At 57.1% G+C, this 57,671-nt stretch carries 49 protein-coding genes; 15 read left to right on the forward strand and 34 right to left on the reverse strand.

Annotated elements, in window-relative coordinates:
- The 4 genes from JWR17_RS10675 to JWR17_RS10690 all read left to right on the forward strand — a co-directional run.
- Nucleotides 1-3,053 (forward strand): efflux RND transporter permease subunit (locus tag JWR17_RS10675; protein WP_299830959.1); only part of this gene is annotated, 3,053 nt, incomplete at its 5' end.
- Complete coding sequence (locus JWR17_RS10680; RefSeq protein ID WP_299830960.1) at nucleotides 3,043-4,209, forward strand: efflux RND transporter periplasmic adaptor subunit; 1,167 nt, start codon at nucleotides 3,043-3,045, stop codon at nucleotides 4,207-4,209. The genes JWR17_RS10675 and JWR17_RS10680, both read left to right, overlap by 11 nt.
- Nucleotides 4,193-5,626 carry an efflux transporter outer membrane subunit gene (locus tag JWR17_RS10685; protein ID WP_299830961.1) on the forward strand — a complete coding sequence of 478 codons (1,434 nt, stop codon included), beginning with the start codon at nucleotides 4,193-4,195 and terminating at the stop codon, nucleotides 5,624-5,626. Before JWR17_RS10680 ends, JWR17_RS10685 begins: the two co-directional genes overlap by 17 nt.
- 71 nt (nucleotides 5,627-5,697) lie before the next feature.
- Nucleotides 5,698-5,916: a hypothetical protein gene (locus JWR17_RS10690; protein ID WP_299830962.1), complete on the forward strand. Its 219-nt coding sequence runs from the start codon at nucleotides 5,698-5,700 to the stop codon at nucleotides 5,914-5,916.
- 106 nt (nucleotides 5,917-6,022) lie between these two features.
- Here JWR17_RS10690 and JWR17_RS10695 read toward each other — a convergent pair whose 3' ends face one another.
- From JWR17_RS10695 to JWR17_RS10725, 7 genes are all read right to left on the reverse strand, one after another.
- Complete coding sequence (locus tag JWR17_RS10695) at nucleotides 6,023-7,318, reverse strand: MSMEG_0569 family flavin-dependent oxidoreductase (protein WP_299830964.1); 1,296 nt, start codon at nucleotides 7,316-7,318, stop codon at nucleotides 6,023-6,025.
- Between the two features lie 164 nt (nucleotides 7,319-7,482).
- The gene (locus JWR17_RS10700; protein WP_299830966.1) at nucleotides 7,483-7,818 is read right to left on the reverse strand and encodes an MSMEG_0570 family nitrogen starvation response protein; all 336 of its coding nucleotides are present in this window, start codon (nucleotides 7,816-7,818) and stop codon (nucleotides 7,483-7,485) included.
- A gap of 1 nt (nucleotide 7,819) precedes the next feature.
- The gene (locus JWR17_RS10705; protein ID WP_299830968.1) at nucleotides 7,820-8,851 is read right to left on the reverse strand and encodes a sll0787 family AIR synthase-like protein; all 1,032 of its coding nucleotides are present in this window, start codon (nucleotides 8,849-8,851) and stop codon (nucleotides 7,820-7,822) included.
- Nucleotides 8,844-9,404, reverse strand: a complete 561-nt coding sequence (locus JWR17_RS10710; RefSeq protein ID WP_299830970.1) for an MSMEG_0567/Sll0786 family nitrogen starvation N-acetyltransferase — start codon at nucleotides 9,402-9,404, stop codon at nucleotides 8,844-8,846. Before JWR17_RS10710 ends, JWR17_RS10705 begins: the two co-directional genes overlap by 8 nt.
- A 29-nt stretch (nucleotides 9,405-9,433) precedes the next feature.
- The gene (locus tag JWR17_RS10715; RefSeq protein WP_299830973.1) at nucleotides 9,434-10,516 is read right to left on the reverse strand and encodes an MSMEG_0568 family radical SAM protein; all 1,083 of its coding nucleotides are present in this window, start codon (nucleotides 10,514-10,516) and stop codon (nucleotides 9,434-9,436) included.
- A complete protein-coding gene (locus JWR17_RS10720; RefSeq protein WP_299830975.1) occupies nucleotides 10,503-11,483 on the reverse strand; it encodes a Nit6803 family nitrilase in 981 nt (326 codons plus the stop codon). Before JWR17_RS10720 ends, JWR17_RS10715 begins: the two co-directional genes overlap by 14 nt.
- A 128-nt stretch (nucleotides 11,484-11,611) precedes the next feature.
- Nucleotides 11,612-12,094 carry an MSMEG_0572/Sll0783 family nitrogen starvation response protein gene (locus tag JWR17_RS10725; RefSeq protein ID WP_299830977.1) on the reverse strand — a complete coding sequence of 161 codons (483 nt, stop codon included), beginning with the start codon at nucleotides 12,092-12,094 and terminating at the stop codon, nucleotides 11,612-11,614.
- A gap of 241 nt (nucleotides 12,095-12,335) precedes the next feature.
- Between JWR17_RS10725 and JWR17_RS10730 the strand changes: the two genes are divergently transcribed.
- A complete protein-coding gene (locus JWR17_RS10730) occupies nucleotides 12,336-14,249 on the forward strand; it encodes a sigma 54-interacting transcriptional regulator (RefSeq protein WP_299830979.1) in 1,914 nt (637 codons plus the stop codon).
- 151 nt (nucleotides 14,250-14,400) lie between these two features.
- Entirely contained in the window at nucleotides 14,401-15,612 is a 1,212-nt protein-coding gene (locus JWR17_RS10735) for an MFS transporter (RefSeq protein ID WP_299830980.1), read from the forward strand.
- 76 nt (nucleotides 15,613-15,688) lie between these two features.
- Here JWR17_RS10735 and JWR17_RS10740 read toward each other — a convergent pair whose 3' ends face one another.
- From JWR17_RS10740 to JWR17_RS10795, 12 genes are all read right to left on the reverse strand, one after another.
- A complete protein-coding gene (locus JWR17_RS10740) occupies nucleotides 15,689-16,573 on the reverse strand; it encodes an NAD(P)-dependent oxidoreductase (RefSeq protein WP_299830981.1) in 885 nt (294 codons plus the stop codon).
- A complete protein-coding gene (locus JWR17_RS10745) occupies nucleotides 16,570-17,961 on the reverse strand; it encodes an MmgE/PrpD family protein (RefSeq protein ID WP_299830983.1) in 1,392 nt (463 codons plus the stop codon). Before JWR17_RS10745 ends, JWR17_RS10740 begins: the two co-directional genes overlap by 4 nt.
- Nucleotides 17,962-17,982: 21 nt before the next feature.
- The gene (locus JWR17_RS10750) at nucleotides 17,983-18,762 is read right to left on the reverse strand and encodes an SDR family NAD(P)-dependent oxidoreductase (protein ID WP_299830985.1); all 780 of its coding nucleotides are present in this window, start codon (nucleotides 18,760-18,762) and stop codon (nucleotides 17,983-17,985) included.
- On the reverse strand, nucleotides 18,759-19,604 hold the full coding sequence (locus JWR17_RS10755; RefSeq protein WP_299830987.1) for an N-acyl homoserine lactonase family protein: 846 nt from the start codon (nucleotides 19,602-19,604) through the stop codon (nucleotides 18,759-18,761). The genes JWR17_RS10750 and JWR17_RS10755 overlap by 4 nt, the downstream gene beginning before the upstream one ends.
- A 116-nt stretch (nucleotides 19,605-19,720) precedes the next feature.
- Nucleotides 19,721-21,106 carry an MFS transporter gene (locus JWR17_RS10760; protein ID WP_299830989.1) on the reverse strand — a complete coding sequence of 462 codons (1,386 nt, stop codon included), beginning with the start codon at nucleotides 21,104-21,106 and terminating at the stop codon, nucleotides 19,721-19,723.
- A gap of 40 nt (nucleotides 21,107-21,146) precedes the next feature.
- Nucleotides 21,147-21,908: a carboxymuconolactone decarboxylase family protein gene (locus JWR17_RS10765; RefSeq protein WP_299830991.1), complete on the reverse strand. Its 762-nt coding sequence runs from the start codon at nucleotides 21,906-21,908 to the stop codon at nucleotides 21,147-21,149.
- Between the two features lie 48 nt (nucleotides 21,909-21,956).
- The gene (locus JWR17_RS10770; protein ID WP_299830993.1) at nucleotides 21,957-22,346 is read right to left on the reverse strand and encodes a cupin domain-containing protein; all 390 of its coding nucleotides are present in this window, start codon (nucleotides 22,344-22,346) and stop codon (nucleotides 21,957-21,959) included.
- Complete coding sequence (locus tag JWR17_RS10775) at nucleotides 22,343-23,287, reverse strand: NAD(P)-dependent oxidoreductase (protein ID WP_299831264.1); 945 nt, start codon at nucleotides 23,285-23,287, stop codon at nucleotides 22,343-22,345. Before JWR17_RS10775 ends, JWR17_RS10770 begins: the two co-directional genes overlap by 4 nt.
- Nucleotides 23,288-23,410: 123 nt before the next feature.
- Nucleotides 23,411-24,748: an MFS transporter gene (locus JWR17_RS10780; RefSeq protein ID WP_299830995.1), complete on the reverse strand. Its 1,338-nt coding sequence runs from the start codon at nucleotides 24,746-24,748 to the stop codon at nucleotides 23,411-23,413.
- Between the two features lie 72 nt (nucleotides 24,749-24,820).
- Nucleotides 24,821-25,216 (reverse strand): carboxymuconolactone decarboxylase family protein, encoded by a 396-nt coding sequence (locus tag JWR17_RS10785; RefSeq protein ID WP_299830997.1) that lies wholly within the window; start codon nucleotides 25,214-25,216, stop codon nucleotides 24,821-24,823.
- Between the two features lie 107 nt (nucleotides 25,217-25,323).
- Nucleotides 25,324-26,754 carry an aldehyde dehydrogenase family protein gene (locus JWR17_RS10790; RefSeq protein WP_299830999.1) on the reverse strand — a complete coding sequence of 477 codons (1,431 nt, stop codon included), beginning with the start codon at nucleotides 26,752-26,754 and terminating at the stop codon, nucleotides 25,324-25,326.
- Between the two features lie 54 nt (nucleotides 26,755-26,808).
- Entirely contained in the window at nucleotides 26,809-27,702 is an 894-nt protein-coding gene (locus JWR17_RS10795) for an NAD(P)-dependent oxidoreductase (protein WP_299831001.1), read from the reverse strand.
- 168 nt (nucleotides 27,703-27,870) lie between these two features.
- On the opposite strand from JWR17_RS10795, the gene JWR17_RS10800 reads away from it, so the two are divergent.
- Nucleotides 27,871-28,197, forward strand: a complete 327-nt coding sequence (locus tag JWR17_RS10800; RefSeq protein WP_299831003.1) for an NIPSNAP family protein — start codon at nucleotides 27,871-27,873, stop codon at nucleotides 28,195-28,197.
- A gap of 220 nt (nucleotides 28,198-28,417) precedes the next feature.
- Here the strand turns inward: JWR17_RS10800 and JWR17_RS10805 are convergent, their stop codons facing one another.
- Complete coding sequence (locus JWR17_RS10805) at nucleotides 28,418-29,098, reverse strand: GntR family transcriptional regulator (RefSeq protein WP_299831005.1); 681 nt, start codon at nucleotides 29,096-29,098, stop codon at nucleotides 28,418-28,420.
- 247 nt (nucleotides 29,099-29,345) lie between these two features.
- On the opposite strand from JWR17_RS10805, the gene JWR17_RS10810 reads away from it, so the two are divergent.
- The 4 genes from JWR17_RS10810 to JWR17_RS10825 all read left to right on the forward strand — a co-directional run bounded on the left by JWR17_RS10810 (nucleotide 29,346) and on the right by JWR17_RS10825 (nucleotide 32,151).
- Nucleotides 29,346-29,750 (forward strand): hypothetical protein, encoded by a 405-nt coding sequence (locus JWR17_RS10810; RefSeq protein ID WP_299831007.1) that lies wholly within the window; start codon nucleotides 29,346-29,348, stop codon nucleotides 29,748-29,750.
- A gap of 171 nt (nucleotides 29,751-29,921) precedes the next feature.
- Nucleotides 29,922-30,215, forward strand: coding sequence for a DUF6388 family protein (locus JWR17_RS10815; RefSeq protein WP_299831009.1), 294 nt, complete (start codon nucleotides 29,922-29,924; stop codon nucleotides 30,213-30,215).
- 115 nt (nucleotides 30,216-30,330) lie between these two features.
- Nucleotides 30,331-31,026, forward strand: coding sequence for a crotonase/enoyl-CoA hydratase family protein (locus JWR17_RS10820; RefSeq protein ID WP_299831011.1), 696 nt, complete (start codon nucleotides 30,331-30,333; stop codon nucleotides 31,024-31,026).
- 153 nt (nucleotides 31,027-31,179) lie between these two features.
- Nucleotides 31,180-32,151 carry a magnesium and cobalt transport protein CorA gene (locus JWR17_RS10825; RefSeq protein ID WP_299831013.1) on the forward strand — a complete coding sequence of 324 codons (972 nt, stop codon included), beginning with the start codon at nucleotides 31,180-31,182 and terminating at the stop codon, nucleotides 32,149-32,151.
- Between the two features lie 174 nt (nucleotides 32,152-32,325).
- Here JWR17_RS10825 and JWR17_RS10830 read toward each other — a convergent pair whose 3' ends face one another.
- The 13 genes from JWR17_RS10830 to JWR17_RS10890 form a co-directional block, all read right to left on the reverse strand.
- The gene (locus JWR17_RS10830) at nucleotides 32,326-33,054 is read right to left on the reverse strand and encodes an amidotransferase (RefSeq protein ID WP_299831016.1); all 729 of its coding nucleotides are present in this window, start codon (nucleotides 33,052-33,054) and stop codon (nucleotides 32,326-32,328) included.
- Between the two features lie 745 nt (nucleotides 33,055-33,799).
- Entirely contained in the window at nucleotides 33,800-34,606 is an 807-nt protein-coding gene (locus JWR17_RS10835; RefSeq protein WP_299831018.1) for a transglutaminase family protein, read from the reverse strand.
- The gene (locus tag JWR17_RS10840) at nucleotides 34,603-35,565 is read right to left on the reverse strand and encodes an alpha-E domain-containing protein (protein WP_299831020.1); all 963 of its coding nucleotides are present in this window, start codon (nucleotides 35,563-35,565) and stop codon (nucleotides 34,603-34,605) included. The genes JWR17_RS10835 and JWR17_RS10840 overlap by 4 nt, the downstream gene beginning before the upstream one ends.
- Before the next feature lie 12 nt (nucleotides 35,566-35,577).
- On the reverse strand, nucleotides 35,578-36,987 hold the full coding sequence (locus tag JWR17_RS10845) for a circularly permuted type 2 ATP-grasp protein (protein ID WP_299831022.1): 1,410 nt from the start codon (nucleotides 36,985-36,987) through the stop codon (nucleotides 35,578-35,580).
- A 453-nt stretch (nucleotides 36,988-37,440) separates the two neighbouring features.
- Nucleotides 37,441-37,779 carry a ribonuclease E inhibitor RraB gene (locus tag JWR17_RS10850; RefSeq protein WP_297834700.1) on the reverse strand — a complete coding sequence of 113 codons (339 nt, stop codon included), beginning with the start codon at nucleotides 37,777-37,779 and terminating at the stop codon, nucleotides 37,441-37,443.
- 248 nt (nucleotides 37,780-38,027) lie between these two features.
- A complete protein-coding gene (locus tag JWR17_RS10855; RefSeq protein ID WP_299831024.1) occupies nucleotides 38,028-38,264 on the reverse strand; it encodes a hypothetical protein in 237 nt (78 codons plus the stop codon).
- 59 nt (nucleotides 38,265-38,323) lie between these two features.
- Nucleotides 38,324-42,070: a hypothetical protein gene (locus JWR17_RS10860; protein WP_299831026.1), complete on the reverse strand. Its 3,747-nt coding sequence runs from the start codon at nucleotides 42,068-42,070 to the stop codon at nucleotides 38,324-38,326.
- A 116-nt stretch (nucleotides 42,071-42,186) separates the two neighbouring features.
- Nucleotides 42,187-44,013, reverse strand: coding sequence for an ABC transporter ATP-binding protein (locus tag JWR17_RS10865; RefSeq protein ID WP_299831028.1), 1,827 nt, complete (start codon nucleotides 44,011-44,013; stop codon nucleotides 42,187-42,189).
- A gap of 109 nt (nucleotides 44,014-44,122) precedes the next feature.
- Nucleotides 44,123-45,397, reverse strand: a complete 1,275-nt coding sequence (locus tag JWR17_RS10870) for a DegT/DnrJ/EryC1/StrS family aminotransferase (protein ID WP_299831030.1) — start codon at nucleotides 45,395-45,397, stop codon at nucleotides 44,123-44,125.
- Between the two features lie 98 nt (nucleotides 45,398-45,495).
- The gene (locus tag JWR17_RS10875; protein ID WP_299831032.1) at nucleotides 45,496-46,233 is read right to left on the reverse strand and encodes a PIG-L family deacetylase; all 738 of its coding nucleotides are present in this window, start codon (nucleotides 46,231-46,233) and stop codon (nucleotides 45,496-45,498) included.
- On the reverse strand, nucleotides 46,230-47,477 hold the full coding sequence (locus tag JWR17_RS10880) for an aminotransferase class III-fold pyridoxal phosphate-dependent enzyme (RefSeq protein WP_299831034.1): 1,248 nt from the start codon (nucleotides 47,475-47,477) through the stop codon (nucleotides 46,230-46,232). The genes JWR17_RS10875 and JWR17_RS10880 overlap by 4 nt, the downstream gene beginning before the upstream one ends.
- A gap of 6 nt (nucleotides 47,478-47,483) precedes the next feature.
- Entirely contained in the window at nucleotides 47,484-49,334 is a 1,851-nt protein-coding gene (locus JWR17_RS10885; RefSeq protein ID WP_299831036.1) for a hypothetical protein, read from the reverse strand.
- A 103-nt stretch (nucleotides 49,335-49,437) separates the two neighbouring features.
- A complete protein-coding gene (locus tag JWR17_RS10890; protein WP_366944149.1) occupies nucleotides 49,438-50,520 on the reverse strand; it encodes an iron-containing alcohol dehydrogenase in 1,083 nt (360 codons plus the stop codon).
- A 704-nt stretch (nucleotides 50,521-51,224) separates the two neighbouring features.
- On the opposite strand from JWR17_RS10890, the gene JWR17_RS10895 reads away from it, so the two are divergent.
- The 4 genes from JWR17_RS10895 to JWR17_RS10910 all read left to right on the forward strand — a co-directional run bounded on the left by JWR17_RS10895 (nucleotide 51,225) and on the right by JWR17_RS10910 (nucleotide 55,375).
- A complete protein-coding gene (locus JWR17_RS10895; protein ID WP_299831040.1) occupies nucleotides 51,225-52,838 on the forward strand; it encodes a GMC family oxidoreductase in 1,614 nt (537 codons plus the stop codon).
- Between the two features lie 26 nt (nucleotides 52,839-52,864).
- A complete protein-coding gene (locus tag JWR17_RS10900) occupies nucleotides 52,865-53,113 on the forward strand; it encodes a DUF6137 domain-containing protein (RefSeq protein ID WP_299831042.1) in 249 nt (82 codons plus the stop codon).
- Between the two features lie 60 nt (nucleotides 53,114-53,173).
- The gene (locus JWR17_RS10905; RefSeq protein ID WP_299831045.1) at nucleotides 53,174-54,409 is read left to right on the forward strand and encodes a glycosyltransferase; all 1,236 of its coding nucleotides are present in this window, start codon (nucleotides 53,174-53,176) and stop codon (nucleotides 54,407-54,409) included.
- Nucleotides 54,410-54,484: 75 nt separating this feature from the next.
- Nucleotides 54,485-55,375, forward strand: coding sequence for a phytanoyl-CoA dioxygenase family protein (locus tag JWR17_RS10910; protein ID WP_299831047.1), 891 nt, complete (start codon nucleotides 54,485-54,487; stop codon nucleotides 55,373-55,375).
- A gap of 208 nt (nucleotides 55,376-55,583) precedes the next feature.
- Here the strand turns inward: JWR17_RS10910 and JWR17_RS10915 are convergent, their stop codons facing one another.
- A complete protein-coding gene (locus tag JWR17_RS10915) occupies nucleotides 55,584-57,671 on the reverse strand; it encodes an LTA synthase family protein (protein WP_299831049.1) in 2,088 nt (695 codons plus the stop codon).

Here is a 57,671-nt window from a genome sequence, read left to right on the forward strand (position 1 = left end):
CCGATGATATGGCCGGGCGGGTGATTTACACCTACGAACGGTCGTTAAGTACCACGGTCAACGACATCGAACACCTGGAGTCGCAATCGCTTCCCGGCATGGGCATCGTGAAGATCTTCTTCCAGCCCGGCGTCGATATCCGTACCGCCAACGCCCAGGTGACGGCGGTGTCGCAAACCGTGCTGAAACAGATGCCACCTGGTATCACTCCGCCGCTGATCCTCAACTACAGCGCCTCCACCGTGCCGATTTTGCAGATGGCGTTTTCCAGCCCGACCTTGTCTGAATCACGGATTCGCGATTTGGTGCAGAACAGTATTCGCCTGCCCCTGACCTCGGTCCCAGGCCTGGCGCTACCTACGCCTATGGGCGGCAAGCAGCGACAAATCACCCTCGACCTTGACCCGCAAGCGTTGGCGGCCAAAGGCTTGTCGGCGCAAGACGTGGGCGATGCCCTGGCGGCTCAGAACCAAATCATCCCGGTGGGTACGGCGAAGTTTGGCCGCACCGAATACACCGTGCTGCTCAATAACAGTCCGCAGGCCATCGATGCGCTAAACGACCTGCCCATCAAGACGGTTGATGGCGCGCTGATTACCATCGGCCAAGTGGCCCACGTGCGTGATGGATCGCCGCCGCAGACCAACATCGTGCGTGTCGACGGACGACGCGCAGTGCTGATGCCAGCCTTGAAGAACGGCAGTATTTCAACCCTGTCCATCGTCGACGGCATCCGCAATATGCTGCCGTTGATCAATGAAACGTTGCCCCCCGAGCTGAAAACGTCGCTGCTCGGCGACGCCTCGGTGTTTGTTAAACAATCGGTCAGCAGCGTGGCCCGCGAGGGCATCATCGCGGCCCTGCTCACCAGCGTGATGATCCTGCTGTTTCTCGGCAGTTGGCGTTCCACCCTGATCATCACCGCATCAATTCCACTGGCGGTGCTCTCGGCCATCGCCCTGCTGGCGGTCAGCGGTCAGACCCTGAACGTGATGACCCTCGGCGGGCTGGCCTTGGCGGTGGGAATTTTGGTGGATGACGCGACCGTCACCATCGAAAACATCAACTGGCACCTGGAGCAAGGCAAGGCGGTCAAGAAAGCGATACTCGACGGCGCCAGACAAATCGTCGGCCCGGCGTTTGTCTCGCTGCTGTGCATCTGCATCGTGTTCGTGCCGATGTTCATGCTCCAGGGCATCGCCGGCTTCCTGTTTCGGCCCATGGCGCTGGCGGTGATCTTCGCCATGGCCAGCTCGTTTTTTCTTTCGCGCACTCTGGTGCCAACCCTGGCAATGTTCCTGCTCAAGCCCCACGTGGTCGAACAAGGCCCCGGTCATCACCCGGAAGACGGTTTTATCAATCACCACGAAGGCGACCAACACACCCGTCAACGGCATTTTCTGTTGCAAGGGCTGTTGAACGTTCAGCAGGGGTTCGAGCGTGGTTTTTCGGCGACCCGTGACATGTACCACGGCCTGCTGGGCTTGGCCCTAAAGCACCGAAAACCCTTCCTGCCGGGATTTCTCGCCTGCGTACTGGCCAGTTTCGCGTTGCTGCCGAGCCTGGGTCAGGACTTCTTCCCGGCCACGGATGCGGGGGCCCTTTCGCTGCATGTGCGCTTGCCGCTGGGCACGCGCATCGAGGAGAGTGCTGCCGCCTTCGACCGCATCGAACAGCGCATCCGCGAAATCATTCCGGCTGACCAGGTAGACACCGTGGTCGATAACATCGGCATTGCCCTGAGCGGCATCGACATGGCCTACAGCAACAGTGGCACCGTCGGACCGCAAGACGGCGATATTTCGGTGTCGCTGAAGCCCGGCCATGGGCCCACCGCTGATTTCGTCAAACGCCTGCGTGAGGTGTTGCCACAGAGTTTCCCTGGCAGCCACTTCGCTTTTATGCCGGCCGACATCACCAGCCAAATCCTTAACTTTGGCGCTCCGGCACCGATGGACGTCAAAGTCTCCGGTCCTGACGCCGTGGCTAACCGCGCCTTTGCGATTGAACTGCAGCGGCGATTGGAACATGTGCCGGGGATCGCTGATTTGCGTCTACAGCAGTCTGCCGGTTACCCGTCGCTACAAGTCGACGTCGACCGTCTTCGCGCCAAACAACTGGGTATTACTGAGCGTGACGTAACCACCAGCCTCGGCGCATCGCTGGCCGGCACCTCCCAAGTGGCGCCGACCTATTGGCTCAATCCGAAGAATGGCGTGTCGTATTCAGTGGTCGGCGCGACACCGCAATACCGGCTCGACAGCTTGCCAACCCTCGAAGCGCTGCCGATCACTGGCAGCAACGGTCAGTCGCAAATCCTCGGCGGATTGGCGACCATTAAACGGGTAGAAAGCCCAGCGGTGGTCACGCACTACAACATTCAGCCGACGCTGGATATCTTCGCCAACATTCAAGGGCGTGACCTCGGCGGCGTTGCCAACGACGTGCAAAACGTCATCGACGGCGCGGCGGCTTTGCGGCCTAAAGGCGCCACGGTCACCCTGCACGGACAAATTGATGCGTTGCATGAAGCGTTCAACGGCCTGAGCCTTGGCCTACTGGGTGCGGTGGTACTGATCTACCTGCTGATCGTGGTCAACTTCCAATCCTGGGTCGACCCGTTCGTGATCATCACCGGACTGCCCGCCGCACTGGCGGGCATCGTCTGGATGCTGTTCCTGAGCAATACCTCACTGTCCGTTCCGGCGTTAACCGGGGCCATCCTTTGCATGGGCGTGGCAACGGCGAACTCGATTCTGGTGGTGAGTTTCTGTCGCGAGCGTTTAGCCGTGCACGGCGATGCATTTCTTGCCGCACTGGAAGCCGGGTACACACGGTTTCGCCCCGTGTGCATGACCGCACTGGCGATGATTATCGGCATGCTGCCGCTGGCGTTGTCCGAAGAACAGAACGCGCCCCTTGGTCGGTCCGTGATTGGCGGCCTGATTCTGGCCACCACCGCCACCCTGTTGTTCGTACCGGTGGTGTTCAGCCTGGTGCACCGTCACTCAATCCCTCGTGCTGTTGTTGGAGAATTGCCCCATGTCGTCTGAACACACCCCCTCACGCAAGCGCCTGATGCTGGTGGGTATCGGCGGGCTGACCCTGGCAGCGCTGCTGGTCGCCAACGGCCTCGCCGCCCGCACCCGTCATGAAAATTCCGTGGTCAGCTGGACCGACGCCCAGGCCATGCCGGTGGTCAATCTGTTCCAACCCACGCCAAACGCCGAAGGCGACACCTTACACCTGCCCGCGCACCTGGAAGCCTGGAGCAAAGCACCGATCAATGCCCGGGTCAGTGGTTATCTCAAAGACTGGAAAACCGACATCGGGGCGCAGGTTCAGGCCGGACAGGTATTGGCGCAAATCGACAGCCCGGAACTGGATCAACAAATGGCCCAGACCCGGGCGCATCTGGCGCAACAGCAGGCCAATGCACGCTTGGCTGAAACCACCGCCACCCGCTGGCAAAATCTATTGGCGACGCACTCGGTATCGCGTCAGGAAGTGGACGAAAAAGTCTCCAATGCCGCCGCAGCCAAGGCCGACATGCAAGCGGCGGCTGCCGATGAAGCACGCCTGTCGGACCTTGAAGACTACAAAACCATTCGTGCGCCATTTGCCGGCACCATCACCGCGCGCAACACCGACATCGGCCAATTGATCAAGGCTGATACTGCCGGCGACGTCGCACTGTTCAATATCGCCGATACCCGACGCTTGCGCCTGTACGTGCCAGTGCCGCAAAACTACGCCAGCGTTATCCATCCGGGCATGCAGGTGGAGCTGACAGTGCCGGAGCATCCCGGACAGCATTTCAGCGCCCGCTTACTCGGCGACTCCACCTCGGTCGATCCACGCTCCGGCACGCTGTTGGCGCAATTCGTGGCGGACAATCCGGATGGCGCGCTGCTGCCTGGGGACTATGCCGAAGCGACGATCAAGGTCGCCGCCGACACCCATGGCGTGAGCATCCCCGCCAGTGCATTGATCTTCCGCGCCCAAGGCACACAGGTTGCTGTGCTGGACAGTGCCAACCATGTGCACCTGCGCGACATCCATATCGGTCTGGATCTGGGCGAGCGTCTGGTCATAGACCAAGGTCTGACCGCAGCGGATCACGTAGTGGATAACCCGCCCGACTCCCTGCGTGAAAACGATCCTGTGCAATTAGCCCAAGCCGGAGTCGCCCATGCACCCAAGGCTTGAGTCGAGCATTCGCCTGCTGGCGTTGGGGGTGGCATTGGGGTTGACCCTGCAAGGCTGCTCACTGGCTCCAACCTACATCACCCCGTCGATCACGTTACCCGATCATTATCGCGAGCAAACCAGCGATGGACCATGGCACACGGCACAACCAGCGGATCATCTGCAATACCAGTGGTGGCAGGTTTATAACGACCCTCATCTGAATGACTTGCAGCAGCAATTGCTCAAGGCCAATCCGGACCTGGCGGCGGCCTTGGCGCATTTCGACGGTGCGCAGGCGTATGCCAGTCAATTGCATGCCGGGTTATTTCCGCAGATCAGCGCCAGCGCGCAGCCACTGCGCCAACGTCAATCGGACAGTCGACCATTACGCGGCGACACCCAGCCAGCGGTGTATAACAGCGATACTGTGGGCTTCAGCCTGAGTTTTGATCCTGATTTCTGGGGACGAATTCGCAATCAGGTCGCGGCCGGTGACGCCCAGGCTGTTGCCTCGGCCGATGACCTGGCGGTGGCGCGGCTAAGCCTGCAACGGCAGCTGGCGACGCTGTATATGCAGCTGCGCGGACTGGATGCACAGCGCACGATTCTCGGACACTCGCTGGACGATTACGGCCAGGCGCTGCAATTGACCCAGGACCGCTATCAAGGCCAGATCGCCTCGGAACTGGACCTGACCCGCGCCCAAAGCCAATTGGCTGAAGCCCAGGCTGAGCTTGACGACGTTCGGGCTCAACGCAACCTCAGCGAACATGCCATTGCCGAATTGGTGGGCGTGCTGCCTGGCGACTTCCGGCTTGCCCGTGAAAAGGCAGCGCTGGTGTTACCGCCGACCCCTGAAACCCTGCCCAGCACCTTGCTGCAACGGCGTCCGGACGTGGCCGCCGCCGAGCGCCGGGTGTTCGCCGCCAACGCCAACATTGGCGTCGCCCGCGCCGCGTGGTACCCGGACTTCAGCCTGACAGGTTTGCTGGGCGGGCAGACTCAGGGCAGCGGGAACTTGCTGTCGGCAGCCAACCGTTATTGGGCGCTGGGGCCGTTAATCAATCTGCCCGTTTTCGACGGTGGCCGCCGCAGCGCCAACGATCGTCAAGCCAAGGCCGAGTTCGAGGAAGCCTCAGCGCATTACCGCAGCCAAGTGCTACGCGCCGTGCGTGAGGTCGAGGACAACTTGGGCCAACTGCGGGATTTGCACCAAGAAGCCATCGATGAGCAAGCAGCGGTCGATGCCGCGCAAAGCGCCGAACACATTGCGACGGACAGCTATCAAGCCGGTGCGGTGAATTACCTCAACGTAGTGACTGCGCAAACCACTGCTCTGCAGGCCCAGCGACGCTTGCAGGTGCTAAACACCAGTCGCTTGCTGGCCAATGTTGGATTGATGACCGCGTTGGGGGGCGGCTGGAAAAACGAGTAGTCACAAAGGGCGAACTCCTGAGTGTGTCCTGTCTCTAAAGTCGGTACCTATTCAGTAGACAGGAGCACGCCATGAGTGATCATTCAAATTACGGAAAAACCCCGGACGCTCCCAAGCGTGACGTAGAAGGCAACCTCGTGAACGTGGTGGAAAAGGATATAAAACGGTCAAACCCCAAGACTGACGGGGTTGATAAAGTCATCACGCCGACCAACATCAAGACCAGGGAGCAGGAAGCGCAAGAAATCAATGAACGCTCGGCAGAAGTTGAGCGCAAGTTGGGTCGGTAAATAAATGCATACCCAATCTGTAGGAGCCAACTTGTTGGCGAGACGGTATGTCTGACATACCGCATTGAGCCTCTCGCCAACGAGTTGGCTTCTACAGAATAGTGGGCTATCTAGCCAACGCGCGGGGGCTATCAAGCTTTTTTCCGGCCACCCCGACAAGGTGCTCAACCACATACTGTGCATCCCGCGCAACACCCGAGAAGCGGCCCGAGCCCCAGGTGTATAACCAGGGCAAACCCAGGAAATACAAACCGGGCTGTGCGGTGATGCCGCGCTGATGTCCAGGATGGCCGCGACCGTTGAACACCGGTGCTTCGACCCAAGTGAAGTCTGGCGTGAAGCCAATGCACCAGATGATGCTGGTGATACCTTCCCCATGCAGGTCCAGTTCTTTACGCTCTTGTTCAGGCGTCCAGACCGGCATATAGCGTTCACCGGCCGGGGCATCGAGGGCGTTTTTTTCGATGTAATTGTCGATGGACGTATTGATCCGGTTATACACTGCATCGGCGCTGTCGAGGCTGGCACCGAGGTTGTCGAAGAACTGCAGTCGACCTTTTTCCAGCCCCTGCAAACGCCCAAATAATTGCATGCCTTCCCGGGCAAATTTACGCAGGTCAATGTCACGCCCACCGTCGCGGCCAGTGACGTAGTGGTTGGTATTGTCGCGCACGCCTTCGCGCAGCGGATGGGCATCAACGCCAATGTCGTAGTAGCCCATTTCTGCCAACCAATCGACCACGTCCTTGCCCCGATAAAAACGCGCACAGCGCGGCGCGTCACCTACGGCCAAATACACCTTGCGTCCGGCAACGTGCAGGTCTTCGGCGATCTGCGCACCCGACTGACCGGAACCGACCACTAGTATATTTCCCGCTGGCAATGTATGCGGGTTGCGGTATTGCTCGGAATGAAACTGTTGAATGCCCGTGGGTAAACGCTCGGCCAGACGCGGAATGATCGGCGTGTGATAACCGCCCGAGGCAACGATGACTTGATCGGCGCTGAACTCACCCTTGGACGTATGCACTTCATAACCGCCGATAGCACGAGGCACCACCCGTTGCACGGCGACGCCCTCCAAAACCGGTGCGCTGACCGACTTTACGAAGCCGCTGAGGTAAGCGTTGATTTCATCTTTTTTCATGAAGCCGTGAGGGTCTTTGCCGTTGAATTCGTCGCTGTAGGTGTAACCCGGCAGCGCGCATTGCCAGTTCGGCGTGACCAGGCTGAACGCATCCCAGCGCTGGTTGCGCCAGGTGTGAGTCAGGCTGTGCTTTTCCAGCAGCAGATGGTCGATGCCGTGCTGCTGTAGGTAATAGCTGGCGGACAACCCAGCTTGGCCGCCGCCGACGACAATCACACTGTGATGGGGAGGTTTGACTGAAGTGAGGTGGACCATGAGGGTTCTCCGCTGGAATGCCATAAGGTAAAAAAAAGACTAGAACTGTAGGAGCCAACTTGTTGGCGAAGCGATCTACGCGCGGGGTCAGAAATGACGCCTCGGCAACAAGTTGGCTCCTACAGAGGGGTCAGTACACGAACACCAGCCCGCGCCGAAAGGGGTCAGAACGAGCTCCAGCCCGCGCTGGGCACTCGGCCGCCGCCTTCAGTACGCATGCTCAGGACTTCAACGTGTCCGGTGTCGTAATGCAGCGCATCCAGCACGCTGGCCTGGCCTTTAAGCGAACTCAAGGTGTCCATCGCCGAGCTGCAATAAAAGCCTTTGACTTGCTTGACCCGCTCCGAAGCCTCATTCAACGCGCTGTCGAGGCGCTTCAAAAAGTCCGGCAATGGGTAGCGGCCTCCTTCCTGCAAATGTTCATAAATAATTGTCGACGGCGAGTAACCGTTTGCTTCTTTGCCGTTAGGCCAGCGGACTTTGAAATTGACGGCGGGCATATCAATGCTCCTGTTGGGTGAGCTTTAAGGCATTCAGGTCGTGATCGGGGTAGCTGAAACCGGTGAAAGCGTGCGTGCGCAAATCCCAGAAGGTGCCGTGTTGCTCACCGGACTGGACGCTAAGCGAACCGCTGGCGTTGACGACGCCAATGCGTTCACAGCGCAAACCTTCGAAGGCGAATGCGGCCTGGACGTTGGTCCAGTCGCCTTCATCGAGTGTCATTAGAAAACCGTAACTGGGGAACACTTGCAGCCAGCGACCGAGGTCAGCGCCTGCCGGGCATGGCAGTGCATCGAGATCGATGGTCGCGCCGCAGCCGGTGGTTTCCAGCAACATCAACAAACTGCCCAACACCCCGGCGTTGCTGATGTCCTTGGCGGCATGCAGCAGTTCGGCTTCAGCCAGCCGTGGCAACACTTCGAGCTTGCTGCGCAGGCGCTCGGCCGGTACACCTTCGAAAGCCTTCCAGTACGTGCTGTCGGCATGCCAGTCGCCTTCGAGGTCCACTGCCATGGCCAGCACTTGTCCGGGGGCCACATGCAAGGTCGACAGCAGCTTGTGCGCTATACCCGTAATTGCCACGGCAAGCGCGGTTGGATTGCCAGCGGCGAGGCTGGTGTGCCCCCCGGCCAGCAGCAACCCGTAGGCTTCACAGGCGGCGCGGATACCGGCCAATACTTGCTTCGCTGCGTCTTGTTCGTGATGCCAATAGGCGTTGACCACTGCGGTGGCGCGGCCCCCCATGGCGGTGATATCGCTGACGTTGGCCATGACCGCCGACCATCCGGCAAACCACGGTGCCGCCTGAACAAAACCCGGCAGCATGCCTTCGATGGCCAACAGCTGGAAATGGTCGCCACAGGCAATCGCCGCGGTGTCATCGCCGGGCAGCGCATAAAGTTGCTCGCGAGTGAGGGTGCGACTGGCGGCGCGCATGATTTCAGCCGGTTGCTGAATTGCTTGTTTGGATAACATCGCGGGCGTGTCGCGCAAACTGTCCAGCAACGCCGCCAGGTTCAAGGCCTTAGTCATGGCGGGCCACCTTCAGCGGGCGCAACGACACCTGACGCGGCATCAACGGATAGTTCGTCAGGTCCGCTTGCATCAGGCAATGGGGTTGATCGAGCAGCTGTAATTGCTCCAGGGTTTGCCAATGCAGGCCATGAAAATAGGCTTCGTTGGGCGCCTGCACGGTGGCGCGAAATACCGTGCAACCCAACTCCTTGGCCCGGGACACCGCTTCATTGACCAACGCCTTGCCGATCATGCTATGGCGTCGATAGGCCTGCGCTACGCACAGCCGTCCGCCAAACCACAGGCCCGGTTCCGGTTGGTAAATGCGCACCGCCCCAACGACTTGATCGGCCATGCCGCAACTGCCAGCCAGGGCAACAATGGCGATCGCCTGAAAGTCGTGACCATCCTTGTCCTGGACCAGCAGTTGTTGCTCATCGGAGAACACCGACCGGCGCAAGGCGAAATAGGCCTGTTTTTCCCAGTGCTCGGTGGCTGGTTTAATCAGCAATTCCCCCGCGCGAAACGGTTCGAAGGTGCTGTCGACTAAAGCAAAGGCGAGGTTGTGCATAGCGTGTTGCTCCCAGGTCTAACCGGCATTTACTCGTAGCTTTTCAGTGCCGAGCACGCGCCGCATTTGGCGCAACCGGCGTTGATCTGATCGGAGTGCAAACCGTGACGGCGCAGGCTGGCGCCAATCTGCGGGTACAGCCGCGCCATCATCGCGCTGTCGGGTTTCGGGTGATTGGCCAACGGCGTGCCGTCGATGGGCACAAAAGGCACCACGAATGGGTACACGCCTAAGCCGCACAACCGCTCGCTCATCTCGGTGATCGCCGCTTCGCTGTCGCCAAGGCCGGCGAGGATATACGTGCTGACTTGCCCGCGACCAAACACCTCCACCGCGGCGCTGAACGCTTCAAAATAACGGCTCAGCGGCACTTCGGCCTTGCCCGGCATGATCCGCTGACGCACTTCATCAGTGACCGCTTCCAGGTGCATACCCAACGAAACCACACCGCTGTCGGCCAATCGCTGAAACCACCGATCGTCGTCCGGTGGTTCGCACTGGGCCTGAATCGGCAGATCAACGGCAGCAGTCACCGCAGCGGCTGATTCACACAGAATCGCCGCGCCACGGTCAGGGGTTTGCGGGGTGCCAGTGGTCATCACCATGTGCTTGACGCCATCCAACTCGACTGCCGCTTTGGCCACTTCGGCCAGTTGTTGCGGGCGTTTGCGGGCGATGGTCTTGCCTGCGGCCAACGATTGACCGATGGCGCAAAACTGGCACGAGGTGCCGCGATCATTAAAGCGAATGCAATGCTGCAACACGGTGGTGGCAAGTACGTCGCTGCTGTGTAACGTGGCGATTTTCCAATACGGAATGCCGTCGTCGGTGCTTAATCCGTAAAACTTCGGCACGCCCGGCAGTTGCACCGTGCCCACCTGCATACCTTCACGAAAGATCAGCGCCTGGCTGCCATCAGCCGTGGGTTGCGCCTGGTACGGTGAATTCTGTGAAGCTTGATTGAGGATCGGTACCATCATGGTCCGGCTGCCAAAACTCAGCGCCTTGTGGTCCGATGGCCCTGCCCCGCCTTGTCGTGACAAACCATTTTGCGCAGCCGGCCAACGCACGCCGTGGCATTGCAACTCGGCCAGTAATTCATTGGTTTGCATGATCAAGCTCCTCGGTAGAAGCGCCGGCAAGATGATGGGCCGTGCGTTCATGCACATGGGCGGTGGGCGTGCGGTCGATCAACAAGCTCAGCAGTTCCGGGCGGCTGTAATGGCCCACGGAATCCATCATTCGTTTGCGTTTGTCGATCAACGCCATGTCCAGGTCAGCGATGACCACGCCTTCACCGGAACGCAGCGGTTCGCCGAGCAATTTGCCTTCTGGGGATACAATCGCAGTGAAGCAACCACCGGAGATGGGGCCGATGCTACAACCGGTGTCCTGCATGATCTGGCCTTGCTGATCGGCATTCAGCCACGCCGTGGAATTGACCACGAAGCAGCCGGACTCCAAAGCGTGATGGCGGATGGTTACTTCAATTTGATCGGCGAAAATGTCGCCCACCAGGGAGCCGGGGAACATCGCGGCGTGAATCTGTTCGCCGTCGGCCATCAATGCGTAGCGGGCCAACGGGTTGTAATGTTCCCAGCAGGCCAGTGAGCCAATACGTCCCACTGCGCTGTCGATGGCGCGCAAACCGGAGCCGTCGCCTTGCCCCCATATCATCCGCTCGTGGTAGGTCGGGGTGATTTTTCGCCGATGCTGAATCAGGCTGCCGTCAGCGTCGAACAGCAGCTGTGCGTTGTAGATCGTGCCGCCTTCGCGCTCGTTGATGCCGATAGACACCACCATTCCCGCTTGTTTGCATGCTTCGCCAATGGCCAGGGTCGCAGCCGACGGCACAGTGACCGATTGCTCTAAGAGCTTCAGGTGTTCCCTACCCATGGCGAAAGGCGGCTGGACGAAAGAAAAATAGGGGTAGTACGGCACCACCGTTTCCGGAAACACCGCAAATTGCACGCCTGACTGACCGAGGGCGATGATCTGCTGGCAGACCTTGTCCACAGTGCCTTCGCGGCTATACAGCACCGGACTGATCTGGACGGCGGCAGCTTTGATGATGGCCATATTGGGGTCCTGATTAGGTGGTGAATGACATCTGTAGGAGCCAACTTGTTGGCGAGACGGCATGTCTGACACACCGCATTGAGCCCCTCGCCAACAAGTTGGCTCCTACAGAGAGGGAGCGTTTTGCCTTACGCGGTCCAGGTATCGATGATCATTGCCCCTTCACGGCGCATGATTAGGCGCAGGTCCATAACGTCCAGTGGGTTGATCGGACGGATGCCTTCGATCAAGGCTTTTTCGGTCTGGCCGTACAGCGCCTGCAGGGCAAAGCGGCACGCGTAGACCTTGCCGCCCTCTTCCATGAACTGGATCAGTTGCTTGTTGACGGCCAAGTGGCCGGGGAATGCTTCAGCGCCCAGGGTTGGAAAGCCCCGTTGCACGCCGAGCTGTACGCCAGGCCCGTACAGCAGGATTGTGGTTTCAAAGCCCTTGCGTAGCAGACGTTTGGCTTGAAGCATGTTGACCAGGCCGATGGAGCCTTCGAAGGCGATGGTATGGAACGTGATCAAGACTTTTTCGCCGGGCTCGGCTTTGACGTCCTCGAAGACTTTTTCTTCGTAATCGACCAGGAAATCGCCGTCTTTGTAATGAGAAATATCCACGGTTGGCATGTCGTCGCTCTCCAGTTTTCTTTGGCTTGACGGCAGCCTGAGTTGGCTGCCGGGGTTGCAAGACATAGAGCGAACGCCGTGCCAGAAAATTATAAATTTCCGCCCCTTCGTTAAGTGATTGATTTTCCTGCCAAAGCCAATCTGACACTGCTTTTTAATGAACATCTGATGCTATCGGCGGACCACGTATTCACGTAGAACTACGAGTATTCGTAGGAACAAATCACGAGATTTCGTACTGATGAGCACAGACACCGACTCCCTGAGTAACTGGGCTGACTTGGCGTATTCGTCACGACATATGGTTTTTGAGCATTGCGCCGAAGCCATCGCCTTGCTCAACCCCTACGCCGACCGCTTTGGCGATTTGAACGTGGCGACCTGCAAGCTGCTCGGCTATCCGCGTCAGGAGTTACTGGAGCTGCCAGTCAGTAAATTGTTTGGTCATCAACTCGCTGACCTGATCGTGTTTACCCAAGCCGTGCTGGATAAAGGTCAAGGCTGGACTGAAGAACTGAGCTGCAACTGCAAGACCGGCGAACGTATCGAGCTGGAAATCTCGGCCACCACCCTGCAGATCAAAGGCGAGCAGCAATTGATCTTGGTGCTGCGCGAGCTCAGTCATCAGAAATATCAGCGCGACCAAGCCCACACCGCACGCACCATGCGCGGCGGGCTGATCGAGTGGCGCAACATTCTTAATTTGTTCCAGGAGTCCGAACGCGACAACCAACTGCTGCTCAGTTCGGTGGGCGACGGCATTTACAGCATCGACAGTGACGGGCTGGCGACATTCGTTAATCCGGCTGGCGCCCGGATGCTCGGTTGGGAACCCCAGGACATGATCGGCAAGAACATCCACCGCATTCATCACCACAGCCACGCTGATGGCAGTCATTACCCTGTCGAAGACTGTCCGATCTACAAAGCTGTGCGTGACGGCGTAGTCCACGAAGGACGCCAGGAAGTGTTTTGGCGCCGTGATGGCAGCGGTTTTCCAGTGGAATTCACCAGCACCCCGGTGATTTCCGATGGGCGCATTGCGGGTGCCGTGGTGGTTTTCCGCGACATCACCGAACGCCGCAACACCGAGAACCAGCTGCAAAGCGCCCTGGAAGAACTCAAAGTCCTCAAGCAACGTTTGGAAGAGCAAAACGCTTACTTGCAGGAAGAAATCCATATCGAGCACAATTTCCGCGAGATCGTCGGCCAAAGCGACCCGATTCTGAAAATCATCAAACAGATCGATGTGGTGGCGCCCACCGATGCCAGCGTGTTGATCAATGGCGAATCCGGCACCGGCAAAGAGCTGATCGCCCGCGCTATCCATCAAGCCAGCCGTCGCAGCGCCAGCCCGTTGATTCGGGTCAACTGCGCGGCAATTCCCACAGAGCTGTTTGAAAGCGAATTTTTCGGCCACATTCGGGGCGCCTTCACCGGGGCGGTTCGCGACCGGGTTGGGCGCTTCGAACTGGCGGACGGCGGTACGCTGTTTCTGGATGAGATCGGCGAAATCCCGTTAGAGCTGCAAAGCAAACTGCTGCGGGTGCTGCAGGAAGGCCAGTTCGAGCGGGTCGGCGAAGAACGTACGCGCAAGGTCGATGTAAGGATCATTGCCGCGACCAACCGGGACTTGCGTCAGGAAGTCACGGCCAAGCGCTTTCGTGAGGACCTGTATTTCCGCTTGAACGTGTTTCCGATCCAGTCCCCCGCCCTGCGCGACCGCGCCATGGACATTCCGCAGCTGGCAGCCCACTTTCTTAAACAAACCAGCCAGCGCCTGAATATGCCCGGCCGCCGCCTGCGCAACACTGACATCGAGCGCCTGCAGCACTATTCATGGCCCGGCAACATTCGCGAACTGCAAAATGTGATCGAACGCGCGCTGATCACCTCCCACGGCCCCGACCTGACCATGGACCTGCCGGACGAGCCGAAAAGCAGCCAGAGCCCGATACCATCATTCACGCCGTTGACCGTCATGACCGACGCGCAACTGCGAAACCTCGAGCGCAGCAACATGCAAGCCGCACTGAAAGCGAGCCACGGAAAACTGTTTGGCAAGGGTGGCGCGGCTGAATTACTGGGGCTAAAACCTACCACCCTGGCGTCGCGGTTGAAGCGGCTGGATATTGAATTGGAAGGAGGTGCGTAATCTTTCTTACCCGAATCTTTAAGGTTCAAGCGGGAAAGGCTTTATTCTTTCGCGCAATATTAGCTATCACCCTCACGCCCCTTCTTACTTCAAGGCAGAACCATTAGCCTGCGTGCTATCCAATGTGCGACACCCTCCACCGAGATTTTCCATGAGTATCACGACCCAAACCAGACACTCCCCGACCATGACACGTGGCATGGTGACGTTGTTCGCGTTTTGCTGTGGCGCCATTGTCGGCAACCTTTATTACGCCCAACCGATCATTGAGTTGATTGCGCCAGACATTGGCCTGTCCAGCACCATGGCTAGCATGATCGTGTCGTTGACGCAGATCGGTTATGCCGTCGGTTTGTTCTTTTTGGTGCCGTTGGGCGACCTCCTGGAAAACCGCCGTTTGATGATCATGACCACGCTGTTGTCGATTATCAGCCTGCTGGGCGCGGCATTCAGTCAGCAGCCGAGCGTGTTCCTGCTGACATCATTGCTGGTGGGTTTCAGTTCAGTGTCGGTGCAAATACTGATTCCCTTGGCCGCCCACCTGGCACCCGAAGAAACCCGAGGCCGGGTGGTTGGCAGCATCATGGGCGGGTTGTTGCTGGGCATTCTGCTGGCCCGGCCGCTGTCCAGCGTGATCGCCGACCATTTCGGCTGGCGTGCAGTGTTTGCTACCGCCGCCGTCGTGATGATGATCATCAGCGTGGTGCTGGCCACTACCATCCCTAAACGCCAGCCCAGCCACAGCGCTTCTTACGGACAATTGATCGGCTCTTTGTGGACCTTGCTACGTACCCAACCGGTGTTGCGTCAACGGGCACTTTATCAAGGGCTGATGTTTGCTACGTTCAGCCTCTTCTGGACCGCCGTGCCAGTGGAGTTGGCGCGCAACCACGGCCTGTCGCAAAGCCAGATCGCCTTGTTTGCCCTGGTGGGCGCCATTGGTGCAATTGCCGCACCCTTCAGTGGTCGCCTGGCTGACGCCGGGCATACACGCATTGCCAGCCTGGGTGCGTTGATCCTCGCCTCGTTGAGCTTTTTGCCCGCACTCATCCACCCGGCCTATAGCGTGATCGGACTGGCGGTCACCGGGGTGGTACTCGACTTCTGCGTGCAAATGAACATGGTGCTCGGCCAGCGTGCGGTCTACGCCCTGGATGCCAGCAGTCGCAGTCGCCTGAACGCGCTGTACATGACCAGTATTTTCATTGGGGGCGCCTTTGGTTCAGCCATTGCCAGTGCGTTGTACGACCGTGGTGGCTGGATGTGGATCTTGTTGACAGGAAGCGCACTGCCATTGCTCGCACTGCTCAGCTTCCTGTTCAACGCTTCAAGCGCCCGACGTACATCGCTCAGTACCGGCTGACTCCATACTAGCCCTGCCCGGTGCAGCCTGTGCAGGACCGAACTTGTTCGGGAAGCAGACAACCCGGTCTGCCCTACTACGCCCCGGACCACGCTTCGATGTCCAGTACCAGTTCGGTCAGGTCACGTTTGCCGCCATCTTGCTGGGCAGCGACGTTCCACACCTGACGCAGACTGCTGCCGACCCACATGGGTACGCCCAGCGCCTGACATTCTTCGACTGCCAAACCGATGTCTTTGCAGACGCTGGCAATGGGGAAGCCGAAATCAAACGTGCGCGGCAGTACGTGCTTGGGGAATTTATCCATGGTCGCGCCATTTTTGCCGCTGCCGGCGTTGATCACCGACATCATCACCTCAGGATCAAGCCCGCCTTTAACGCCGGCAACAAATGCTTCGGCAGTGATCGCAAACGCCGTGGTCGACAGCATGTTGTTCAGCAACTTGAGCAACTGTCCCTGGCCGGCCTTTTCACCCACCACAAACACTTTGCCGAACACATCAAACAACCCTCGAACCTGGGCCACAGCGACGGGGTTGCCCGCCACCATCATCGCCAGCGTGCCTTTCTGCGCGCCAGCCGCACCACCACTGATTGGCGCGTCGACGGTTTCGATGCCGCGGGCCAATAGCCCCGCTGCGACTTCCTGTTCCGCACGGGAACCCACGGTCGACAAGTCCACCAGGATCTTCACCGCAGAGCCTTCAATGATGCCCTCCGCACCCAGCGCAACCGCCTTGAAGACTGCCGGACTCGGCAAGCTGGTGAAGACGACTTCTGCACGGTCGGCGACCTCACGTACGCTTTTTGCCACCTCGGCCCCCAGCGCCGAGAGTTCGTCCAAGGCTTGCTGGTTGGTGTCGTAGATCACCAACTGATGGCCCTGCTCAATCAAACGCCGCGCCATCGGCCGTCCCATGACGCCTACACCGATAAACCCAAGCACTTTGCTGTCCGTCATGTCCGTTCCTCAGAATTAATACCATTGCCCATCGCCAGTTGCATCAAAGCTCCGGCGTCGGTTGCCTGTTCCAGCGCCCACACGGCGTCAATCAGCGGCTGCGCTGCACAGCCGGAACCGCCATATGCGGCCAGTTCGTGCAGCTTTTTTTCCAGGTCGCTGTCCCTGAGCGGTGCGCCCAAGCTGCCCTTGGACACGGCGACTCGACGCGACAACGTCTGGCCCGATTGCAGAAATATTCGTACCTCGGCCGACTCCACCGGGTAATCGGCGTTGTCTACAAATGCCAGTTTGGGGTACAGCGCCCGCAGCTTGGGGTCCGCAACGGCGGCATCACTGAACTGCGCCAGGCCGGCCTTGCCGGTCGACAACGCCACGGCAACCGCATGTTGCGCGCTGACCTGGGATTCGCGGCCGGAAAGGATGTCTGGACGATCGGTCCTTTCGCGCAATAACGGGTGTCCCGTCAGCTCAACCCGGGACACTTCGCCCATGGACCACCGGCGCTCGATTGATAAGGCGAGGCACGCCTCGATCACCGGGTTCAACACAACGCCACAGGGATAGGGCTTGTAGGTGTTGGCCAATAACGCCCAGCGCTCACCTAGCCCTTCGCTGACTTGCGCAAAATCGGGCTGTTCGCCCATGACTCGAAGAAATCCACGCTCACCTTCGAGGGGCTGTTGCGGCCCGGCAAAATCATCTTGCGCCAACAGCGCCGAGAGCAAGCCATTGCGTGCCGCGTTGCCGACGCCGATGCTTTTCGACGCGCTGCCCAAGGTTTCTACCAGCCCTGATGACTGCGCACTGGCATTGCCCAACGCCCATACATGTTGCTGCGCATCCAACCCAAGCAACTTTGCCGCCCCGGCCGCCGCACCAAATACGCCGCAGGTCGAGGTGATGTGCCAGCCGCGCTGATAATGCCCAGGGGATATGGCCATGCCCAATCGGCACTCGACCTCAACCCCCAAAACAAACGCCAGCAGCAGCTGTTCGCCACTGATCGGTGCGGTTTCGGCCAGCGCGAACAACGCCGCAGCCACGGGCGCAGTGGGGTGAATAATGGTGGGGATGTGAGTGTCGTCAAAGTCGAACACATTGGCGCTCATGGCGTTCAGTGAGGCGGCGTTCAATAGGTCGGTACGTTCCACGCGGCCAATCAAGCGCGCCTGCTGGCCTGAGCGAAAGCGCTCGAAGACCCTCAAGGCCTTACTCACATCGGGATCGCCACTGCCAGCCAGAGAAACCGCAAAGTAATTTAACAGTGCGCGTTTCGCCTCGTGGCGAACCACTGCGGGAATATCTTCCCAAGCTGTTCGCTGGACAAACTCGGCCAACTGTCGAGTCAGTCCAGGGCTTTGCATACGTTGTTGTTCGCTGCTCATGGTTATCTCCTCAGGTGCCAATCAACTGGCCAACCAGCCGTCGTCCACCGGCAAAGTGGCGCCGGTGATATGGGTGCCCGAGGCGCTGCACAGGAATACAACCAGGTCCGCCACATGTGCGGCGTCGATAAAGCGTCCGGTGCCCTGCTTGCCCTGCAAGAATTCTCGGGTGGCGGTGTCACGGTCCATTTGCTTTTGCGCCATCAACGCACCAAGCCGGCTTTCAATGTTCGGGGTCAATACCGATCCGGGGCACACCGCGTTGCAAGTGATGCCCTGCCCTTGGGTTTCTACCGCCACCGCGCGGGTGAGGCCGAGCAGTGCGGTTTTGGTGGTCACATAGTCAATGCGGTTGGCGATAGCCCGCGAGCCGTAAGCAGAGGACATATTGAAAATCCTTCCCCAGCCGCGTTCGCGCATCCCCGGAAGCACCAACTGAATAGCGCGGAACGCAGCGGTAAGGTTCACTGCCAAGGCTTGATCCCAGCGCTCGCCGGGAAAATCTTCGATAGCGGAAAAGTGCCGTACCACCGCATTGTTGATAAGGATGTCGATGCTGCCGGTCAAGGTTTGCGCGGCCTCGATCAACCGCTGGGTGCCCCCCGGCTCCGCCAGGTCGGCACGTACGTAGCACACCGAAACGCCGTGCTCGGTTTCCAGCGCCTGGCAGGTGGCAACCATGTCTGCGGGCAACTCAAGTCCGTGCAGCACGACGTGGCAACCCGCCCCTGCCAGGCCGCTTGCCATTGCCAGACCAAGGCCGTCGGACGATCCGGTCACCAACGCTGTTTTGCCCTTCATGCCGCCACCTTCGCAGCACCAATGCGCACCGCGAACCCAGGATCGCCAGCATCGACCGGGGCGAAGCGGTTCATCACGTCGGGATCATGACCGGGAATCACCACCGCGCCAGGACGTTGCAGCCACTCACGAATCTGCTCATAGCCTTGGTACATGGCCGCCAGACTGTCGAGGACGGCAAACGGCCGGTCGCGCTCCAACTCCTCGTAATAGTGAATCGCATCCGAGGCCAAAATCACCGGCCCGTCGGGCATTTCCACCACCACCGCCAACTGGCCCGGTGTGTGCCCGCCCACTTCGTACAGCTCAATGCCTGGAACCAATGTGTTCTGCACGTCGTCGAGCAAGGTGATGCGCCCGGCGTCGGCCAGCCCCTGAATACGTTCAAGGTCCAGCGGATCAATGTGATGCGCGTACTGTGGACGCTTGCCCATAGGCGTGGACCAGAACTCGAATTCGCGGCGTGACATAACGATGTTTGCGTTCGGGTACAAACCAAGGTTTCCGGCGTGATCGTAGTGCGCGTGGGTCAACACCAGCAGTTTCACCTCGGCGGGATCAATGCCCAGCCGCGCCAGGGCATCGGCCGGGGCAACCACGGGCTGACGGCGTCGTTTGATCGCAGCTTCCGGGCTGAAACCGGTGTCGATAACGATGGTCTGTTCAGCGCTGCGAAAGATCCAGAAGAAGTAATCCATGGTGATTTCGGCGTCTGGTTCCTTGTAGGCGCTGAAGTTGTAATAGCACTCACTTTTGCTCGTCTGCCGGGTGCCGTAACGCACAATAATGACCTCGGGATCGGTCCAGTTCGGGCTGACTGCAGTCGCCATTTTGTTGTTCATATTCGACTCCTGGTGAACTACACATAACGTATGAATACGGATATCTAAACGGTAGGAGCCAGGGTGTTGGCGAAGCGATGTTTCGGCTCACGGGCCTCCCACCAACACGTTGGCGCCTACAGGTTTTGTGTTTGCTGCACAGCAGCCTTAGGTAAAGCGGTGTCAGTGGCGATGTCTTCCAGTGAGCGGTTCTTGGTTTCAGGTCCGATCACGCCGACAATCAACGCCTGTAGCAACAGCGTGCCGGCAATCAGCGTCACCACGCCGGTGATGCCGAAACCGGCAAACACGGCGGCAATGGCATACGGCACCAGAATGTTGACCCCGCGACCAATCGCATTGCACAACCCGGCGCCGCGCAAGCGCAGCTCGGTGGGGAACAGTTCCGGGACATAGCTGGCCACGCTGAGTGACGACAACACATAGATGCAGCAGGTGATGGCAAAACCCGAGGCGATAATCGCGGTCTCCGAATGGGCGAACGGGTAGGTCACGCCAAACACGATGCCAATCAGCGAAAACAAGACGATGCCCCATTTGCGGCCGAGCCGTTCAGCCAGGCCGAAGGCGATCAACGAGCCTAGCGGGCCCCCGGCAAACATCAGCGTAGTCAGGCCAAGAGAGTTGGAGACGCTGTGCCCTTCTTTCACCAGGAAGGTCGGAATCCAGCTAACGAACGCGTAGTTCACGGTAAACAACGCCACCAGTACGGTAATGCCGGTCACGGTACGCGCAAGCAACCGCCGCGAGAACAACTCGCGGATACGCGCGGGTGGCAGCTCAGCGTGCAACACGCCTTGTACTGGAACCGTTGGAACGTGCGGATCAACCCCACAACTGGCTTCTATCCGCGCGACAATTGTTTCCGCCTCGACGGTACGCCCCTGGGACGCCAGCCAACGGGGAGATTCCGGCATGGACTTACGCAGAAACCACACCACCAGCGCGCCGACGCCGGCAATCGCGAACATCCAGCGCCAGCCGTACTGCGGAATGATCAGCCAGCCGAGAAAGGTCGCCAGGAACAGCGACGTGTTGATGATCAAGTTGAGGATGGTGCCAAAGCGTCCGCGCCATACCGCCGGGATAAACTCGCTCAAGGTCCCGTAACCCACCACGATCTCTGCGCCCATGCCGATGCCCATGACCAGACGGAAGAAAATCAGCCAATAAATGTTCGGTGAAAGCGCTGCCGCAATCGAGGCGAAACCGTAGATACCCAGATTGAACTGATAGGTGAACCGTCGACCGAAACGGTCCCCCAGCACGCCCGACAACCAGGCGCCGGACATCATGCCAATGAAGGTTACAGAGACGAAGGCGGCGTTCAGCTGCAAGGTCGATTCGTTGTTATGAATCATCGCTGCCAGCACCGCGCCGGCGATGTAAATGTCGAACGAGTCGAAAAACATCCCGGCCGCGATCAGTCCGAGCAGGCGGTAATGGAAGCCTGAAAGGGACAATCTGTCCAGACGCATACCGATGTTGGAGGCAGAATTCATGGGCTTTTTACGCTCTTTTTGTTATGGGTGGTCTTGTTGTTTACGGGTTGCTTCGCGCCTCATTCAGCGCCTGTTCCAATAGCGGCGCCGCCACCAGTGCGCCGTGAATGCCGATAACGCTGACAATTTCCAGCATTTCCATGATTTCTTCGGTGGTAGCGCCGTAGCGCAGCGCATTGCGCATGTGCAACTTGAGGCCCGGCACATACAAATGAGTGGCCGCCGCATCGAACGCGCAGTAGATCAATTCCTTGATTTTTGGCGGCAATACGCCGGTGCGCCACGGCACCGACGAGAACGCCACATAGGCCTCAAACAATTCCGGGTCCAGTTCTAGCAGACCTTCCCACGACCCATGCCAATAGCCCCTGTTTTGCACAAAGCTGTCCTTGAGTGCTTCGCGCCTGGCATCCAGTGGCACCGGCCCATTGCGCAGCCCTTCTTCCTCCAGCACTTCGAGCAACACCGGGACGCCGACGTTAGCGGCATGGATGCCCACCGTGCTGATCAGTTCAAGCACTTCCATGAGTTCTTCACGGGTCGCGCCGTGGCTAATCGCAGCGTGTATATGCTCGGCAATACCCGGCGCGTATAAATGCGTGGCGGCAGCGTCGGCTGCTATAGCAATGAACGATTTGACCTTGTCTTCCAGGTGGTTCTTTTTCCACGGAACGGCAGCAAATCCGGCATACGCTTCGAGAAAGCCTGCATCCAGGCGCAGGACACTGTCCCACGCCGCGCTCCAGGTGCCGCCTGCGTCGATGAACCGTTGTTTGGCGTGTCGCTGGTTTTGCGTAAGCATCGTCGTGCTCTCTTGTTCATGGCCCATGATTGATTAACCCGCAGTTGATCAACCTGCGGCGCGCAAATAATCCCCATCAGCGACCGCTTCCTGCCACACGGTTTTACCCATGGAGGTGGCGAGGTGAACCATGAAGTTTTGCGTATTCGCCCCGTGCCAATGGCGTTCGCCCGGACCGATCCACACCGTGTCGCCTTGGCGAATGACTTCGGGATCGCTGCCTTCGATGCAGATCCAGCCGCTGCCCGCGCTGACGTACAACACTTGGCCGTGTTCATGGAAATGCCAGAACGTGCGCGCACCGGGGGTGAACGAGACGTTATTGATGGTCACACCGTCGGTGGTGGGCATCACAGGATCGGCCCAGACCACGCCGGTGAAGGTTGAGGTGCGTTGCTCGGACACTGCGCCGCTGGCGTTGCCGTGAATAACTTTCATGTTGAGTCTCCCAAACGTTTTTTTGTGCCGTCGTGCAGGCGGACCCCGCCGGACATATCGCCGATGGCATCCACTACCTTGTTGCTGATCTGGTCGCCGTAGCCCAAGGCCACTTGCAAACCGAAGCTGGCCAGGGGGCCGGACGCATTGAGTGACGCGACCCCGAGTTCACGGGCGCGCTCGATATAAAGTACGACGTCTTTGCTCATCAATTTCCCGGTCAAGCCGCCTTCCAGGTAGTCGCCATCGACGATGTGGGGGAAGCGCTTTTGCGTGGCGAAGTTCACCCCGCTGCTGCTGTTCAGAACGTCCAGCAGACGGTGCAGGTCGAGCCCGGCTTTCTTGCCCGCGACCATGACTTCGGCAGTGGCCGCAAGGCTGACCGCGTTCAGGAAGTTGTTGAGCAGCTTGGTGGTGTGCCCGGTGCCGCTGTCGCCCATGTGAAAGACCTTGCTGCTGATCGGTCCGAAGACCCAGTTCAGCCCGTCGATGACGGCGGCATCGCCCCCTACCATCAACGTCAGTGCGCCCTTTTCCGCGGCGGCAGCGCCACCGGAAATTCCCGCGTCGATGTAGTGCACGCCACGTGCGGCAAACAGCCCGCTCAAGCGCATGGTCGAGCTGGCGGCTGCAGTGCTTAAATCGACAATCGTTTGTCCTTCACGGCAGTGCCGCAAAAGCCCATCGGCGCCCTCCACCACCGCCTCGACCACTTTGCTGTCGGGCAGAGATAGCAGAATCACGTTCGAGCTCACTGCTACCTGACCGATCGAGTCGGCCAGCTGAGCGCCCGCCGCACGTGCACGTTCTGGATCGGTGTCGTAACCGAGTACGGTCAGGCCAGAATCAACCAGGCAGCGAGTCATTCGGCCGCCCATATTGCCCAGCCCAATGAAACCTATTGTTTGCGTGTTCACATACTTCTCCTGTTGAGCGGAAATATCTCTGTAGGAGCCAACGTGTTGGCGATAGGCCTATGCGAATGCCTGTTAAATTGCATCGCCAACACCTTGGCTCCTACAGATCAACAATGCGCAACCGCGTCACAACGCAGTCATCGAGGCTCAGAAATCCACGTCTTTGGTTTCCGGCCCCATGTAAGCGCCCAACGTGGCAATGGTGCCGCCAATCAACAGCAGTACCGCGGGGGTGGCGTTGAATGGCATGACCAGGCCGAGGCCGTTCATATAGAAAGCGTAAAAAGACGGAATGATCACCGACAAGCTAAAGCCGACACCGAACCCCGTGGCCCGCACGTCGGTGTGAAACCGCTCGTTAATGTAGGTAACAATCACCCCCCACGGCGCGGTGACGATCACTGACAACACGCACACCAACAGCATGATCAACGGCAGGGAAAGCCCCGGCACATTGCCCAGCACGTACATGATTGCCGCCCCCAGCACCGCGATGGTCGGCCCAAGAATCAGGAAGAAACGTCGCCGGCCGATTTTCTGTCCCAACATGCCCGAGCCGATGTAGCTAAAGAACAACACGCTGTAGGAAATCAACAGCGTGGCGGTAACTTCAAAGCCCGTCAGGTGCAGGGTTTTCACCAACAGACCCGTAGGTAAAAAGATCGTGATGACGTTCTGAGTCAGCCAGAAACCGGTCATCATCAGCAGCACTTGCAGCAGGTTGCGTCCACTCTTGCCCCGTACCAGGTCAGATAACGGCAGCTTGTCTTTGGGCTTGCTGGTGGCTTCCACTTCCCAGATCTCGGACTCAGACACTGCGAACACGTAGTACAGCGCGAGCATTCCGGCCAGGATCGCACCGATCACGAACGGGATGCGCCAGCCCCATTGCACATAAGGCGAATCAGCACCGCTGAGCGGGTACAGCGTGAACATCAGCATCGCCACCAGATTGATGCTGACGTAGGCCAATGGAAACCCGGCAATAATGAAACCCCCGACGAAACCACGCTGATGCTTTTTCGAATACTCAATGGCCAGCGGCATGGCGCCGGTATAACCGCCGCCGAGAAAAATACCGTCGATGAACCTTAGCAATACCAACAACAGGTACGAGGAGACACCGATGCTTTCGTACCCCGGCAACAGCGCAATCAGCAGCGTGACCACACCAAAACCGGACACCGAATAAATCGATGCCATCCTGCGCCCGGTGCGGTCAGCAATCATGCCGAACAGCAGCGCACCGATAGGCCGCCCGAGCAGTGTGGTGATAAATACCAGTGAAGCGAGGATCGCTTCCATGCCCACCGACAGGTTCTTGGGCTGAAAGAAAAACAGAACCGGCGCTAAAACCACCACGGGCAGGTAGATATCGAACATGTCGATGTACTCGGAGAAGAACGCGCCCTTGATCGCGTTCCTTCTCTTCTTCTCGACCGACTGCTCCGATTCCACCGGCCGGGCTTGTGCATAGGTAGCCATGGCGTTTCCTTATAATTATTGTTGAAGCGTTAAGCGGCGTGTGTTGTGTCGCGTGAATCCGGGCGTAGCGGGTCAGGACTTGGCCGTCTCCGCTTCATGGGCCTTGATGACCTCCGATGCGACACGAAACGCGGCCAGTCCCAACGGTACGCCGCAGTACACCGAGGCCTGCATCAGCACCGCGCGGATCTCGTCCTTGGACACACCATTGGTGAGCGCACCTTTCACATGAACCGACAGTTCGTGGTGCTGACTCATGGCGGTCAGCAGCGCCAGATTGATAATGCTGCGGGTCTTGAACGGCAGCGTTTCGTCACCCCAGATTTCACCCCAGCAGTACTCGGTGACGAGCTTTTGCATGGGTCTGTTGAAGTCGTCGGCGGCCGCCCACGACTTCTCCACATGGGCTTCGCCCAACACTTCTTTGCGGTTATCAAAACCCTTGGCGAAGCGCTTGTTATCATCCATTGTTTTTCTCCAGCACGTTATTTCGTAGGATCGAGTTATTGTCATACAGCTTATTTCGACAAATTTTTTGGTGCGGACTGACCGCACCAACAGGTGTTCCCAGGCGTTTAGACGCTGGCGTAGCCGACCATGGATTTGACTTCCAAATATTCACGCAGCCCGTACTCACCCCATTCACGACCGTTGCCTGACTGCTTATAGCCGCCAAACGGTGCAGCGAAATCCGCCGCCGGGTAGTTCAGGTGAACACTGCCCGCCTGCAGCGCGCGTCCGACTTTCCGTGCACGTTCCACATCGGCAGATTGCACGTATGCGGCCAGGCCGTAGTCGGTGCCATTGGCGATCTGAATCGCCTCGGCTTCGCTGTCGTAGGCAATCATCGACAGCACCGGTCCGAAGATTTCTTCTTGAGCGATGGTCATGGCTGCGGTTACCCCGGCGAACACCGTGGGCTTGATGTAGTAGCCGCGCTCGATGCCTTCGGGCAAACCCGGTCCACCGGTCACCAACTGCGCACCTTCATCGATGCCAGTCTGGATCAGGCGCTGCACCCGGGTGAACTGCGCTTGATTGACCACCGGGCCGAGTTGTGTCGATTCAGCGGAGGTCGGGCCAAGGCTGAAGGATTGTGCAGCGCGTTTGGCGATTTGAATGGCCTCTGCCATCAGTGCGCGAGGAATCAGCATTCGCGTTGGAATCGAGCACGACTGGCCGCTGTTGGTGAAACAGGCTGCAACGCCCCGGGTCACTGCGTCTTGAAGATTGACGTCGTCGAGCAGGATGTTGGCGGACTTGCCACCTAATTCCTGAGCCACGCGCTTGACCGTGTCCGCGGCCGCCTTCGCCACTAGAACGCCCGCCCGGGTTGAGCCGGTAAACGACAGCATGTCGATGCCTGGGTGTGCCGCCATCGCTGCGCCAACCGTTGGACCCTCGCCATTGACCAGATTGAAGACGCCCGGTGGAACACCCGCCTCGTCCAGTACCTCGGCGAATAACAACGCGCTGAGCGGCGAATACTCACTGGGCTTGAGAACCATGGTACAACCCGCCGCCAACGCCGGGGCAATCTTGACCACGATCTGATTGATGGGCCAGTTCCAGGGCGTGATCAAGCCACAGACGCCCACCGGTTCGAAGCGCAACAAGGTGCTGCCTTGAAGCTGTTCGAACTGAAAGCGCTCAAGCACTTCGATCATCTGATTGAGGTGCAACGTGCCGCGAGGCACTTGGCCGCGGCGTGAAAAGGTAATCGGCGCGCCCATTTCAACGCGCATGGCTTCGGCGAACTCTTCTTCTCGACGGCCATAGATAGCGACGATTCGGCGCAGCAAAGCGATACGCTCAGCCGCGCTGCTCTCGGCATAGTCGACAAATGCTGCACGAGCAGCCGCCACGGCGTGGTCAACGTCAAGGCTATTGCCCAACGCCAAGCGGTCGACAACAGCTTCGGTGGCGGGGTCGATCACATCAAACCATGTCGGCGCTGCGGGTTTTACCCAATGGCCGTTGATATAAAAACTGTCTGCACGAGACATTGGATAGGGCTCCGTTACTGATACATGGACGGCCGATTGACTTACGGGCAGCGGTCACTCGCTGTCGTTGTTGGCCAGCAGTCGGTACATTTCAGTGTGGTCGGTGGTGGGCGTCGATTGTTTCGAGACCTCGTCCCAGAGCGCGATGGCAGGATTGCCCAGATGCAGGGGGTAGTCCACGGCGTCGGCCAAGCCTCGGGCGATTTTCAAATCCTTGTTCATCAGTTGCATTGAAAAACCGGAGGCGAACGAGCCGCTGAGCATGAACTGTTTGGCCTTGTTTTCTGAGGTATTGCTACGCCCGCTGGACGCGTTGAGCACGTCCACCATCACCTCGGGCTCAATACCAAAGCGTTTGGCCACGTGCAATGCTTCAACGGTAGCCATCAGCCCGGCCGCCGAGACGTAGTTGTTCAAGGCTTTGGCCGCGTGACCCGAACCGGCGGTGCCGATGTGCAGAATGTTTTTGCCCATGGCGTCCAGCAGGCTGCGGCAGCGCTCCATGACGGCCAACTCGCCGCCCACCAGTATCGCCAGGGTGCCATCGACTGCGCGTTTAACTCCGCCAGAAACGGGCGCGTCCAGGTAGTCAAGGCCCAGTGCTTTAAGTTTCAGACCCAACTCACGGGAGCGCGCCGGCTCCGAAGAACTCATGTCGATCACGATGGCACCACGCGGCAGTACCGCTGCCCAGCCCTGGCTACCTTCACTGCCAAGCAGCACGCTTTCGACGATGGCTGAGTTGGGCAACATGGTGATAAGAACATCAAGGGATTTTGCATTATCGGTATCAAGGCGCGTGGCACCGAGGCTGGTGGCGATTTCAGACAATCGCCCGGCGTCTGCGTCAGCCAAAAACAATGCATGACCGGCCTTGGAAAGGCACGTGGTCATCGGCAGCCCCATCATCCCAAGCCCGATGAAGCCGATCCGTTGCGGTTGAGTCATTTCAATGCCCTATTGTTTTTTTATCGAGTGTCGCCAGCCGAAATGAACAACACTAAAGCTGTCCCGTGGCAGACCGGCAGTTGGACTAAAACTATACGACTGTCATACAATCCGTCAATAGGCTAATTTAGCTCGCCTCTTTGGCGGGCAACCACCCGAGGGTTTCAAATGATTATCGAACTGCGGATTTACCATTGCGCACCGGGTCGCCTCCCGGCGTTGCACGAGCGCTTTACCAAGACCACATTGGAATTTTTCAAAAAATACGGAATCGAGCAATTGGGTTTCTGGACCACGCTGGCCGGCCCGACCAATCAGTCGCTGACTTACATGGTGAAATGGGCGAGCCTTGCCGAACGCGAGACCAAATGGAACGCTTTCCAGTCGGACCCTGAATGGATTGCCAAGCGTGCCGAAAGCGAAGTTCAGGCAATCATCGTTGAACGCATCGAGAACCAATTCCTGACGCCAACGGCTTATTCAGCATTGCGTTAGGAACCTGCCAGTAGGTCAGCCGCCCTGCTTTCTGTAAAAGGAGCAGGCTTGCTCGCAATCAACTGCACAGCAGTGGAAACCCGTCGATTCCGTTTCTTTCTGTCAGATGGGTTCTGCATTTGGGACCGCTTCGCGGTCCATTGCGAGCAAGCCCGCGCCGACATTTTGGTTTTTTAGCCGTCAATGACGTCAGGCGTTGTTTAACCGGCAATGAAGCGCATCAAACCTTTTCCGCACCAGCGGTCTGTGCCAACAATTCCAAAACGTTTTTCGAGGCATTTTCCACATGGCGCAACGCTGCGGCACACGCGCCCGGTTCATCGCGCAGTTGAATCTGCCGAACGATTTCCTTCAACTCAGCGAGCGTATGCACCATGCGCCCTTCGCGGCCAAGAGACAGCGCACGCAACAGACTCACGCGGTTGTTCAACTGTTCCAACATGCCGCCAACGATGGCGCTCTGCTCGATATCCAGCAGCACGTGGTAGAAGCGCTGCTTGATATCCAGCAAGGCCGTACCGTCACGCTGAGCGGTATGTGACTGCTGAACGAACTCGTCGAAGACTGCCGCCAGCTCCGTGACGTCTTCATCACTGGCATAGCGAACGAAATTGCGCACCGCCAGGACCTCCAGGGAACCGCGCACGTCGTAAATCTGAATCGCATCCTTGGCATCTACCGACGCCACATAAGCGCCGCGATGCGGGACTTGCTCCACCAGACCCTCCGCTTCCAACTGGCGCAAGGCCTCGCGCAACGACGTGCGGCTGACATCCAGCGCGGTATAAAGCTGCTGCTCTACAAGGCGTTCGCCTGGCTTGAAGCGACCGGAGATAATTTCATTGCGCAAGGCATCCTGCACCTGATGGCGTAATGAAGAGGCCTGGCGTTGAACTTTCATCGTACTTTCCCGAAACGTATGTGATGCCGCAATGGGTATGATTGTATGACGCACGACGGCAAAAAGACTACGGAAGAACTCGTTTCAGTTCGTCAAATATCCCAGCCGATACTTCCTACAGCACTCCCAGAGACGTCTGAGCGAGGAAACCTGTACGGTAATCGGTGTCGCTAAAACCTGGGTCGCTCGTTACCTGGCCGGGTCGATTCGCAGGGCAAACACCAATGGATTCTGGAGAAGCAGAGTCATGAGCAGCATAAGCCGCCCCCATACCGAGAAGCGTCACAGCACCAGATCCAGACACGGAAGCAGCCCCAACCACAGCATTTTGACCGCCAATTGCGGAGTTGATAAGTTGAAAAATCGAACCCATTCATACGGAACGGCGCTACCCGATATCAGGGAACGCTTGATGCGTATTGAAACAAAAATCGAGGGCATGGAAAGCAACATATCTACCAAAACCGATCTGGCAGAACTCAAGTTGTCCACCAAAACTGATCTGACAGAACTCAGGATGTCCACCAAAACTGATCTGGCAGAACTCAAGGTTTCGATCACCGAAGGCTTCAACAGCCAGACCAAATGGTTCATTGGTACAGCGATGGTTTTAGCGAGCGTCGCTTTCGCTGCGGCTCGCCTGATTCAATAAGCGTAGCCCGTTACATCAGTTCACAACGCCCGAATAACAATGTCCGTCATTACCCAGGCAGTTGGAGCCGAGGCGATCTTTCCCTTTTCACATTTGTGCTGCCTCCTTAGAGGTGTAACCTACGCCCGGTTGCCGTTTGGCTCGACGTTAATGTGCATAAGGGAAAATAAGATGGACGCATTAGACTTGAATGAAGCCGCACTGGCGAAATACATCACCACTAACCCTGGCCTGCTAGACGAGATTAAAGACCTCAGCCCAGAGGAGCAGAAACAGCAGATTCAATGGGCTTTTGAAGACGAAGCAGAAGACCAGGGCATCGAGCCCTGGGAGCTGACATTGCAGTTTGTCGCGGAGTCGCCTGAACAATTGAAAGCCATGCGTCTAGAAACCCACACCTCGGCTGCCGAAGCGTTGGGAATGGATTGGGACGAATACCGTGAATTGAACGACATTCAAGACTGAGTGATTGCTCGGCCGTTGATTGTGTTCAAACCCTGACTCATCAGTCAGTCATAGCGCTTTACCTCGACGTCGCGGGTAGTTAACGTTTGCCGACATAAACACAAGGAATCGCGTGATGAGTGAGTTGATTTCGTACAGTCTGGAAGACGGTATCGCTACCCTGACCTTGGGTAACGGCAAGGTCAATGCTATCTCCCCGGATGTGATTACGGCGTTTAACGCTGCGCTGGACCAGGCTGAGCAAGACAAGGCCGTAGTGATCATAACCGGCCAGCCGGGAATTTTATCCGGCGGCTATGACCTCAAAGTGATGATGACCGGCCCCGTCAATGCGATCAATCTAGTGACGGCTGGTTCAACGTTAACGCGACGCTTGTTGTCCCATCCATTTCCAGTGGTCATCGCTTGCCCCGGGCATGCGGTGGCCAAAGGCGCGTTCCTGTTGCTGTCCGTGGATTACCGCATCGGTGTGGACGGTCCGTTCAGCATTGGTTTGAATGAAGTACAAATTGGCATGACCATGCACCACGCCGGGATCGAACTGGCCCGTGACCGTTTAAGCAAGGCGGCCTTTCACCGGTCAGTGATCAACGGTGAAATGTTCAGCCCCGCAGGCGCCGTGGAAGCGGGCTTCCTCGACAAAGTGGTAAGCGCCGAGGACCTGCCAGGCACCGCCCATGCTGCGGCCGTGCAGTTGAAAAAGATCAATATGATCGCCCACAGAAACACCAAGCTGAAAGTGCGTAAAGGGCTGCTGGACCTCCTCGACGAGGCCATCGCGCTTGATCAACAACAGTCTGTGGTCGTGTAGATTTCTCGTTTAAATCAGCCCGGCGCCTGCCGGGCTTTTATTGCCTGTGAACTCGCTCTACTTTGCTGACTCTGAACCTTCGGAGCACGGTAAGCTAAGCGCTTCGTGCAATCCCGGTACAGCGTGCCATCAACAAGAAGAAGCGATACCACTATGGGCCGAGTCGTTGCTGCAGCCGTTTATAGCGCCGGAAAAAAAGTGACCGACATATCCCTCGACGAAGGTGCCGAGTGGGCGGCAAAGCCGGGACATTTCGTCTGGATCGGTTTGGAGCAGCCAGACGCTCAGGAACTGGCTACTTTGCAGCGACAGTTTCATTTGCATGAACTGGCCATCGAAGACGCCCTCGAAAAACACAGCCGACCCAAGCTCGAAACCTTCGGCGATGCGCTGTTTATCGTCACCTATTCGCCCATTCGCGAAAACGGCAAGCTTGAGTTCATCGAGACGCATATTTTCGCCGGCAACGGCTATGTGATCACGTCGCGCAATGGCCATTCGAAATCCTACCGCGCGGTGCGTCAGCGCTGCGAGGCACGGCCATTGTTGCTGGAGCACGGGGAAGATTTCGTGCTGTACGCGCTCTTGGATTTTGTCGCCGAGTGCTATCAACCTGTGACCGAAGCGATTCATGCGGAGCTGGATGAATTGGAAGGCGGCGTATTGGGCGGTGTATTGAATGAAGCCGATATCCTCAGTATTCATAGCCTGCGACGGGATGTGTTGCGCTTGCGCCGCTACGTGGCGCCCATGGTCGAGATTGGTGAAGAACTGCAGAAACTGAATTTTCCATTCATCGACAAAAACATGCGCCCCTATTTTCGCGACGTGGCAATCCACGTGACCCGGCAAATGGAAGACCTGGCCAACCTGCGTGACCTGGCCAGCCAAACCATCGAAATCGGGCAATTGCTGGAATCGTCGCGGCAAAGCATCGTGCAACGCAAATTCGCGGCCTGGGCAGCCATACTGGCGTTTCCGACGGCCATCGCTGGCATTTACGGGATGAACTTCCAAAACATGCCAGAACTGAGCTGGCATTACGGTTACTACACGGTACTCGGGGCTATTGTTGCGGGCTGCACGGCGTTATATGTCAGCTTCAAACGGTCGGGCTGGTTGTAGCACGCGGTCCCACTGCATTTCCGTATAGGAGGTTCCGCCACGTCTCCGACGCCGCGCTGTCGCGCAGCAAACACAAAACCTATAGATCATCTTTTACGTCAATAAGTTATGCGTTCAACGTGTTGGCGATATCGCCTGCCTCGCCAACAAGTTGGCTGCTACAAAGTGCGTTCGTCAGACAACTGCACCTTCTGGTGTGTGTGCCACAAACCGCATCATCCATTCAGCCACGGTCAAGCCCTGATGATCGAGTTCCAGGCTGGCGATGCCTTTGCTGTAAATAATCTCACCCAAGGCTTGCTGGCGGATATCCAGCAAAACACGGGAGTAGTCATGGATAAATTCCGGATGGCCCTGGAAGCACAACACCTGATGGTTGATGTGGTACGCAGCAAACGGGCAAAACTCACTGGAGGCGATCACCGTGGCGTTGTCCGGAAGCACTGTCACCTGGTCCTGATGGCTTATCAACAAGGTAAGGTCATCGATGGCCGGACTCATCCACGGGGTGGCCGGTGCCAATGTATAACGATGGGTACCGACTCCCCAGCCTTGTGTCGCTCGCTCGGTTTTACCGCCCAAAAGCAGCGCCAGTAATTGATGGCCGAAACAGATCCCCAGCAGTTTGTCGCCGCGCTCAAAACGCTGTAACAGGAAGGTCTTCAGGGTTTGGATCCATGGATCGTTGCCAAACGAATCGGCCTTGCTGCCAGTTACCAGATAAGCGTCGAACTGCTCGCCATCGGCCGGGTAAACCCCGTGCATGACGTTGTAAATGGTGAACTGCGCAGCAATCGGTTGACGGGAAAACAACCGCTCGAACATCTGCCCATATCCCTGAAATTGATCGACCAGTTCTGGACGCAGGACGTCGGTTTCCAAAATGCAGATGCGTAACGACATAAAAATACCCGAACGGTGAAGGCCAAATGTGTGCTCAAGCCTGCCTTGGATGACTGCTCCAGGGCAAGACCCTATCGCTATCGACTCAGTACTATTGCTTAAACGCTTCATTCTCGTCTTTGGTAAGTTGCCCGGGTCACTCGGACGAACGGTAGCCAACTAACAACCTGCACCGAGAAGCGGCTGAACGTGTCTAGCAAGGGCGATTATTAGAGGATGGCAATGAGCCTCATAGCTTTTCAGAAAAGAAAACCCCTAAATCAGGCGAATTGGATCTAAGCCAAGTGTGACGCGGGCTCTAAGGTTAACTCTATAACAGGCAAACGCTAAAAAAAGAAAAGTGCGTTTGAGTCGCCGGGATTTCGGCACACCTGTTCTGCAATGCCCCCTTTGCCAGCTGCCCGGTTAACGACGTGCTCAATAATCGGCGAGCTTCGGTCGCTCAGGAATAACAACAAAAGGCATCAGCCATGTTCAAACATTCAAAAATTCGTCAGGCGGGACTTATCGTCGTCGTTACCACTCTGGTGTTGATCTTGCCGAACATGACCCGTTTGTTCGGCTAATCGTTCTGCTACGCCATCTTGGGGTTTCGTCCAATCCGGGAATAGCGGGCCTGTACCCATCTTTTAAAAATAAAAGCGGGCTGACGGTTATCTGCTGGGTCGGGAATGAGGGATGGAACCGGAACGCTTCACACTTCATGCCGAAGCGGCGCGCCTACGCGCACCGCAATCTGCTGTTATCAACTTTGCTCTTGAACCTGCGTAGCGCGGATCGGCGAGACCGATACCTTGGCGTGCATTTGCTCGCAGCCGCCACCTCGGCGCATGCCACGTACCGGACAGGCGTCCAGGTAATCCAGGCCTACGGCCAGCTTCAAGTGACGCTCAGGTCGTGCCAGTTGATTGGTCACATCAAAGCTGTACCAAGCGTCGTCAATCCAGGCTTCTGCCCATGCGTGGCTGGCCAAGTGCTCGCTGTCTTCGCTGTATAAATACCCCGACACATAACGGGCCGGCACACCCAGGCTGCGGGCACAGGCGAGAAACGCGTGGGTATGGTCCTGGCAAACCCCTGCCTTACCGGCGAAAGCCTGGGCCGCGCTGGTATCGACTTCGGTGGACCCCGGCGTATAGGTCATGTACTGATTCAGGCCATGCATTAGGTCAATCAGCGCGGTCCGGTCTTTGCGCTTCTGGCACTGCAGGGACGCGAACGCGCGAATCGCTTCGTCAGGTTCGGTCAAACGGGTAAAGCGCAAGAATGGCAACGCAGACTGGCTTTCGTGCTCGGACTCGGTTTTTTCATCAATTTCGACCTGACCACGAGCGCCAATGATGATCGCCTCATGGGGTTCGTCGAGGGTCAGCACGTGAAGAATATTGCCGAATGGATCAATTTGCGCGCGCACCGGACGCGGCAACGTCAGTTGCCAACTGAGCACGTGCTGGCGTTCGCTGTCGTGGGGCGTCAGTCGCAGGTACTGGATACTGGCACGCACCTGATCCTCATAGTGATAGGTGGTTTCGTGGCTAATTGAGAGTCTCATGCAGCCTCCAGGTACGAAGTGTGGATAGCGTCACCCAATTGGGCTACTAACGGAATGAATTCGTTCAACCACTCATGCAAGCCTTCACCGAGGATTTCGTCGATGCCGGTATAACGCAGGCGCGCATCCAGTTGAGCGGCCAGGCGTTGTGCTGGACGACCATTGGACCCGGGCAGACTAGCGAGGGCGTCATCGATCTCTTCCAGACACGCGCGTAACGAGCGTGGAATGTCGGCACGCAACAGCAATAATTCGGCAACGTGGCGCGCACCGGGCGCGTCCCGATACAACTCGGTATACGCTTCAAACGACGACAGAGCGCGCAACAACGCACTCCATTGGTAATAACCGCGAGCCGAAGTGTCTTCAACTACCACTGAGGTGTCTTTACCGCGCAATTCGAGCATCTCGTAGCGTGCGTCCAGCAGGCGCAAGGTGTTGTCGGCACGCTCGATGAATGTCCCCAAGCGGATAAAACGGAACGCGTCGTGACGCATGATCGTCCCGTAGGTTGCACCGCGAAACAGGTGCGAACGCTCTTTGACCCACTCGCAAAAACGGCTCATGCCGTAACGGCTCAAGCCTTGTTCGGCGATGCCGCGAATTTCCAGCCAAGTGGAGTTAATGTTTTCCCACATGTCTGCGGTGATCCGCCCACGTACCGCATGGGCACTGGCCCGCGCAGCGCCCAGGCAGCTGTAAATGCTCGCAGGATTGCTCGCGTCCAACGCAAAGAAATGCAGCAAACGCTCGGCGTGCAACTCGCCATGGCGTTCGACGTAATCGTCCAGCGTCCCGGTAATCAACAGCGGCATAGCCAATTCGTGCAGGCCGTCGCCATGCCCGTCCTGGGGCATCAGCGACAGCGAATAACTGACGTCGAGCATCCGAGCGAGGTTTTCTGCTCGCTCCAGATAACGCGACATCCAATACAAATCCGAGGCAGTTCTACTTAGCATTGGCAGGCTTCCTTAATCCTCAACCACCCAAGTGTCCTTGGTTCCACCGCCCTGGGACGAGTTCACGACGAGGGAGCCTTCACGCAGCGCTACTCGAGTGAGGCCGCCGGGAACAACCCGGGTTTCACGGCCAGAAAGAACATATGGGCGCAAGTCGATGTGACGCGGGGCGATGCCGTTCTCGACAAATGTCGGACAGGTCGACAGGCATAAAGTGGGTTGTGCGATGTATGCGTGAGGTTTTGCCTTGAGCCGAGCCCGAAACGACTCGATTTCTGCTGCTGTGGCGGCCGGGCCAACCAACATCCCGTAACCGCCCGATCCCTGGGTTTCCTTGACCACCAACTCCGGCAAATGCGCCAGCACGTGGGACAACTCTTCCGGTTTGCGGCATTGCCAGGTGGGGACGTTTTGCAGAATAGGCTCCTCGTCCAAATAGAAACGAATCATGTCCGTGACGTACGGGTAGATGGATTTGTCATCCGCTACACCGGTGCCGACGGCATTCGCCAACACCACGTTACCGGAGCGATACGCCGACAACAGGCCGGGCACACCAAGCATCGAGTCAGGGTTGAATGCCAACGGATCGAGGAACGCATCGTCAAGCCGGCGATAAATCACATCAACAGCCTTCGGGCCATCGGTGGTGCGCATGAACACGCGATCGTCACGCACGAACAGGTCAGCACCTTCCACCAACTCGACGCCCATTTCCCGAGCGAGAAAGGCATGTTCGAAAAAGGCACTGTTGAACCGACCCGGCGTCAGTACCACGACGCTCGGATTATCAATCGGGCTGGAACTTTTCAGGGTATCGAGGAGCAAATTCGGGTAATGATCGATAGGCGCGATACGTTGCGCGGCGAACAATTCCGGGAACAGGCGCATCATCATTTTGCGGTCTTCGAGCATATAGCTCACGCCGCTCGGTGTACGCAGATTGTCTTCAAGTACGTAATACGTGCCGTCACCATCACGCACCAGGTCGACGCCGGAAACATGTGAATAGATGTCACGGTGAAGGTTCAGGCCCTGCATTGCCAACTGATACTGCTCATTGGCCAACACCTGTTCGGCGGGAATAATCCCGGCCTTGATGATTCTCTGATCGTGATACAGGTCAGCAAGAAACATGTTCAGTGCCTTGACCCGTTGGATGCAACCGCGTTCGACAATCCGCCATTCGCTGGCTGGAATACTGCGGGGAATGGTATCGAAAGGAATCAGCCGCTCGGTGCCCTGCTCATCCCCGTACAATGTAAAGGTGATCCCGGCGCGATGAAATAACAGATCGGCTTCACGCCTGCGTTGCGCCAGTAATTCGGGCGGCGTCTCACCCAACCAACGGGCGAACTCCCGATAATGCGGACGGACCAGGCCGCCTGCATCGTACATCTCATCATAAAAGGTGCGGATCATGCCGTACTCCTTGTCACCACGGACATCAAAGGCCTTCGCAAGGCCCGTGCCATCGGCATAAACGCTTAACTATCAAGCAGTTAAATAAACCCTTCACACCTTCCGCACCATTCCTGTGCAGTAACCGCCCCATGAAAAACTCCGGCGCTTCATTCGGATGCGCCTTACAACAAAAATATCTATCAACAGCATAGTCAGAGATGATTTCACGGGGGAGGTTTGTTTACGGATACTCAGCGACATCAAGCGAACATCCGGCTAAAGCCCGTTCGCCAGCATCATTTTTTACCGGATTGTGTCTCGAACTCTCATCGTCATTCCCTTTGAGCCACTTTAATGAGTGGCTTTTTTTTGTCTGGAATTCGTGAACCACGGGCGGTGCATGGAAGCCAAAACCGGCTGACGCGCTGTCAGCCGGACAAGGTTGAAACAAAATGTCAGTGATGCAAAAGGTTAATGAAGACCTTTGATGACCTGAGTGACACCCCAACCCTCGACCTCGCCGTCCAGCGGCGTGATCATTGTCTGGAAGTCCTGTTCGAAGTCACCGATACCGCCATACGTGGCGTACATCAATTTGCTTAATTGAAGGTGCCAGGCCCCGTCATCCCGGGCGCTGACCTGTGCGTTCAATGATTCTCCACGAAACTGCCCTGCAGCCTGCCGTGCCCGTTCCTCATCTGGAAAGACGGCATAAAACTCGATGGGATGGATGCTGGCGAAATCGAACCCGCCCTCTTTCATGCGGCGCAGTACGTTACTGCTAATGTCCTCTTGATAGGCTGTGCTCATGAAACGTCCTCCTATGCAACGATAGATAGAGTTTCAACTTTCCCGATACGACCCACTGAACAGGGGCCGCTTGCCGGCAGATAATCTGCCGCCAGGGAATCAAGCATGTAGCTGACAAGGCCAAGTCTATGCAGCCAGACCGGGCATCGACATGGAGAGGCCAGAGCAATGCTGCGCTGGCCTCAATTTCAGAGTAGTCCTATCGACTGCGTATGCCAATGGCAAAACTGTCATTGGCGTGTGAGTGTTCAGGATGCCTCGGTAACAGAGAGGATTTGCACACTGTGCATGGCTTTCAGAGACTTTACGGTCGGCTCGGGCGCCCGACCGTCGAGGTCGTTCAAATCGAGCTTGTCGGCTACGGGGTACAACACCTCACGCAGGTAATCGGCGGCATCTTCATTGCTCGGACGATGTTCGCGCTCGAACGCTAGACTCTGCTTCACACCGTCTTTATCGACATACGCAATAGTCCACTGTTTCATCGATGTCTCCTCAGCGGAGCCGAAAGGCGGCTCACTCCAATCTGGACCCCGAGCGTTCCTCATTCGTTCCGCCTGGGGATCGACCTGTAGGAGGCGGATTTACACTCGGTCAATCGTGAGAAGGCGGGACGTCTCTGCACAAGCGTCGACCAGGAATCCAACGTCGTCCAATCGATGCCTTTTTCCAGTTCAAATCGACAGACAGGCCCGCGTATTGATATCTGCGTCTGGATGGCCTGCTCAGCGTCGGCAGTATGTCCCCACGGAACCGCGTCCAAGTCCCGCAGTAGACCCGCCAATATGCCCTGATCAAGGTGATCGCCGAATCGAGCGACCAGGAAATGTTTAGCGCGACGAAATCGACTTCCGGTGCCAATCAGTTGTGCAGCCAAGGGGGATGCGCCCAAGCCCGACACTGCAATTTCGGGGGCATGCCGCACGATCATGCCCGGCATTCCCGATAGCGTTGACAATCCCGCCGCCACGACTTGCCGGAGGTCATCCGCCAGGTCCGAGCGTTTGAACAGGCAGGCGGCGATCAGATCATCCCCAACATTGAAGACGCCCCGCCCGGCGAGGCCCGAAAGCGCCTCTCTTGGCCACTTGGCTGCCAGGAAAAGGCAGGCCTGCCGGAGCGACTCATAGCGCCCTGACCACAGCCTATCGTCCTTGGGCCCCTCGTTCAGCCAGTGCACGTACCCGTCAATCAAGCCCCGACTATAATCGAACCCTCTGCGAAGACAACGCAATAGCAGACCACGAATGAGCCGGCTCTGCGCTATCGCGGCGATCGTCGACGACATCGGCATGGCGTGCAAGGCGACGTACTGCGACGCGTCCTCGATCACTGCCCGGTGCCGTACCAGCGTGGCGAGCATTGCCTTCCATTCCGGTCCGTCGAAACGCTCAGAGAAGCCATCGACGGCTTCGTTGGCGACATACGAGAAATCGTAAGAGCCGTCGAATAGCCAACGCGTGGCGATCACAAAGTGCCTGAGATCCTCGTAATCCCAGGGGTCTGATTCTTGCGCGTTGAGGCGAATGAATAACGTCCAGGTACCCAGCACTTGCTCGCGCCGGATCGTCAGTGCAGGAAACATCCAAGTACGGAATCGATCCAGAAATACCTCAAACGCCAGGATTCGAGCAATTTCGCCCCCGGGGCAATCAGGCGGCTCCGTCCATTCTACTGACACCTGCTGCGGCGTGAACACGTAGCTCGCCTTGTGCGTTCCCATAGGAATCTGGATCTCAAGCAACGCTCGTTCGAAACGCAGAACTTTTGTCGAGCGGCTGCTAAACGTTGAGCAGAAGTGTTCAAGCGCTTGTACGCGTCTTGGTAGCCGCAACGTATCAAGCCTCAGCCCCGCCAAGGAATATTGGTGAAGGAGATTGTGTAGAACGTGCGGATTTTCATACCGCTGCAGCGTCCCGCAGGAAACCACAATGGCATCAAACTCGAACCGCCAGTTGCGGTCCTGTATCTCGAACGACTCTGGGATCGCCTCATCAGTCCACTGACGCAACCAGACGTGAAAGCGCTGAAGCACTGTAGCATCGCGTTCAGACAGCGATCCCATGCTCAGAAATTTGATCCACCCTTGCATCACTCTGAGGTAGCGGTGGTAGCTGCTAGCGTCACCCTCCTCCACCGCGCGCCCTAGCAGCCCTTTCAACGATGCGTCGTATGTTTCAACTAGCGATCCTTTAATCTGCTCGGCCACGCTAGCCAGACCTGCCCCACTCAGCGCGACCCGGAGCGCCAGATAGGCATCGTTAAGCTGCTGAGGAGCCAGCGTCGTCGCGTCGCCACCCAATACAATGCCTCTAAACGACGCTACTGATTGCCGGTATGCATCCACTGGATCAAGGACGGAGGGATTATTGAGAGCCTGCCGCATAAGCAGGACCGCACTTACGATCGGCAATTCCAATGAACGGATGGATACAATCGCCTCGACAAACAAGCCGCGTTCAAGATCGTGCGCCAATGCGTCGAGGTAGGAGACGGTGTCTTCCAGCATATAAACTGGCAGTCGCGCACATTCAGTCGTGACGAAGGCCACGCTTTCAAGAACCAACACGGCGTTGTCACGCCGAAGCGCCGTCAGTTGCACGGCGGCCGAATCGAGCAAGCGGCGCAAGGTTTGCGGCGGTACCCAAGACGTCGCCGCTTCACAGTCGAGCAGTGCCATGACGATTCGAAGGTCACCACTCGCGGCCAACGTGCGTGTCACGGAAGACAGCGCCAAAAGCTTGGGTAGCTCGTGCTGCGGCTCGACCTGTGACACCTGAACGGCACGTTTGTAGTGCCTCGAGAATTCGCTGAGTGAGCAGCCTTCTTCAGCATACCCTGCATTCTGTGATCGCCAGACTGCCGCGAGCAGAGAGGGTGACTCCACTACGCCGTCGGCACGCTGCATCCACCTTGCCGGCATTGGCTGTTCGGTGCATGCGAGCAGCCGGTCTTTAACTTCGCGCGCGATCGGCAGACGACGCAACTGGGAAAGGACCTCGACGCAGTCTTGCGCCAGCTCACCACCAGGTACCAGCACCTCATCGGCAAAGACAAGAGCGCAGTCGTCGGGCAACACCAACTCTCGGCGAATCTCACTCTGAACGGATCGCAGCATCGACGAGTCGCCGAGAATACAGGTGGCGCGGTCAAATACAACGCTGTCTGCTCCGGCTGGCACGCGTCGAGTATCCATCCTGACGCAGGTGATTTTCTGCTGGCGGAACATGATACCCGCATGTTCCTCCGCACTGCCTTCGTCCACTATTACCACCGCGACGTCGGTCTGCTCCTGTGCGTTGAGCGCAAGATACTGGCGCCAAGCGCTCATGAGATTCGGTGCCACTAATGCGCGGCCCGAGGATTGCGCGCCCAGCAACACCAAGCCGGCTTCCACTGCACAGTAGCGCCCGAGCAACGCTTCGCGGCATACATCGGTCAGCACCCTCTGGTCGCGAAAGGCATCGTCCGCATATGCCGGCCGCACCTGAAGCAGATGCAGCCGTCGCACCGTCGTCGCACGCAGATGGCGTCCGCGCCAAAGCCTCAGGTCTGAGCATGCTGGACGCAACACTAAGGAAGTCGCCAGGGAGCCGGTATTCTGAGCGCTGGCGAAGCCGAAGCCGATCGTATGCGCGACATTCATCAACTGGCGGTTTCTCGGCATGACGGTAGTGACGGACACGAAGCCAAGTGTCGTGTCGAGGCCCCATTCGCAATCAATAGCGGAGAAATCAAACGTCTGCATAAGCTCGTCGCATACCGCTTCCATGCGATTAAGAACTTCCGTTTCCAGATAGGGCGAATGATCGTAATCGACATCATCGCAGACATCGATCTTCAGCAGCGGCTGCACAAAGCATGGGATGGCCCCGGCATGATCGTAATGCCCCGAAAGTGCAAGCTGGCGTCGTGCATGCTCAGTCGAACCACTCATGGCGACTGCGGCAATGCATTGCGTCAGCGCTTGTGGGTCGGAACAGATCAGGCTCTCATAGCCACCGGCATTGATGTTATCCGCCAGATCCTCGTTGCCTGCACTGCGCACGATCCAGGGCGCCGGACCACAGACATCTTCCACGCTTCGCGTCAGTTGAGGAAATGCCTTTTGCAAAGCGGCTGCGTAGATCGATAACGCGTCATCCATCTGTAAAATGCCGCCCGCCATTGTGGTGGGCAATGGGGCGATCGGAAAGACGGGCAGGACTAAATTACTTAACGATTCGATCTTGCGAATATGCAGGAGCCGATCCACCTTGGGTCCATAAAACTGTTTTTTGTTTGTAGTCATGGCTTAGCACGCAAGGTTGGATAAACAGGATGCTGCAGCATGGAGGCAGGCCAACACATGGATATCAACCTCGCCACTGTCGGTGCAGCCGCGCGCCCAATGGGCGCGTACTTTCATCAGGGGCATTCTAAGAATCCACCACTTTGGTGAGCCCACAACTTGGCGTAAAGACCTCCTTGCGCGAGCAGCGTCGCATGGTCGCCTTGTTCGATAACACGCCCCTCATCAAGCACTATCAAACGGTCCATCGCGGCGATGGTAGACAGCCGGTGAGCGATCGCGATAACTGTCTTGCCTTCCATTAATCGGTAAAGGCTTAGCTGAATTAAGACTTCTACTTCGGAATCAAGTGCACTGGTCGCTTCGTCAAGCAGAAGTATCGGTGCGTCCTTCAAAATCCCGCGCGCAATGGCAATACGCTGACGTTGGCCTCCCGAAAGTTTGACGCCGCGCTCGCCCACATGGGCCTCGTAACCGCAGCGTTTACTTGAATCACTAAGATGTTGGATAAAGGTGTGCGCCTCTGCGCACCGGGCAGCTGCTTCGATCTGCGCTGGCGTTGCATCGGGTTTACCGTACGAAATGTTGTCGGCTACCGACCGGTTTAAAAGCGAGATGTCCTGCGTAACGATGCCGATTTGGCTGCGCAACGAATCTTGCGTAGCGTGTGCAATATTCTGCCCGTCGATCAGGATGCGACCGCTTTTAAGATCGTGGAAGCGCAGCAATAGGTTAAATAGAGTCGACTTACCAGCCCCTGATCGGCCGATCAGGCCAATTTTTTCACCAGGTCTGATCGTGAGGTTCAGATCGTCGATCACACGTCGGCCGTCTTCGGCGTAGCGGAAGTTCACTTGCTCAAAGCATATCTCGCCACTCGTTGCCGCAAGCGTGACGGCGTCAGGTATATCGAGAACGGCAGGTGGACTAGTTAGCATCTTCATGCCGTCCCGCACTGTGCCGACGCTCTCAAACAGGCTGGAAATTTCCCACATTAGCCATTGCGACATACCCAGCAGTCGCAACGCCATAGCGGTGCCAGCGGCAACGGCTCCGACTCCTACTGCACCTTGCGACCACAGCCACAACGCTGTACCCGTCATGCCAATAGTGAGCCCGATACTCAGGAGATGATTGACAATCTCAAAGGCGCTCACCAGCCGCATTTCGCCATAGCCAGCGAGCATGAATTCGCGCATCGTTTCGCGAGCGAACCCTGCCTCGCGCTGCGTGTGCGAAAACAGTTTGACAGTGGCTATGTTGGTATAGGTATCTGTGAGGCGTCCCGTTAACAGTGCACGCGCTTCAGCCTGCTCTTTTCCTAACTTGCTGAGGCGAGGCACGAAATAGAACAACGCGGCGACATAGAGTACGAGCCAAATCAAGAAAGGCCATACCAGTTGGGCATCGAGCAAGCCAACCATGATGATCATGGTCGTCAGGTATACGCTCATAGCGACTATGACATCGGCCAACACGAAAATGGTTTCGCGCACGGCAACCGAGGTTTGCATCACCTTGGCCGTGATACGCCCCGCGAACTCATCCTGATAGAAGGCTATACTCTGTCCCAGCATCAGCTTGTGGAAATTCCACCGCAGCCGCATTGGCAAGTTGACCGCGAGTATCTGATGCTTTACTACGGTCTGCAGCGAGACTACTGCGATGCTGGCCACCATCACGGCGACAAGCCATAGCAATGTTTCGCTGCGCTCGGCCCACAAGCGCGACGGCACTTGGATGCTGAGCCAGTCGACGATGCGTCCGAGCATGGCAATCAGCAGCGTATCAAACACCGCCATTATCATTGTAAGTGCCGCCATAGCGGCGATCTTACCGCGTACGCCCTGCGAGCAAGCCCAAAGAAAGGCGAAGAATCCCCTAGGCGCTAGTGGCTCGGTGGCAGGGAACGGGTAGAGCAATTTCTCAAAGAAGCCGAGCAAAATAAAGCCTCACTGACAGTTTTCGACTGGCGCCAAACGCCCTACCGAATGAAGGGCGATGCCTTGACATACCAAAAATGTTCGATAAATGCGCCGCTTGCGCGTTCCCTCATGTACGACGGTCGTCGATCAACTTAGCTACCTTTTCGAAAGCGGCAGCCACATGTTGCATGGAGCTCGTATCGGACAAAAGCATGCGGTGAGGCAGAGCGATACAGGAGTTTGAAAACTCTTGCGCTTTAGGCAATTGAAAACGGGATGGATCGACCGCATCGGTGAATGCCTTGCCCAACGCGAACCGGTTTCGGGAGAAGGGCTGGTAGAGAAGATTCTGGTTAAGCGCGCTGTACATTGTCTTGCAGGGCAACCCGATTTCTGCAGACAGCGCCGCAGCGAACCGCTCAGCGCCCTGCGTCTCGACAATCGACTGCGGCAATCGCACAACATAGGTGTAATACGCCCGCTCCGTAGTGCGGGGGGCAGTAGCCTGCGGCAGGAAACCAAGAGAAACCAGAAGGCTGTCCAACATGGCGGCATTACGACACCTACGCGCCTTTTGTTCGTCCAAAACCTCCAGTTGCGCCATCAGAATAGCGGCATGAAATTCCGAAAGACAGTGGTTGTTGCCCATGAGCTCCGCGCTCTCGACTAGCGCCATCTCGTCCATTCCAGGGGGTTGCGCGGAGAGCGTTCTACCGTCCGCGCGTAGATGCTCCAGGCGACGTGCGATGTCCGGATCGTCAGTAATAACCGCCCCACCCTCACCGCTCGTCAGCAGCTTGCTGTGCTGCATTGAAAAAGTTCCTGCTGCGCCGAAGCAACCCACATGCCGATCGGCGTAGCGGGCGCCATGCGCCTGAGCGCAATCTTCGATCAATGGAATGGAGTGCGCCCGGGCGATTGCTACTAGGCGATCCAAGTTGGCGACCGCCGATCCAAGATGCACCACAGTAATGGCTCTAGTACGTGACGTGATTGCGCGCTCAACTGCCACTGGATCAAGACAACCGGTTTTTGAGTCCACGTCGGTCAGGACCGGGATAGCATTGATCCCGAGTACCGCAGACGCTGATGTGACCCAGCTCACGCCCGGCACGATCACCTCGTCGTATGCCCCGACCTCGCAAGCTTCCAACGCCATACTCAAACTTGCGGTGCCCGTCGAGGACGGTACGCAGTACCCGGCGCCGGTATAGATGGCAAACTTCTGTCCGAAACGCTCTTCCCAAGACGGCTGCCCACGGTACTGTCCACTGACAGACCATCGATGGCTGCCCAGCACGCACTTGACATTGTGCTCGGTACTGTCCGTGCTCTGCGGCCAATTGGGCCAATTCCCGTCGTGGACCATCGCCCCACCGTAAATCGCTAGTTTTTCCAACATTGATGCCTCCGTCAATCGGGGTTAATTCGGTTTGTCCGAGACAACCACGGCATTGCGCCAGCGATTGTGTCTGGATCACCTTTTTCGCTAGAGTGAATTCAGTTCACGCGACGCCAAAGGCGTTCCGCATATCCTGCGGTGCCGATGCCGATGCCGACACGGCCGGCATGTAGCAACATCGCAGCGATGGTGGATGCAGTGGTCTGCGAGCAGTAGGCCCACATGTCTTCGTATTTGCTTCCCAGCACAGCTTCGATGTCGGCCGTCATGGCCGGTGTTAAGCCTTGAGCGACAAGCTGTCTTTCAAGTTCGAAAAGCGGCAAGCTTGAGCTGTAGGGAACGTCTTCGTAATAAAGAACGTCGACGTGATGCAACCCATCTGCGGCAATACGTACGATCTGATGATCGACGTGTTCGCCCAGCCCGCACGGAGCAAGCACGACCTGAGGCATCCCACGCGCCACGGCGTTATGGATCAAGGTCACTACGTCTTCGGTCCTGGGATCATCGGTAGCGGCGATTCTTAGTTCCTTCGCTTTGTCATATCCCATCAAAAAGCTGTCCGGGCAAGGCAGGATGTCGTAGTCGATCCACCGTCGCGCGCAATACGCACGATCCTCTCGCTCCCGTTCTGCGGATATCGCATCTGCGGATTTTTCGCACGAAGCCTGCGGGAGTGCCCAACCACTGCGACCGAAGACTGTGATGAGTCGGAGATCCGATCGCATGGAAAGCCGCGCGACGATGCCGCCTATGGAATAGGCAACATCATCCGCGTGCGGTGATAGCAGCAGAATTCGCTTGCCCATCATGGAATCCAACGATGACGACATCATCGTTCTTCCTTGATCCAACGAATCGCATCCTCGAGAGAAACGATATCGTTGGCTCCGTCTATCATGCGAAAGGCTGCTTGGAACCGCCGACGCTGGCTGATCAACGCGGGGTCGCCCCTTCCGAACCGTTGCGAAACAGCCGTGAGCCCTTTTTCGAAACGTTCAAGCAATTCGTCAAGCACGTTGCCGGTCGCGAGCGATACAGCTTGATTGTCCCCCTCATAAAGAAGCAGACCTGCCACAGCGCAATCCGCGTAAAGTGCTTTCTCCAAGGCCTCGCTGGCTCCCACGATTTGCAACATCGGGCCATCACCGTAGATCATGATCGGCAGCTCCCTGCGCCTCACGATGTTACGCATCTCTGCAGCCAATGTGGTTCCGCACTGAATCAATCGCTGGTAGCCGTCGTGACTATCCATGTAGTCCAGCGTAGCCAATGCCGCCACGATCGGGATCGTGTCAAAATAGGCGGTGTAGGTAAATTCCTTCGCCGCACCCATCACATCGGGTCGGCCCACCAGGCACGACAGTCGATGACCATTCGCCAATCCTTTGGCAAAGGTGTACATATCTGCATGGAAGCCGACCGTTGCTGGAAATTGTGAGGCGCGCACCGACCGGTAGCCTTGCTTGACATCATCGCAGCACAGCAGCACCCCTTCATGTCGAGCGATCCGGGCCAGCCGACTGAGTGTATCTGGCTGCAGGTGGACGTAGTCAGGCGACAAAATCACCAAAGCAATTTTCCCGCGACAGCGTTCTAAGACCTGCTCCAACAGTTCCGGCACAAAGTAAAAGTCGATAACTCCGCTCTTATTCGGTTCCAACAGGTGGTCGCCGCTTGCCCAGTAGTCGCCCCAGCCGTGATAACCCGCACTCGCAATGAAATGCCGGCCCGAGAACTGCCGCGCGACCTGAACCGCAGCCCGGCAGGCTTCCGTCCCTGTGCTGAACAGGGCAAGCCGTGGTTCATCCATTCCTAGGTCGTCGATAATCCGATTTGAGAGCGCCTCATGCAGGTCGCTCCAGCAGGTGGCCGATGCCAGTCCACTATGTAAATGACGGGTAATTGCTGAATTCACCGCTGGGTGATGGTGCCCTAGCGTGACGCTGCCTTTGCCGTTCATGAGATCTATGTACCGCTTGCCGTCCGAGAGCGTCACCATGGCGCCGCTTGAACTGACGGCGCGTAGCCTGGGCTGTGCGGTGTATATGTCGGAAACAATGTGGTGAGGTCTGTCCATGTCATGTCACTTCCATGAAGGGGTGTCTATCTCGGCCAACTCGGAGGTTGTCTTGATCAACTGGAGAAAATCCTTGCAGAGAGTGATGCGACCACTGTCGCTAGGAACTCTCACACTGCGTACCCTAGACTCGGCGATCACCAAAGCAGCTAGCGACAAGCTCTCCCGGACGCTCGACCAAGCAAGACCGGACATTGATGCAATTTGCCCAGCGTCTTCGATAGCCAAGCGATTTTCGAGTATGAAAGCTGCCACCTCCAGCTCGGGAAAGCTGATGTCGCCCCAGTTTGCTTCCAACTGAAAACGATGAAGCCTTCCGCGTTGGTCAACCTGCCAATGCCAACCGCCACTGCTATAACGTAGCGACGAACGGAACGCCCTGCCCGCCCGTCCCGGCCAAGGTATCGGCTCCGCTAGAAACGCTCTCAATGGCCCAGATACCCTCTGCAAAGGATCGTAACCGCAGTGCTTTCGCATGGTATTCGCCATCGCCGACCAGCGCGGATCAAGTGCAATTGCTAAAGGGCTTTGGTGTGTATGTGCAACGGTTTCCCGTGCAGGGACTGCCAACCAGTCCGCCGCTTGAAGCAGTAAGTCCGCTCGTCTCGGCTGGCTCGCTGCATGAAACTGCTCTTGGAATGATCGTGTAGCCCCGATATCGACCGTAATGGCATAGCCGTCAACCAGCCGGGCTTCAGCGGTGGCGCTTATCCTCCGAACTCGCTCGAACTCCGCACGACCGAATACTCCTTCACCGATGAAACGCAGATGTAACAACGCATCACCGTCAGGCCCGAGAATTTCGATCGGCGTCTTACGTGGGTTAATCAACGGCCGATTTCCATTCGAGATCCGTAGATCGTTCCAAGGAAGCCAGGCGCGCCCGCGCCCGTAACGCACCTCTCCATGTGGACATCGGAAGTGCAGTCGCGCTTGGTCAGGGAGTGGCGGTATACCCGCTGTCTCTTGCAGTCGTGCGAGAAATTCAGGGTGTTCATCAGGCAGCAGGGATTCCCAAAGCCGCAGTGCTTGAGAGTCGCGCTTCACGTACGCCGGTGGGTGTGACGGAATCGGGGACGCTGGCGGGCTGTGCCAAAGCTTTCCGACGCTCGAAAACCAAAGATCAACGCCGGGCTCGCGCAACTCCGCAGCTACCCGTTCCATAGTGGCCCCGGTATCCGGCCGATCGTCTACCAGCACAATGACTGGGGCGTCTCGGTGTTCCAACCAAGCCCGAGCGGTCTCCAAACCCTCAGATGTTGCGCATCCCTCTCGTGGTCGAACCGTACACCATTGCACGTCGGCGATGCCAAATCCGGTCAGCACTGCCTTCCAGAGCGGAGCAAGATATGTTCCACCGGTGCGGATTCCGACTATCAGGAACGCCCGGTCAAGGCGCATCTGCCCGATCAATCGGTCCACATCTCCGACAATCAACGCGAGATCAGTGAGGTCGTAGCCGCAGCACTCCGGCATTGGCAAGTGGAGCACTTTGTTCAGGAAATTGGGCAATGAGTTTACATGCAGCGCGACACTTGCAGACGAGAGAGGATTGGTATCTTGGGACGCGGCAGCTATTTGTCCCAGCATCGCCTGTGCGGCGCAATCGGCTTCGCATTCGGCCCGGCGGAGCTGCTCTTCGAGTTCTTCCGTCGTCGGATCGACGAGCACGCCGTTATGTTTTCCCACAGCGAGCAAGTCAGCCCAGAATTGCACCCCGGCGCAAGCCACCAGATATCGGTCAAGGGTTCCTGGGGCAGCTGCGTTACGCAAGCCACCCAGTATTCGCCCAATATCGATACGCATTAGTCCGGCAGGGACGGCCTGTGTCGGTTGGCTAAAAAGAAGTTCGTTCATGGTTATCGCACCTGACATGGACCGAGGTCGCGTCGATCGTGAAACACCGAAGTCGCTAGAATCGGCCGGCCCGCTATAGGCCGGCGCATGGAAGGCGCACTTGTCACTGACGACTTTCCTGCGCCGCAATACCCCTGATTCCTGTTAAACAATTCTCAATGCAAGACTGAACTAACGAGGCGTCAACCAGTACCAGAGGTCTGCCAACTGGCCCGGCCGGAACCCCAACGCCGTCGAGCAGGATCATCGCAATCTGGTCAGGGCGAGCGCAAAGGTAACCTCGCTTATTGTCCATGCTCAGCAGCGCCATAACTGCGGCGACGGTAACCCCGACCGGCAGTTGTATTGTCAGTCCGTTACGCCTGAGTAGCCGGTGATGAAGATTCAGGTCTGCGTCGCATAGCCGCCCTAAGCGACTGGCAACTTCCGCCGCCACGATCATTCCTAGGCCGACGGCTTCACCATGCGGTACTCGACCGTCAGCAGCAAGTTCAATGGCGTGACCGACTGTATGGCCATACTCAAAAACGAGAGCTTCTTTCCGCTCGTACTTGTCGGCTTTCATCACTTTTTGCTTTGCAAGCAAACCTGCCTCGACAATGACCATGAGTTCCGTATCGGAATAATTTGCGTCTTGCTTCAATCCACTTTCGAGCAATGGAATATTCTCGGCGGCCACGGTCAAGGCGTTCTTGATGATCTCGTACATGCCAGACCGAATTTGCGTCAACGGCAACGTCCGCAGAAAACTGAGATCAATCAAAACAGCTGTGGGCTTGTGAAAACAGCCCAACAGATTTTTGCCTACAGAAAGATTGACTGCCTGTTTGAGCGAGGCTACTGAATCCGACGCCGCAATCAATGTTGTCGGAACATGTATAAAACGGATACCACGGAACAGCAACGCAGCTATTAATCCCGCGAGATTTCCGATGATGCCACCGCCCACCGCGACGACGACACTTCCCCGATCAATTCCAGCCTTTACCATTTTTTGGGCAACATATCCGACAGTTTCCAAGGATTTGATTGATTCGCCATTATCGACGACCCAAAAGCTGGCACGAGCTTGAGTCGAAAGCTTTTCGAACAATATCCCTGCGTGCAACTGGCTGACTGTTTTATCCGTAATCACGTGATAGCTTGAAGCGCTGAGCGCATGCAGGTTCGATATGATTTTATCCATACATCGAACGCCAATCCAAACCGGATAGCACTCATCTTCGAATTGAAGTCGCAGCTTATGCATAAGACTCTCTCAGTTATACAAGAGCATTGATAGCAACATGACTTTCATCGCCACAGCTCCAGCCAACACGATCGTAGGCTTCCGCCAAAAAAATGACATCACAGCTGTTTAGACGCACCGATCATAGCCATGTGGCAGAAGCGTCATCCATAAGTAAAACCTAGCCTGACAAACCAAGCTCTGTAGTTTTCAAGTGCCGCTGCGCCGAACAAGGTGCGAACACTTGAATATCAATATAGTTATTTTTTTTACGTCGTCAACAAGTTAACGCTATAAAAATTATCGTATCCTGACCTGCAGTTATTTATTTTTTGTAAAGTCAAAATTCTCGAAAAAGAAACCTCCTACAGGCCTCTAAGAAAGATCCTACCGACTATTTTTAAAGAATAAAATATTTTTAATTTTATATTTTCTACAGATAATTTCTCTGTTACGGTAATTTTAGTTGAACAATTGGACGCAATATTAACGGCATTAGCTGTTCTTCTATAGCAAGACAACCGCTATTCGCGATGAGGCAGAGCCGACCCATAGATGGCCACTTACGTGCCTGCGATTTATTGCTGTAAAGAGCGGGATCACATGCCTAGTAGGTAGGCGACATCTCTTCGCGCCTGCTTGTGACCACTCCGAGACGCTCCATGACCATGATTTATCCATTAGAGCAGTATGCAGATGACCGTCCGCTCGGTACGTCCCATGAACGTGGGTTACGGTCAAAAACCATATTCGATGATCCTTTCGACGTGGTCATCATCGGTAGCGGGGCTGCTGGTGCGTTTGCCGCCGACACTTTCGTTCGAGCCGGGCTTCGCTCTCTCGTGCTGGAGGAAGGAGCGAGACTTAAGACCATTGCAAATAACGCGGACGTCGACAGACAGGCCGAGCACGCATTGGCTGGCAATTCAGAGAAAGGATGGAATCCGCGTGGCTGGCCATGGAGCACACGCAATCTTGGTGGCGGTACTGTTTTCTACGGCGGAGCCTCGTTTCGGTATACCGATTTCGATTTCGACCCCAGCGAGCGCATCTATGTCGAGGGACTACCGGTTAAATGGCCTATCAACGCTTCCGATCTCGCCCCTTATTACAGCGAGATTGAGTCGATTCTGTCCATTGACCATGCTGGGTTCGAGTGTAGGCGAAGACAAGCACCAAACACGCTGAGCCTGCCCGCAGAACATCTTTGGGAAGGGGCGCTCCGCCTCGGCCTGTCGCCTCGCCCAACTCCTGTAGCGATCGACCGCAGCCGCTGCGACCACTGCTCCTTGTGTATCGCAGCGCAATGCACTCGCGGCGCCAAGCGTGATGTAGTGACGTCCGTGCTTGGCCCCTTGGCCAATATGCCCAACCTAGTGCTACTTACCGGTGTGAAGGCCTTAGCAATAACGCAGGAGAAGTGCCATCACGCTACCGAGGTGCGGTGCATGGACACCGCAACTGGTCAGATTCGTACCATTCGCGGCCACCGTTTTGTGCTGGCCTGCAATGCAATTCAAACCGCAGCGCTACTGCTGCGCTCGATCACACCTCATGCGCCGACGGGTCTTGGCAATGAACACGATTTAGTAGGTCGGGGCCTTTGCATGAAACTCAGCGAGTATTCACAGGGCGTGGTGCACGCTGCCCGGCAACGAATCGACGATCATCCAATAGGTTATCGTGGCCCGTTCTCGACGGTCTGCGCGCTTGACCATTATCTGGATGAGCGCTGTCCGACCGGTGTTGGCGGACTAATCTACGAAGCCAAGCACGACGACTGGAGCCTTCTGCAGGGCGATGGTTTGGTATTACGTGTGGAAACCGTTCTTGCTGATCATCCATCTTTAGGGAACCGGATCAGGCTCTCCAGTAATACGGACTCCTGGGGCCTACCGCGCTTAATGATTGACTACACGACGAATCAAAAGGATCTGGCACGCCTAGCGTATATGGTCGAGCGCTCAGCCGACTGGCTCAAAGCATCGGGGGCGCGAGATATACAACCTGAGGCCTCAAACTTCACGATGGGCAGCACACACCTACACGGCACCTGCCGCGCGGGTGATGATTCGCGAACGTCCGTGGTAGATCGGGATGGCAAACTCCACTCGCTAGATAACGTCTACGTTGTGGACGGTAGCTACATGCCCTATCCCGGCGGGTTAAATCCCACTCTTACGATCCAGGCAAACGCCTTAAGGATTGCTCGTCAGATCGTCCGCGACGCAGGTCACACGAGCGCCTCGCGAACGCTACGTCCGCTCCCTAACTGAAGTTCAATCAGAAGGTTGCCACACTTATGACACCCCATTTCATTCACCAACTCGTCATCCACACAATCTGCAACGTGACCGGCGAAACCCCAAAAGATGTTACAGCCCTCGACAGGGTTGAATTGAGTACACGTGACTGGGAGCAGGTCTTCAGCCGGTTAGAAGCGACGCTCGACATCCAGACTCTGATGTTGACTTCGACTGAACGATCAATCTCCATCGACGCGCTAATGCGTGTGCTGCACGCCAAGCTCAGAGACGACATCGTCACTTAACCTCTCCGCACTTTCCAACTGCCCACAACATCATTTGTATTTACCATAGGCCTGATTCGCATGAAAGTCTTGAAGCTGACGCCCTTTTTCCATCATCCGGATGCTGACTCGTGGCCACCGGCGTACGACTCAGTGGGAGGTATGCAGGTTCAAACCTGGCGACAAGCAGTTTGGCTCGCTCAGGAGGGTATTCATCAACATGTCATGACCATCGGCTTCCCTAGTCTGCCCAAGCTACGAAAGTTGCATCCGCTGTTATGGGTAGAGCGCACGCTACTACCAATGCCACGAATACGGTCCGAATTCAGCGGTTTGATAGGGTTGACTCAGTCGTGGGCCGTGGCAACGTTGTATGTGCTACTCCGAAAACGGCGTACGTATGATTTCGATATCATTCATTCGCACCTCGACGGACAAATCGCTGCGCTGCTGGTCGCTTGTTTAGCACCTCGGTTACTACTACGCCCGCTTATCCTGACGGTTCACTGCTCTCGTCTCGCGGTTTACACGCCGCATTCCTGGCTTGACATGCTTCAGCACCGCTTGGCCCGGTGGCTGGAACGCAAAGCCGTGCGCAGGGCCTTCGCAGTAGTCGCCCTAACCCAACGAACCGCATCTCAACTCAGTCACGATGCTCGTCATGTCGAGATCATTCCCGACGTGGTCGACATCATGCAATTTGCGCCGCCGCCGCCAGAAGACATAGCTGCGTTCCGTAAACATCACAATCTACGACGACAAACAGTGGGCTTTGTCGGCCGCATCGCGAAAGAAAAGGGATGGCAACACCTCATCCCGCTCGCTCAAGCACTTCGCGAGCAAGAGTGTGAGCTACTGATCGTCGGAGACGGAACACAACGGGATCGGCTGCGGCACGCCATTGACAAGGCCGGACTTCAAGACTGGGTGACGGTTACGGGCTTCATCCCCAATCATGAGGTGCCCTTGGCGATGGCGGCTTGCCGCTTGATAGTAATGCCGTCAGCGTATGAAGAGTTTGGGGGGGCTAGCATAGAAGCGCTGGCAACCGGGGTGCCGGTGGTGGCTTTTGCGGTCGGCGGCCTTCCGGAAATTCTACGACATATAACGCCCGACTTGCTGGTCGAACCGGAGAATACACCCGCACTGATTGCACGAGTCAGTGCGGTGCTCGCCGGGCACCATGCGCAGAGTGTAGATCCTGCTCGGTTGCGTGCCTACGTTGAGCAACGTTATGCCCCATCCACAATGGGCGGCCGAATTCTGTATCTATACCGGCTGGCCCTGATTAATCCCACGAAACCTGTCAAACCGTGATACGCCGACGCGGCACTGCTGCGGCACTGGCGACGGCTTGCCCAACGGAAAACGACCCGCTACGGAGAATTCTCGATGTCGCTAATCCACCTTCCCAACACTGTTTCAGCACAGGAAATAGTGCGGTGCTTGCGCGAGCACGGCTATGCCATCATTGACAAACTCGTGCCTGCCATCACCATGGATCGCATCGCCGAAGAGCTCGAATCCTACACTGCAGTGACGCCCTTCGGGCCCGACGGTATTCTCGGCAGACGGACCAAACGCACCGGCGGCTTAATTGCGCGATCTGTAGGGGCGCGTGAGTTAATCGTCAATCCGACTATTATCGAGACTACACGTCGTTTTCTCTCCCACGCTACGACGTTTCAGATCCATTGCACGCAGGTCGTGTCTATTCACCCGGGCGCAAGAGCACAGACGCTGCATCAGGACGAGGTAGCCTGGGATATGTTCCCTTTTCCCGACGATTATCAGGTGCAATGCAACACGCTATGGGCCATGACCGACTATTCAGAGAAGATGGGTGCCACGCGCATTGTACCTGGCAGTCACCGAGCAGGGCGCAGCGTCGAGTTTGAAAGTGCGGCCAGCTTACCTGCGGAGATGGAAAAGGGTTCAGTGCTCGTCTACGATGGAAAGGTGTACCACGGCGGCGGTGCCAATCGCTCCAAGCATGTTCGGTCAGCCATCAACCTGACTTATGCGCTCGGCTGGCTAAGGCAAGAAGAGAACCAGTTTTTGTCCTGTCCGCTGGAAATTGCACGTACGCTACCGGACGAACTACTGCGTCTTATGGGCTATCAGTGTGGAGCGTTTGCCTTGGGCTACGTCAACGGATTCGAGGATCCGATGACTGTGCTGGGGCGGAGCCAACCCGGCAAACTCGTGGGTGCGGAGTTCATGCTGAAGGCTGAGCAGAACGAGGATCGCAGGTCTTTTTTGCGGGAAGCAAAATTCGATTAACGGACGCTTGTGACGCGAGTATGGACACCCTGGCAGGAGCAACATTTTCCTTTGCCCGTTCTATAGAGGGCCTTCACCTCCAAGCCCCCAGTGAGGCCAACAAAGCCAAACTGGTTGTGCTTGCGCGCAACGCGCCATGCCTGGCAGTCAAAAAAAGAGGCCAATCAAGGCCTCTTCTGTTTTTACTCAAGCATCAGCTAATCAAGCGTCAGCGCTGCTTGCCGGCACTGACACCGGCCGTGTTGTCCATCAAGCTTTTGGTCGCGGTCTGGATGAACGCTTCCATCCGCTCCTTGAGCTGCGCCTGATCGGGTTGGCCGGTCAGTAGTTCGGCGTGAGGCTTGGCGCCCAGTTGATATTGATACAGCAGTGGCTCCATACCCTTGGGTTCAATCAGGATCCGGTCACCGGTGACATAACCCACGGTCAGTTCGCCGCCAGAAGGCTTGATTACGCCAAAGCCTTTATCGCCTTCGGGCAGGTTCAGCAGATCGCGTCCCCAGCATTGGTTACGTGTTTCTCCGCCCAGGCGGCCCATGATGGTCGGCACGATGTCGATCTGTGTACCGACGGTGCTGCTGCGCTTGCCGAACTTGTCCTGAAGGCCGGGCGCGATCAGCAGCAACGGCACGTTAAAGCGCCCCAGGTCCAGCTCGGTGATTTGCTTGTCGTTGCCGAAGCCGTGGTCACCCACGACGACAAACAAGGTGTCTTTGTAGTACGGCTCTTTTTTCGCTTTCTCGAAGAACTGCCCCAACGCCCAGTCGGCATAACGCATGGCGGTGAGGTGTTCATCCAGCGTGCCGTGGCCGGTGACACGTTCCACCGGCAAGTTGGCGGGCAGCGCGTAAGGGGTATGGTTGGAGAGCGTCTGCAGCAGCGCATAGAACGGTTTTTTACCTTCTCGGGCTTTCAGCTCCTGAGCGCCACGGTCGAACATGTCCTGATCGGACACGCCCCATGTCGGGTCGGAGAACACTGGGTTAACGAAATCGTTACGACCAATGAAATTGGTCATGCCCTGGTTACTGAAAAAGCCCGACTGGTTGTCCCAGGCGAAATCGCCGTTGTAGACGTACACATTGTCGTAGCCGCGAGCGCCGAGCAACTGCGGCAGGCCAGACAATTTGTTGCTGCCTTCCGGCGTCTGCATCAGGTATTCGAAACCCGGCAGGTTAGGAAAGCAGGCCATGGTGGCGAACATCCCTTGGTGGGTGTGCGTACCGTTGGAGAAGAAGCGATCGAACAACAGGCCTTCCTGAGACAGCTTGTCGAAGTTCGGCGTGATGTTGGCATCGCTACCCAAAGCGCCCACCGAATGACCGGCGAAGCTTTCCATCAGGATCACCACCACATTGCGGATTGGCAGCGTGTTCTCCTGCGGCGGCAATGAATCGCGGCGCACTGCGGCGACATCGGCGTCCACCAGCTTGTCGTTGCCGGTCAACAACATGTCACGCGTGACCTGTTGTGCCTGCGCATCCGGCATGGTCGCCTTCCAGATATTGGCGCGCTGATCCGAACCCAAGGCTTTGGCCGCTTCGATCAGCGACAAGGTGCCGTTGAGCCCCAATTGATTAGCGAAATTAGAATCCGTAGTGTAGGCATCGCCCCAGCGCAATGGTGGGCCCTGACGCAGGGTGCCGCGGGAAGCAATCACCGCAACCAGTGCGCACAACAGCAGCACGCCGATGCGTGTATACCACGGCGCCACCGAACGATTGCTGCTTGAACTGACGCTCATCTGGCGCTTAGGCCGGGTCAGGCGATCAATACCTTTGAACACCAGGCTCAGCAGCCACGTCACCGCAGCCCAGGCGAGTAGATAACGCGCCACCGGGAAACCATACCAGAGCATGCTGAGTACGGTTTTAGGGTCTTCTTTGACGTATTGAAACACCAAGCCGTTCAGGCGCTGGTGAAATTCACGGTAGAAGTCCATCTCCATCAAACCCAGGAACAGGGTAACGCTGGCGCCTAATGTCAGCCAGAATCGGAACAGGCCACGCCAGTTCATTACCCGGGCACTCAGCAGCGCAATCAGCAGTGGTATCAGTATGTACACGGTCAGGCGCAAATCGAAACGCAGGCCGTTGCCCATGGCTTCAATGAAGGTCGACGCCGGTGTAGTACCGATCATTTGGCGGTTATAAACCAGCAGCGCAATACGTAACAGGCTATACATCACCATCAATACCAGACCGCTTAGCAGCGTGTAGGCCAAGTGCGATTTGACGGTGGGTTGTAGTGAGCGCGACGAGGCGGGCTGCTGACTCAGCGTGTCCGTTTTGGCCAT

This window comes from Pseudomonas sp. (assembly GCF_028293835.1).
GTDB lineage: Bacteria > Pseudomonadota > Gammaproteobacteria > Pseudomonadales > Pseudomonadaceae > Aquipseudomonas.

Coding starts and splice junctions, on each gene's coding strand:
- JWR17_RS10795 (WP_299831001.1), bottom strand. CDS start 27,702: ATGACTCAACCGCAACGGATCGGCTTCATCGGGCTTGGGATGATGGGG.
- JWR17_RS10695 (WP_299830964.1), bottom strand. CDS start 7,318: ATGGTCCACCTCACTTCAGTCAAACCTCCCCATCACAGTGTGATTGTC.
- JWR17_RS10760 (WP_299830989.1), bottom strand. CDS start 21,106: ATGAATTCTGCCTCCAACATCGGTATGCGTCTGGACAGATTGTCCCTT.
- JWR17_RS10690 (WP_299830962.1), top strand. CDS start 5,698: ATGAGTGATCATTCAAATTACGGAAAAACCCCGGACGCTCCCAAGCGT.
- JWR17_RS10870 (WP_299831030.1), bottom strand. CDS start 45,397: ATGTTGGAAAAACTAGCGATTTACGGTGGGGCGATGGTCCACGACGGG.
- JWR17_RS10700 (WP_299830966.1), bottom strand. CDS start 7,818: ATGCCCGCCGTCAATTTCAAAGTCCGCTGGCCTAACGGCAAAGAAGCA.
- JWR17_RS10725 (WP_299830977.1), bottom strand. CDS start 12,094: ATGCCAACCGTGGATATTTCTCATTACAAAGACGGCGATTTCCTGGTC.
- JWR17_RS10910 (WP_299831047.1), top strand. CDS start 54,485: ATGTCGCTAATCCACCTTCCCAACACTGTTTCAGCACAGGAAATAGTG.
- JWR17_RS10845 (WP_299831022.1), bottom strand. CDS start 36,987: ATGATCCGCACCTTTTATGATGAGATGTACGATGCAGGCGGCCTGGTC.
- JWR17_RS10880 (WP_299831034.1), bottom strand. CDS start 47,477: ATGGACAGACCTCACCACATTGTTTCCGACATATACACCGCACAGCCC.
- JWR17_RS10900 (WP_299831042.1), top strand. CDS start 52,865: ATGACACCCCATTTCATTCACCAACTCGTCATCCACACAATCTGCAAC.
- JWR17_RS10715 (WP_299830973.1), bottom strand. CDS start 10,516: ATGCAAACCAATGAATTACTGGCCGAGTTGCAATGCCACGGCGTGCGT.
- JWR17_RS10895 (WP_299831040.1), top strand. CDS start 51,225: ATGACCATGATTTATCCATTAGAGCAGTATGCAGATGACCGTCCGCTC.
- JWR17_RS10830 (WP_299831016.1), bottom strand. CDS start 33,054: ATGTCGTTACGCATCTGCATTTTGGAAACCGACGTCCTGCGTCCAGAA.
- JWR17_RS10745 (WP_299830983.1), bottom strand. CDS start 17,961: ATGAGCAGCGAACAACAACGTATGCAAAGCCCTGGACTGACTCGACAG.
- JWR17_RS10805 (WP_299831005.1), bottom strand. CDS start 29,098: ATGAAAGTTCAACGCCAGGCCTCTTCATTACGCCATCAGGTGCAGGAT.
- JWR17_RS10710 (WP_299830970.1), bottom strand. CDS start 9,404: ATGCACAACCTCGCCTTTGCTTTAGTCGACAGCACCTTCGAACCGTTT.
- JWR17_RS10755 (WP_299830987.1), bottom strand. CDS start 19,604: ATGAACAACAAAATGGCGACTGCAGTCAGCCCGAACTGGACCGATCCC.
- JWR17_RS10875 (WP_299831032.1), bottom strand. CDS start 46,233: ATGATGTCGTCATCGTTGGATTCCATGATGGGCAAGCGAATTCTGCTG.
- JWR17_RS10780 (WP_299830995.1), bottom strand. CDS start 24,748: ATGGCTACCTATGCACAAGCCCGGCCGGTGGAATCGGAGCAGTCGGTC.
- JWR17_RS10740 (WP_299830981.1), bottom strand. CDS start 16,573: ATGACGGACAGCAAAGTGCTTGGGTTTATCGGTGTAGGCGTCATGGGA.
- JWR17_RS10825 (WP_299831013.1), top strand. CDS start 31,180: ATGGGCCGAGTCGTTGCTGCAGCCGTTTATAGCGCCGGAAAAAAAGTG.
- JWR17_RS10735 (WP_299830980.1), top strand. CDS start 14,401: ATGAGTATCACGACCCAAACCAGACACTCCCCGACCATGACACGTGGC.
- JWR17_RS10860 (WP_299831026.1), bottom strand. CDS start 42,070: ATGACTACAAACAAAAAACAGTTTTATGGACCCAAGGTGGATCGGCTC.
- JWR17_RS10720 (WP_299830975.1), bottom strand. CDS start 11,483: ATGGCCATCATCAAAGCTGCCGCCGTCCAGATCAGTCCGGTGCTGTAT.
- JWR17_RS10855 (WP_299831024.1), bottom strand. CDS start 38,264: ATGAAACAGTGGACTATTGCGTATGTCGATAAAGACGGTGTGAAGCAG.
- JWR17_RS10685 (WP_299830961.1), top strand. CDS start 4,193: ATGCACCCAAGGCTTGAGTCGAGCATTCGCCTGCTGGCGTTGGGGGTG.
- JWR17_RS10820 (WP_299831011.1), top strand. CDS start 30,331: ATGAGTGAGTTGATTTCGTACAGTCTGGAAGACGGTATCGCTACCCTG.
- JWR17_RS10840 (WP_299831020.1), bottom strand. CDS start 35,565: ATGCTAAGTAGAACTGCCTCGGATTTGTATTGGATGTCGCGTTATCTG.
- JWR17_RS10850 (WP_297834700.1), bottom strand. CDS start 37,779: ATGAGCACAGCCTATCAAGAGGACATTAGCAGTAACGTACTGCGCCGC.
- JWR17_RS10730 (WP_299830979.1), top strand. CDS start 12,336: ATGAGCACAGACACCGACTCCCTGAGTAACTGGGCTGACTTGGCGTAT.
- JWR17_RS10915 (WP_299831049.1), bottom strand. CDS start 57,671: ATGGCCAAAACGGACACGCTGAGTCAGCAGCCCGCCTCGTCGCGCTCA.
- JWR17_RS10800 (WP_299831003.1), top strand. CDS start 27,871: ATGATTATCGAACTGCGGATTTACCATTGCGCACCGGGTCGCCTCCCG.
- JWR17_RS10785 (WP_299830997.1), bottom strand. CDS start 25,216: ATGGATGATAACAAGCGCTTCGCCAAGGGTTTTGATAACCGCAAAGAA.
- JWR17_RS10905 (WP_299831045.1), top strand. CDS start 53,174: ATGAAAGTCTTGAAGCTGACGCCCTTTTTCCATCATCCGGATGCTGAC.
- JWR17_RS10835 (WP_299831018.1), bottom strand. CDS start 34,606: ATGAGACTCTCAATTAGCCACGAAACCACCTATCACTATGAGGATCAG.
- JWR17_RS10680 (WP_299830960.1), top strand. CDS start 3,043: ATGTCGTCTGAACACACCCCCTCACGCAAGCGCCTGATGCTGGTGGGT.
- JWR17_RS10765 (WP_299830991.1), bottom strand. CDS start 21,908: ATGCTTACGCAAAACCAGCGACACGCCAAACAACGGTTCATCGACGCA.
- JWR17_RS10705 (WP_299830968.1), bottom strand. CDS start 8,851: ATGACTAAGGCCTTGAACCTGGCGGCGTTGCTGGACAGTTTGCGCGAC.
- JWR17_RS10815 (WP_299831009.1), top strand. CDS start 29,922: ATGGACGCATTAGACTTGAATGAAGCCGCACTGGCGAAATACATCACC.
- JWR17_RS10790 (WP_299830999.1), bottom strand. CDS start 26,754: ATGTCTCGTGCAGACAGTTTTTATATCAACGGCCATTGGGTAAAACCC.
- JWR17_RS10890 (WP_366944149.1), bottom strand. CDS start 50,520: ATGGATAAAATCATATCGAACCTGCATGCGCTCAGCGCTTCAAGCTAT.
- JWR17_RS10750 (WP_299830985.1), bottom strand. CDS start 18,762: ATGAAGGGCAAAACAGCGTTGGTGACCGGATCGTCCGACGGCCTTGGT.
- JWR17_RS10885 (WP_299831036.1), bottom strand. CDS start 49,334: ATGAACGAACTTCTTTTTAGCCAACCGACACAGGCCGTCCCTGCCGGA.
- JWR17_RS10810 (WP_299831007.1), top strand. CDS start 29,346: ATGAGCAGCATAAGCCGCCCCCATACCGAGAAGCGTCACAGCACCAGA.
- JWR17_RS10770 (WP_299830993.1), bottom strand. CDS start 22,346: ATGAAAGTTATTCACGGCAACGCCAGCGGCGCAGTGTCCGAGCAACGC.